Below are 57,033 nucleotides of genomic sequence, written 5' to 3' on the forward strand. Positions count from 1 at the left end.
TCCTTTGTTGCCGTAAATGCTATCAAAGGAGCGGCATCAAACCGCGACAGGTCCATCTTGCTGGAAAACTACTTCCTGCCGGGTGATCTCGAAGCCCAGATCGAAGCCTTTGTCGATCACTACAACTACCAGCGCTACCACGAGATCTTGAACAACGTCACACCGGCCGACGTCTACTTCGGACGCGACAAAGCCATTCGACAGCAACAAGAAAGGATCAAACGAAAGACGCTTGAAACGCGACGCTTGCATCACAGACAACGCGTCGCATAATCCAACCAACCAGATGAGCCGAACTCTCTCTTAGTTTAAGCTGCCATTGGTGCCAAGAACCCTGACGACAGACAGTCTCGGATTGCCATTTCGAATTAACAATACACTTGCTTCAGCGGAACCTTTTTTCCATCACGTATTCTCGCGACGTTCATGTTGTCCACTACAGAAAGAATATCAGTTCGGCTGCAACTTTAAGATGTCGTCGACAGATTGTCGCAAGAACGTCTCGTCTTGGGGGTTTTGTGCGGGATTGCCAGCGCGGTGCCCCCAGATTGACGGGATCACACGCAATTCTGCATTGGGCATCATCGCCGTCTCGATCTGGCTATCCTCTGGAGTGAAGTAGAGATCGGTTCGCGACGGCATTACGATTGACCGCGCCGTGATCGCTCCCAGCGCGGCCTTCAGATCACCGTTAAACACATCGTTGTCAGAGATATCGGAGGCGCGCCACGTCGCAAGGCTCGCCAGTAGATCATGCGCGTCGCGACGCAGGAAATTCGCCTCCCATGAACGAACAAGGAAATCCTCCAGCGAGCCGTAGCCGACCGTCTCATACAATCGTTCGCGATAAAATGCCTGGCTCATCGCCCAGCCGGCATAGACGCGGCCCATGGCGCGCAGGCCGCGCGTGGGCGGGGCGGTGAAATGAGTGCCGGTCCAATGCGGATCGCCGGTGAGCGTGGCCTGCACCCCTTGCAGGAACACATCATTGTGCGAGGATGTGCGGGCAGAGCCACAGACCGCCACAATCCGTTCCACAGCCCCGGGGAAAAGCGCGCCCCAGTGCAGCGCTTGCTGCGCCCCCATCGACCACCCATAGATTAGCGCGAGCCTCTTGATACCGAATACATCGGCCAGCATCGCGCGCTGTGCGTGCACATTGTCCCAATGGGTTACCAACGGAAACCGCTCCGGTCCAAAGGGCGCCGCTATATTCGATGGCGAGGTCGACAGCCCGTTGCCGAACATATTGGGGATCACGATGAACCAGTGATCGGGGTCGAGCACCCTGCCCGATCCGATCAGCCATTCGGTGTCGGCGTGCTGCGCGCCGTAGGACGTAGGGTAGAGCACCGCGTTGGATTTATCCGCGTTCAGCGTGCCGTACGTCTGATAGGTCAACTGCGCATCAGGCAGCGTAACCCCGCACTGCAACCGGAAGTCGCGCAAATCAAACCTGTGATGCCCGCTCACGACAGCCTCATCAGCAGGCCCGCCATCAGGCGCGCCCGTTCCGTCAGGCTATCCACTTGAATATGCTCGTTGAGTGTGTGCAAACCAGCACCACGCACGCCCAGACTGTCGAGCGTGGGGATGCCCATAGCACCGGTAAAGTTTCCGTCCGATCCGCCGCCCTGACTTCGCCCTTTCATCACGAAACCAAGCTCTTTCGCGATGTCCTTGGCCACCTCGAAGATTTTGGCCGTGCCGGGCGTGTCGGGGTTCCAGACCGGGCGGGTCACACCGCGCTCTACCACGAACTCCACCCCGTTTTTCGTACCTTGCAGGGCCAGCATGCGCTGCACGCCATCATCAAGGTCCTCCTGCTTCTTCGCCATGCTCAACGCTTCCGCCGCACAGGAGGAGGACACGCAGTTGACCCACTGGCCCGCGTGGATGACACCCACCGAAAAGGTGCAATCATCGCTGGTCATATCCTCAATCTCGATAATGCGCCGCGCCATTGCGGCGATGGCGCTCTTGCCGTCCTTGAGACGAGCGCCCGCGTGGCTGGGGGCGCCTTTGGTCGCCAGATTGAACCGCGCTATTGCGTAGCGTCCGACTGTTACACCGCCGTCGTCATGGCCCGGCTCGGGCACCAGCACGTAGGCACTGCGCGCAGCCTCCGCCTCGATCAGATCGCGGGTCGACGGCGTGCCGACCTCTTCGTCGGGGGTGAACAATACCGTTACCGGCAGCGGCGTTTGCAGTCCCGTGCGGATAAGCTGGCGGATCGCTTCCAGCGAGATATAATTGCCGCCCTTCATGTCCATCAGACCAGGACCATGGCAGATGTCACCGTCGCGTTTAAACGGCAGCACGTCGAGCGTGCCGATGGGATGCACCGTATCCATATGGCCGGCGATGAGGATACCGGGTACCTTGCCCTGATCGGGGTGGGGCATGCGCGCGCGCACTGACCCGCCAAAGCCCATACGCCCGGGGATCCGCTCAACGCTCGCCCCCATCGCGGCCATGTCATAGGCGGCAATATCCATCATTCGGTTGACTGCATCCGCATCCCACGTGGGGCTTTCGCATTCGATCCAAGGGCGCAAACCCGTAATCATCTCGTCTGTGTCAAACGGCAGCTTCAACGGGTTCATGCAGACAACCTCCGCTCGACGATACGCGCCATGACGGAAGCGCCCACCGGCAGCACCTCGGGGTCGAGGAAAAAGCTGGGGTTGTGCAGACCAGTAGTGCCTGAATGGCCGATCCGGCAATAGGCACCCGGTACGACCTTGAGCATGTCGGCGAAATCTTCCGACCCCGTCGCTGGCTCGTCGGTGCCGGAAATGTTCTCCTTTCCGACAATATCTTCCGCCGCCTCCAGATAGGCGTCCGACAATTTGGAATCGTTCATCAGCACGTCGAATATGTTGCGGTGATCCACGCTGATATCCACACCGTAAGCGGTGGCGAAACCCGCGCACAGCTCGCGCATGCGTTGCTCGGCCAAATCGCAGACCTCTTGCTTGAAATAGCGGATCGTGCCGGCAAGCGTTGCAGTATCCGGCACCACATTGTAGGCAGAGCCAGAATGGATCTGCGTCACCGACAGCACGCAAGTGTCCAAGGGTGCAACGTTACGCGACAGGATCGTCTGGATACTGCCCACAAGGTCGGAGGCGATGACCAGCGGATCGCGTGATTGGTGCGGCATAGCGGCGTGGCTGCCCTTGCCCTGTACCGTGATGTCAAAGAAGGACGCCCCCGCCATCGCGGGGCCCTTGCAGATACCCACCGTCCCCGGCTTCCCGTTAGGATAATTGTGCATGCCGTAGATTTCATCGCAGGGGAACCGCTCGAACAAACCGTCCTTGAGCATGCCCCGCGCGCCGCCCAGACCTTCCTCGGCGGGTTGGAAGATCAGCACGGCGGTGCCCGTGAAGTCGCGCGTTTCCGCCAGATGCTTGGCCGCACCCAGGAGCATGGTGGTGTGGCTGTCATGGCCGCAGGCATGCATCACGCCAGGAGTTTTGGAGGCGTAATCGAGATTCGTCAGCTCGTCTATCGGCAGCGCGTCCATATCGGCGCGCAGCCCGATGCGGCGCGGTCCATCGCGCCCTTTAATGATGCCCACGACCCCCGTACCCGCAATGCCGGTATGCACCTCGTCCACGCCGTATTCTTTAAGCTTTTCCACCACGACGCTTGACGTGCGGTGCTCGGTAAAACCCAACTCTGGGTGCTGGTGCAGGTCTTTGAAAATCGCGGTCAGCTCGTCCTTCGCAGCGTCGATAATGGGCAGAATGGTCATGTTGTTCTCCTTCGTCTTATTCAGCCGCCTCGGCAAAAGGGCGGAAGTTCGCAAAATCCCAATGCCGTCCGGGGGCGGCGGCGATCAACGCCTTGGTATAGTCCTGCTGCGGCGCGCCCAACACTTGCCCCGCGGGCCCGTACTCGACCACGCGCCCGTATTGCATCACCAACACATCGTCACAGATCTGCGCGGCCACACCCAGATCGTGGGTGATGAACAGGATGCCGAGGCCCAGCCGCTCCTGCAGCTCCGCCAGCAAATCGAGCACCTGCGCCTGAACGGATACATCAAGGGCCGAGACGGCCTCGTCCGCGACCAGCACATCGGGGTCCATCGCCAGCGCACGCGCAATCGCGATACGCTGCCGCTGCCCGCCTGAAAACTGGTGCGGGAAGCGGTCGACGGCACTCGCGGGCAGGCCCACCAACTCCAGCAATTCGCGCGCGCGCTCCATGGCTTTTGCCCGCGGTATGCCGAAATTGAGCGGCCCTTCGATGATGGATTGGCCCACCTCGATCCGCGGGTTCAGCGACCGCATGGGGTCCTGAAACACGATCTGGATATTCTTGCGGTGCGGTTTCAGCTCCTTCTGGCTGAGCGTGGCGATGTCGGTCCCGCCCACCTTGATCGCGCCCGAGGTCGGATCGATCAACCGCAAAATGCAGCGCGCCACGGTTGTCTTGCCGCTGCCGCTTTCGCCAACAATGCCCAGCGTGCGGCCCTTGGTGAGTGAAATGCTCACATCCTGTGCCGCCTTCACCTCGCGGCCGCGCGCGAACAATCCAGCACCGCCGTAGGTCTTGCACAGATCGTCTGTGGCCAGCACGATGTTATCTGATGTCGAAGCCCGCTCCATCCGCGGCACCTGACTGGGCACGGACCGCAGCAGCGCGCGGGTATACTCCGTCTGCGGGTGGCGCAGGAGGGTATCGACGGGCTGCGTCTCCATCACCTCGCCAAGCTTTAGCACGGTCACGTCCTCGGCGATCTCGCTCACCACGCCCATATCGTGGGTAATGAACAGCACGGCAGTGCCCTGCTCTTCGCGCAGCTCCTGAATAAGCTTGAGGATCTGCGCCTGCGTCGTCACGTCCAGCGCGGTCGTCGGCTCATCCGCGATCAGCAACTGTGGCTTCATCACCAGCGCCATAGCAATCATGATGCGTTGGCGCTGCCCGCCCGACAGCTGGTGTGGAAAGCTGCGATACATCTTGTCGACGTCGGGTAAATGCACAGCCTCCATCATTTCGCGCGCGCGGGTAGCGCGCCCGGATTTGGAGATATCCGAATGGAATTCCAGCACCTCCTCGATCTGCTGGCCGACGCGAGCGACCGGATTGAGCGCCGTCATTGGCTCTTGGAAAATCATCGACATCGACGTGCCACGCAGATCGCGCAGGCGCGATTGCTTCGCGCCCAACAGTTCCTCACCCTTGAGTTTAACAGAGCCTGAGATAGGGCGCAGCACCGGCGGCAGCAAGCCCATCGTGGCAAGGGCGGTGAGTGACTTGCCCGATCCGCTCTCGCCCACCAGACACATGGTCTGGCCTGCCTCGATGGTCAGGTTGAGGCCTTTGACGACCTGACTGTCCTTCTCGCCGTTCAGCGCGATGCGCAGGTCTTTGATGTCCAAAACGCTCATCGGTCAATCCCCCGTTTTGCCATGCGCGGATCAAGTGCATCACGCACCGCATCCCCCAAAAGGTTGATCGACAGGATCGCCACCGACACGATTAATCCGGGCCACAGCACGATACCGGGGTTGATCTGGAAATAGATGCGCCCCTCGGCCATGATATTGCCCCAGCTGGGGGTTTCGGGATTGATGCCCGCACCGAGAAACGACAGGATCGCTTCGGTCAGGATGGCGCTGGCACAGATATATGTGCCCTGAATGATCAACGGCGCCAGCGTGTTGGGCACCAGATGCCTGCGCATGATTAGCCATGTGGGCGTTCCCGCCGCGATGGCAGCCTCCACATAGGGCTCCTCGCGCGCGGAGAGTACCAAGGAGCGGACGAGGCGCACGACACGCGGCACCTCTGGGATGGTGATCGCGACCAAAACGGTCCAAATGCTCGCCCCCCAAAGCGAAACGATGGCAATGGCCAGCAGGATCGACGGGATCGCCATGAGCCCGTCCACCGCGCGCATCAGCACCGCGTCGATCCAGCGGATGTAGCCCGCCAACAGGCCGAACAGCAACCCCAGCGCCACCGCAAAGATCGCTGCCGCGACCCCTACAACCAGCGAAATCCGTCCTCCATAGATAATCCGGCTGAACAGGTCGCGCCCGAACGCATCGGTCCCCAACCAGAATTCATCGCTCGGCGGTTTGAGCCGCACGGAGGGCGACAGACGCACCGGATCATGCGGCACCACCCACGGCGCGAACAGCGCCGAGAGCACGACGAACACCAGTATCCCTGCGGCGATGGTCACGAGCGGGCTGGAAAACACGATCTCTCTCGCGCGCGTTATAGGGGTAACGCGGACAGGAACGAGGGCGGCAGCGGATGTTTGATCGGTCATGCGTAGCGGATCCTTGGGTCGAGGAGGACATAGGCGATGTCGATCAATAAATTGATGACGACATAGATAAGCGAGGCGAGCAGGATCACGGCCTGAATGACCGGATAATCGCGGCTCAGCACTGCATCGACGGTGAGGCGCCCGAGGCCAGGCAGGTTAAACACGCTTTCCGTCACCACCACGCCCGAGATGATGAGCGCGAAGCCGATCCCGATGACCGTGATGATGGGCACGGAACAGTTGCGCAGCGCATGGCGCATCAGCACTTTATGCTCCGGCAATCCCTTGGCCCGCGCGGTGCGCACATAATCATCGCCAAGGATTTCCAGCATTGAGGTGCGCGTTATCCGCGCGATCAGCGCTATATAGAGTAGTGTGAGCGTGAAGGTCGGGAGCGCGATGCGGTGAAAGAAATCACCCACACCCTCGCCAATGGGCCTAAAACCCTGAACCGGGAACCAACCGAGGTGCATTGAGAAAAGCGAAATCATCAGATAGCCGATCACAAACACCGGCACGGAAAACCCAAGCACCGAAAGCAGCATTACAAAGCGGTCGATGATCGTACCCTGCTTCCATGCGGCAATCACCCCGAGCGGCACTGCGATGATGACCGATAGAATGATCGTGGTCAGCGCGAGGCTGATCGTTGGCTCCATCCGGTCGGCAATCAACTCGATCACCGGTTTGCCCGAGAGGATCGAGGTGCCGAAATCACCGCGCAGCAACTGCCCAACCCAATTGAAAAACTGCACCGCCAGCGGATCATTAAGACCCAGCGAGGTGCGGATCGCTTCGAGTTGTTCAGGAGTGGCAGTGTCACCCGCAATAATAGCCGCTGGATCCCCCGGTGTGAGGCGCAGCAGCAGAAAAACGAACAATGCAACAAAACCCATCACGGGGATCGCGGCAAGGACACGTTTGAGTATATACACGAACATCAGGGTGACCTCGGATAAGGGAAAAGGCGTATGGCCCCGCACATTCCTGTGCGAGGCCACATGTCAGATCAGTTCTTGGAAATGTTCCAGAACAGGGGTGCCGGTGCATCCAATACGCCTTCAAGGCTGTTGGACCATGCGGATGGGACAAAATACTGTCCAATCGGTGCATAGACCCCTTCCTCATAGGCAATCTTCTGGATTTCCTCGGCAAGTGCCTTTTGCTCGTCCAATGACTGTGAGGTGGCATAAGCCGTGCGCAGCTCTTCAAGCTTTGGCACATCGGGCCAACCGAACCAGCCACCATTGGGCCCCTTACCGTTGACCATGTTGTTGACCAGCGGGTTGAACACATCCGCGCCCACCCAGTTGGTCATAAACATGTGCCAGCCACCGTCAGCAATCGACGCCTGACTTGCGCGTTTGCCGACAAGTGTCTGCCAGTCCATCGCCTGCAGATCGACCACAAACCCCGCATCACGCATGGCTTGGGCCACAACAACAGGCTGTGTGCGCAGCGTACCCACATCGGTCGGGTGCATGATCACGATAGGAGTGCCATCATAACCGGCTTCGGCCAAAAGCGCCTTTGCCATTTCCATGCCATTGCCTGTGGTCAGTGTCTCAGAACCCACATCAGATGCAAGCGGCGTGTTACAGACAAACATCGCACCACACAGCGCATAAAGTTCGGGGTTACCCACCAGCGCATCAAGCACGTCTTTCTGGTTCACCGATGCAATCGCCGCTTTGCGGATACGCACGTCATCCATCGGTGCGTTCAGCGTGTTGGGCCGCATGATCGTCTGGAACCCCAGCGCGTTCTGGTTTCTAACTGTCAGATCAGGGTTCGCCTGCAAAATCGGCAACAGATCGGATGGCGGGCTTTCCCAATAATCAATCTCGCCTGCCAGCAAGGCATTCATCGCCGTCTGGTCGTCGGGCATCACAACCCATTCGACGCGGTCAACATTAACCACCTTACCGCCGGAGGCCCAGCTGGACGGCTCATCGCGCGGAACGTAGTTTTCGTTTTTCGCATAGATCGCTCTAACACCGGGCTGGTATTCATCTGCGACCCAAGTGAACGGGCCGGAACCAATCTGTTCGGGGATTGCTTCGGTCGAAGGCGTATCCGCCAACCGTTTCGGCATGATGAAAGGTACGTTCGACGAGGGCTTGGCCAGACTGTCGATCACAAGGCCATAAGGCTGTTTGAGGTTAATCACAAACTCGTTCGGCGACGCACCCTGTGCCATGCTGTCCACGAATGACATCAGCACCTGACCCATGCCGTCCCGCTCACCCCAACGGGCGATGGAGGCGGCAACGTCTTCGCCGGTCACCGGCGCACCGTCATGAAAGGCAAGCCCGTCGCGCAGCGTAAATGTATGGACCAAACCATCATCGGAGACACTATGGCTGTCTACCATTTGCGGCTGAGGTACCAGATCAGCATCCAGAGCATAGAGCGTGTCAAAAATCATATAGCCGTGGTTGCGGCTCATGTAGGCGGTGGTCAGGATCGGATCCAGAACCCGTAGATCCGAGTGTTTGACCGCACGCAAAGTTTGCGCATCGGCCATGCCCGCGATCAGCGCGGTGGCCGCGACGGTAGCTGCGAACATCGTGCCCCGCAGCAGGCCTGTCAGGCCCTTGGGCTTCGTTTTCAGTGTCGTTGGAATAGTCATCGGGTACTCCCCTGAGTGTTGGAAAATGATGCGCCGGGCGTGATCCACCCTTTTTGTCGCGCGCTTGGTCGTCAATGTGTGGTCTCGGCCCTCCTCTCGCTGTGTGGTGTGAAGGGTTTGCCCATCGGCTCCATCCGGATACCGGGGGCGAGATTTGTCCATGGCAGGCTTGCCGGACTGATCGGCATCGGTCCGGGCGCAGCACATGTCAGGATCACCAGCGCAATCTCGTCGAAATCCGCACGGAAATGGACCGAGCTCTTTACGACCAAGATCGCCTGATCTTCAGGCACGACGCCCGCGTTGCGGAACATCTCACGGTCGGCCATCTGCGCTTTGGTGGTGGTCACAACCACGCGCACGTCGTCAATCCTAAGGCAGGCGGACGGTCCCATATCCAGTGGCGCACCGCCATAGAAGGGGCCAGGGCACACGAATTTTCCTTCCGTCAGCGTCTCGACGGTAAAACGCGCCTTATAAGGCGCATCACCGACGATACCCGATTGCCCGCCCAACGCGATCTCGATCACCGCGCCCTGCCCCGCGTTATGCGCCGCGCGCGCTGCCGCCGGATCGACCATATTGCCGATGGCACCCGACGCGCCCTGCGCCACCATCGCGCGCAGCATGCCGGTGGTATTACTGTCGCCCCCTGCGCCCGGATTGTCCTGCGTGTCCGCGATAACAACGGGCTTGGTGGCCCCTTGCGCGATGCGCATTGCCTCGATGACGCCCGCGTCAGGGGTAAAACTCTCTCCAGCCAGCGCGCTTTCCGCCTCCAGAACCGCCCGCTCAATGGTGGCGGCGGCACGGTCGGCGTCTTGCTGGTTTGAACCATAGCACACGACGGTCGGCCCACAGCCCGGAAAATCCGCCGCCGGAAAGCCAAAGAAGAAAGACGCGCTGGCCACAGCGCCGGCCTCTTGCGCGGCTGTCACATCGTAGATCGCGCGGCCCGGCTCGCTGCGCGTGCTTTGCCACGCGATGGGCACGAGAAACGGAAGACGGCGAAAGGCCTTCGCAAACGGCGCGCCGCGCGCCATCAGTTCGTCCAGCTGTACCGCCGCGCGGTTTCCTGTCTCGGCCATGTCCACATGAGGATAGGTACGGAACCCCACCAAAACATCCGCCGCTTCGACCATTTGCGCCGTGATGTTGCCGTGTAAATCCAGCGCCGCAGCGATGGGCACGTCCGGCCCCACAATGTCGCGCACCCGCGCCAGCAGCGCGCCCTCGCCGTCGTCGAGGTGTTCGGCGACCATTGCGCCGTGTAGGTCCAAAAACACACCGTCGAGCGGCCCCGCAGCACGAATGCCCCAAATTATATCGTCCGCGATGCTTTCATAGGCAGTTTTACAGACATGCGCCGATGGAATTGCCCCCGCCCATAAGATCGGCACCATATCCCAGCCCGCCGATTCGCCGAACTGAACGGCCCCGCCGATGCCAAGATTGATGTCACGCCCTTGGGACAGGACCGCATCACCGCGCGCCAGCGGCATGTAGCCGCCCCCCTGAACAAAGTCGGCCATCCGTGCTTTGCTCGGCGCAAAGGTGTTTGTTTCATGCAGAAAACCGGCCAGCGCCACGCGCTTTGACATTTCATTCTCTCCTGCTTTGGCGCCTGTGGGGATCGCTTGCCTCCCGCACCTGCACCGCACCAAAGTATTGCAAGGCAATACAGTTACATCGTATAGAAAGCGTAGAGCCACCGCTTACTGGAAGTCAACAACGACCTATCGGGAGGGCTGCGATGCCCCGCAACACCACCCGCGCAGAGCCGGGAAAACGTGCACTAACCGACGCCGACCGCGCCGGATCGCTTTTTGTGCAGTCGGTGGAAAAGGCGATGGGTGTGTTGGCGGCCTTTCACCACGCCGACGGCCCATTGACCCTATCGGACATCGCCACGCGGGCGGGACTGGATCGCAGTGCTGCCCAGCGTATGGTGCACACGCTGCGTGCGACCGGCTATATCGAGCGCGACGCGGACGGGCACGGGTTCGTTCCCGGCATGCGCATTCTCGATCACACGCTCGACTATTTGCGCATCAACCCGCTGGTCCGGCAAGCCACGCCAGTGCTGCAAGAACTGCGCAGCTCGGTGCGCGAGCGCATAGACCTGTCCTTGTTCGACGACCTGCGGCTGGTGTATGCCATACGGCTCCAGACCAAGCGTCAGACGTTCAATGCCTCCCTCGTCGGTCACAGCGTGCCGACATTCTGCACCTCGGGTGGTTGGGCGGTGCTCGCTCGGATGCCGCAGGACCGCGCGCGCGACCTTATCGAGCGTTCGGACCGCCGCCCGTTTACGCCGCACACAATCACGGATGTCGATGCGCTGATGGAGCAAATCGAACAGACCCGCGCGCGCGGCTATTCGCTGGGCATCGACCAGATCCTGTTGGGCGAGATCGCTATGGGCTTTGCCATTCTCGACAGCGAAGGCGCACCGCGCGCCGCCATCCACATTGCAGGCTCCACCGCCGAATGGACGCCGGAAGACTTCGCCGCGCGCGTCACCCCCCTTGGCCAGCATGCCGCCCGCGCACTGAGCAGGTATTGATCTATTTCCAGCAGGAGCCTTTACAATGAACCCTCTCACAATTTCCGGTCTTCATGCCCCTGCCAGCATCTCGGTCGATCGGTGGGGCATGGCCCATATCCGCGCCGAGAATAATCACGATGCCTTTTTCCTTCAGGGTTTGAATGCCGCGCGCGACCGTCTGTGGCAAATTGATCTGTGGCGCAAAAGGGGGTTGGGCCTGCTGGCCGCAGATTTCGGGCCAGGCTATCTGATGCAGGACCGTGCGGCGCGGCTGTTCTTGTATCGTGGCGACATGGTGCCAGAATGGGCCGCTTACGGCGAGGATGCCCAAGATATCTGCACCGCCTTCTCAAATGGTATCAACGCAGGCATTGATCTAGTGACGGCGGGCGTATGGTCTTTGCCCCCTGAATTTGCGAAATTGGGAACGTCCCCCGCCCATTGGTCCCCCGAAGACGTCGTGCGCATCCGCACCCATTGTCTGTCGCGCAATGCGGCATCCGAGTTGGCGCGCCTGCAAGTCCATAGGCTGGCAGACGCGGAAACGGACCTGATGCGGGTACCGCTGTCGCCGCCTGTACCGGATGAGGAATGGACAACAGCCAGCCCGCGGCCCCTGCCGCCCGATGCCCTTGCGGTCTACGAACTCGCCACCGCGCCCGTCACTTTCCAACATGAGCGCCTGACGGCAACGCTGGCAGAGGCGGGCCGGTGGTCCACCACAGATGCACGCAAGACCGTCCAGCCTAAAGCACCGCCGATGGAGGGATCCAACAACTGGGCCATCGGCCCCACCCTAACGGCAACGGGCCGCGCTATTATGGCCAGCGATCCGCACCGCCTGCACGCGGCGCCCTCGCTACGCTACATGGTGCATCTGGATGCACCGGGAATGAGCCTGATCGGCGCGGGCGAACCATCTTCCCCGGGCATCATGGCAGGTCACAACGGCACGGCGGCATTCAGCTTAACGATCTTTTGCGCCGATCAGGAAGATGTCATGGTCTATGAGACTGCCCAGAACGGCGCTGCCTACCGCTACGGCGACACAACAGAAGTGATCAAACGCATCGAGGAGCGCTTTGCCGTCAAAGGCCACCCCGATCAGACCCTGTCGCTCGACTTCACTCGCCACGGACCTGTGGTTTTTAACGAGGGCGGCACGGCTGTCGCAATTCGCACCGTCTTTACCGATCCGGGAACGGCGCCTTACATGGCATGCCTCAAGGCGATGCGGACAACCACGGTACCCGATTTCCGCGCGGCGCTGCACACATGGGGCGCGCCCTCGGTCAACATGGTCTATGCCGATACAGCGGGTGACATCTGCTGGCAGGCCGCGGCATACGTGCCGAAGCGCACGGGCTGGCGGGGGCTGATGCCCGTAGCGGGTGACGGGCAATATGAATGGACCGGCTATATGACCGCCGCCGATCTGCCATGCGTCCTGAACCCGCTGCATGGATACGTGCATTCCGCCAACGAGATGAACCTGCCCGACGATTGGGACCATGACGCGCATCCCGTAGGCTATGAATGGTTCGAGGACGGACGCGCGGACCGGATTGCACAGGTCATCGCGCAGGGCGGCGCGCGGGATGTTGCGGCGAACTGCGCGCTGCAAACCGATACCTATTCGCAGTATGCTCTCGATCTGGTGGCGCTTTTGCCCGAAGGCTCGGACGCAACGGCATTGCTGTGCGACTGGGACGGACATGCCCGCGCCGATTCCGCAGCCGCGCTGCTGTTCGAGGTCTGGCTGTCGCTGTACCTGCGCCCTGCACTGCTGGCGCACATTGCGCCCGATGCGGGCCTGCGCGCCTATCTGGCGCCGGGCAATATCCCCAACGTGGTGCGCGTGCTGCGCGGCGATATCCCGCGTCTTATGCCCGACAACTGCGATTCACTGCTCACCGACACACTAACAGCCGCATGGGAAGACCTGCGCAGCCGCGTCAGTGACACTCCTGACAGCTGGCGATGGGGCGACTTGCACAAAGGGTATTTTGACCACGCACTCTCACCGCTGGGGGGAACGTATGATGTAGGCCCCGTCGCCACCGGCGGTAGCAGCACAACAGTGATGATGGGGCACTTCGATGTCAGCGATTTTCACGTCCGCAACGGCGCCTCCGTGCGCATGGTCGTGGATGTGGGCGATTGGGACAACAGCGTGTGGATCAACGCACCGGGCCAGTCCGGCCTGCCGGACGATGCCCATTACGACGACCTGACCGCGCTCTGGGCAGCGGGGGAATACGTCCCAATGCTCTACTCCATGCAGGCAGTGGAAGAGGCGACCTGCACACTAATCGACTTAATCCCGCAAGGGGATTAGACCGCACCAGCCTGCGATGAACAGCGCCAGAACTTTGGTCAGATCACGCACCGACGCCAACGCGACCCGCTCATCAAAGCCATGGATGTTCTCAGCCCTTGGCCCGATGCAGAATGCCGGAATGTCGTAATAGAGCCCGTAAAAGCGCGTGTCCGTCAGCGCCGTCATTTTGGTTTCCTCCAGCACCGCGCCGTCGAATACGCTGCCGTAGGCGTCCTGCATGACGGCCAGAGCGGGGTCCGCATCCTCGCCCAGCACATAGCCTTCGGCCTGAAACCCGTTCCACACTACGTCTGGCGGGCTGTTGGACAGAAACGGGTGGTCGCGTGCGGCGGCCGCGACGCAGCCCTCGATCTCGCGTTTCGCATGCGCCAGATCATGCCCTGGCAACACACCCATACGGCAATCAATATCGCACCACGCAGGCACGCTCGATGCCCAATCACCGCCCTTGATCTTCCCTGCGTTGAAGTTCAGCGGATGCGGCACGTCGCCATAGACCGGATCGGCAACTGCGCGCGCGTTCCACACCACCTCCAGCCCCTGCAAAGCGCGGATCATGTCATACCCCGCCATAATTGCGTTGGACCCGTCGCCCGCAACGGACACGTGAACCGGCTTGCCGCGCACCCGCAGGCGGAACCACAGCGCGCCGACCTGTGCGCGGTTGACGGTGAAATCCGTAGGCTCCGGAAGCACGGCTGCGTCCGCACGGTAGCCACGCTGCAACACCGACAGCGCACCCAGGCCGGTGCTCTCCTCCTCGATCACCGACTGGAAATGCACTGTTGCGGCAGGCGCATACCCAGCCGCTCGGAGGGCATCCAACGCAAACAGCGCCGCTACCGTACCCGCTTTCATATCGCCCGCACCACGCCCGTACATCCATCCATCGGCGATGACCGGGTCATAGGGCGGATGCGTCCACATTTCCGCCGGTCCGGGCGGCACCACATCCAGATGCCCTTGCAAAATCAGAGACTGGCCTTTCACCAAGGCAGGCCGGTGGCTGCCCACCACACTGCGCGCGCGGCTGAAATCCCCACTGATCGGGCCAAATCCGGGTAGCGGTTCCAGATCCTTGAGGTCGATTGTCCAATCGTCGACGGCGTAGCCCCGCGCACGCAAAGCAGCGGCCATGAAATCCTGCGCCGCTGCCTCCTGAAACCGCTCGCTCGGTATCGCGACAAAGCGGGCGAGGAAATCGGTCTGCTCTGCAAATCCCTCGTCCACCGCGCGGGTGATCGCGGCGGTGGTCTCGGGGCTAAGGGGGTCGGGTAACGGCATATCTGACGGCATGAGGAGCTCCATTCGCTGTTCTGACGTCAGCATCCGTACTGGCACAGCCCGCGTCAATCGCCGCGTTATTGAAAGCGGCGCAAAGTTAGGAATGTATTGACCAGTCCAATCTGCGCAGTCAACGCCAACAATCCCCAAACAAAAGCACCTGCTTATGGCATTCCGCATTGCAATCGCCCGACGATATCGGGGCACCTTTACCTACCTGGAACTGCGCCACGCCGATATCGGTACTTCTCGCAGTCTCAAATCTACCACCACACCCTACGATCCCGCGGCGGATGACCAATCCCATCGCCCTTGCAGGTGAACGTTTTGGTTTTTTTTGGGAGGGGCAACGTCGCACGGATCCTGCATGGCACAACCATAGCCACCAACTCCGTACTGATGCGCGATCTGCCCTGCGGCGCATTGATCGCCACCAAAGGGTTCGAGGACATGCTGAAGACCGGCCGCCACACGCGTCGCGATATCTATGCACTGCGAGGACCCGACCGCACGCTGCGGGTCCCGTGTCGCCATCGCTTTGGTGCGCAGTCCGCATCCACGTTCTTGTCGTCATCGCAGTTGCGACAGGCACCCGCGCCCAGATTAAGGCTCCTGCATAGCATTGCCGTGCTCTGGGCGGTCAATCTTCTGCGGTCGAGTGCAGCGGATACACTCCCCTCACCTACTTCAGATCCCGATGTATGCGGTGCGGAAAAGCGGTCGTTCTGTTGCAAGTGAATAAGGTCTGTTTTGTCCCGCGTCTCGGTTGTTGCAACCAAGCGCAGCGAAAGGTCGGTTTGATTCCTGCGGATTTTGCACTGGCCGAACGACCGGTCTGGGGAAGTTTGCTGCGCCGCCGAATATCTGACGCCGCGCTTGCAAGGGTTTTCTGCGGGTGCCTCCGCTGCGACAGCAAAAGGCCGGTTAGTCCGCAGACTGTGAATTCGACCTCTAATCTTTGCTGCGGTTTGCACGAATGGCCGGTCTTCCCGCTGCGTGGCGGCACCAGATCTTACGCGCTCGCAGCATTTTCCACGCTGCGAGCTCACGCAGCAAGGTTTTGACACTTCTGCTGTGGGCTCAGAGCGGTCCTTCGCCGCGCAAGCCTCCAATGGCAGCAATGGGCCGTGAGCGTCATCATACACCAAGGGCGGATTGCTGATGGGGTGGATGGCTCCTGCTCCAACCGGCGTCGCAATGCGCCATACTGCAGGTGTCGATATCTGCTTTTGAGAGGAGTCACCCCATGCAATTACCACAATCAGCCTTGATCTGGCAAAGAACGTTTTCCAGGTTCACGGCATTACACAAGACGACGAGGTCGCCTTCAATCGACCTTTGAGACGGGCACAGTTGTTGCCGTTCTTCTCCAAACTTGAACCCTGTCTGATTGGCATGGAGGCCTGTAGCAGCGCGCATCATTGGGCTCGTGAACTGACGGAGTTGGGCCATGAAGTTCGGTTGATCCCTCCAATGTATGTCAAACCATACGTCAAACGCGGGAAGTCCGACGCCATTGATGCCCAGGCCATTTGTGAAGCGGTGACACGACCCACCATGCGCTTTGTCGCGATCAAGACGGTTGAGCAACAGGCTCTGCTGTCGCTACATCGCGCCCGAGATCTGCTTGTCCGCCAGCGCACGCAGCTGATCAACGGCTTGCGTGGCATGGTCGCAGAGTTTGGCGTCTACATTGCAAGGGGGCTCGCCCGAGTCATCGGATTTGCGGAGGATATTCTTGCCGGTGAGGTGCTGGACCTGCCTGAGATTGCCAATGAGGTGATCCACAATTTGTGCGAGCATCTCATGGCACTGCACAGACGGGTGCGCTGGTATGAAGACCGGCTGAAGTTGGTCGCCAAGGAAGATGCGCGGGTCCGTTTGTTGCGCACTATTCCAGGCGTTGGCGCTGTGACCGCCTCGGCCATCATTGCCAGCATTGGGGATGGTCATCAGTTCGGCAATGGCCGTGAGTTTGCTGCCTGGCTGGGTCTGACGCCTGCGAAAAAATCCAGCGGCGGCAAAGAGAAGCTCGGACGTATTACAAAAATGGGCGATCAATATTTACGATCATTGCTCGTCGTTGGGATGACATCGCTCGTCCGACAGACCAAGTCGCATCCGGAGCGTGCAAGCAAATGGCTGACATCACTTCTGGAACGCAAACCGGCGCGCGTCGCAACCGTCGCCATGGCCAACAAGACAGCACGGATCGTCTGGGCCGTTCTGACTCGCAACGAACCATACACACCTCATACAGCCTGAGAGGAAAATGAACACCGAGTTAGCAAGACCCGCGAGATGATGGTGCATAAGTCTGTCGCCAAAACCAAGACACCCCGTCGAAGACCCCGGGTGACACAGCCCGCTAAGCTGTAAGGGACTTGGTCTGCGGAACCCATCAGGGCCAGCGGTCAAAACCGCGCAAACAGGCCGGACACATGACTGCTTCTGACAAATGCACAAATCTGATCAAAAATGTCTTGCTATGCAGGAGCCATCCACACAGGACCTTCGCTGCGCTTTCGAGTACCCTTGGTGCACGTTCTCAAAAGCGGCCATTCATCGAGGGATGGAAACACAAGAATGTTGCAGCTCGCCTAAAGTCATCAGCGAGCCCACAAAGACGGTTTTCTGCAGTCTGGCGAATGATGGCTTCCTCAAGATCACGAATGAAATCGATTTGAATTGTGAGCGCGTGTTAAATGTTTGTCTAAAACGCACTCTCAACCTCTCGGTGCTTTTCGACTGCGAGGGCGGACAAGGCCAGGTCGCCTAACGCGTGTCCCCAAAAGACGAATGCGGTGCGATCGTTTGGATTTGTGCGCCCCTGTAGCTGACCTGTCACCAAGCCAGTCAGGTCACCGTGAATAAACGCTGAATCGCAAAGCTTGTTTGGCAGCGCGGCCTCTTGGACAAAGTCGTCAATAACCACACAGTCGAGTGCACCGAAACTGTCCCGCTTCCACGGCGCTGCAAGATCGACGATTGCAGCAAATGCCCCCGGCTTCATGCCAGAGGCATCAAGAAACGGGGCGGCACCTCCAGTGTGGGTCACGGTAGTCACCAGCAGGTCGCTAGTTTGCGCCACGTCTTGGCCCGATGAACAAGCCGTCGCGGTCAATCCGAGCGCCTTGGCATGCACAGCAAGGCGCTCGGATTGGCCTGACCGCGCCCGAAGTAGACCATATGTTCCAGATTGAATACTTCGGCGAAGGCGTCAAGATGGCTGCGTGCTTGGGCCCCGCAGCCCACAAAACCGATGGTCCTTGCTTGCGGATTTGCCATGTATTTAGCGGCCACCGCGCTCAGGCCTGCGGTGCGCACCTCGGTGATCCAATTGCCATCCAACACCGCTACCGGAATGCCGGTGACGCTGTCGAGAATGGTCACAAGGCCATTGATCTGCGGCAGGCAATTCGCAGTGTTCTCGGGGTTCAGGACAACCGTCTTGACGGCCAGCAGCGGCGGATGATCCATCGCCGCAAGTGCTGCCATCATATAGCGTGGATCATTGGGAGGCGTGATAACGGCCTTGGGTGCCGCCCAGACCGTGCCGTTGACGCTGCCAAGAATGGCGCGCTCGATGCTGTCAATAATCTGGGCTGTACTGAGCCCCAATCCGATCAAGTCGTCCTGCGACAGATAGGGAATGTTCATATCTGCCATTCTCAGCGTCCCTTCATTTCGGGCCAAGTATCACTCAGACGGTAGCCCTCTGGCCAAGGGTCATCTGGGTCAAGCATGTGTTGATGCGTTCCGGTGATCCATGCGCGGCCGGTGATTTCCGGGATGATCGCTGGGGTCTCACCCACTGTCGTTGTTTCCGCAATCCGTCCGTGGAATTCAGAATTGATGATGGATCGGGCCGTAAAGGTCTCGCCCACCTGCATCTCGCCCCGTGCATGCAGCAGCGCCATGCGCGCGGAAGCCGCCGTGCCCGTTGGCGATCGGTCAATCTTTCCCGGTTGAATAGCGACAGCTGCGGATGATGTCAGATGGTTGCCTTCGCGGGTGATTGGCCCCGCAAAAAGGCAGAATGAAAAGTGTTTCCAATCTGGATTGGTCGGGTGGCTAAAGGTCAATTGCGCGTTGGCCGCATTGGTGATCGCAACCCCTAAATCTGCCAGTGTCTTGGCCTCCGAGGCCACGAGTTCAAACCCAAGAGATGCCGCATCGACCACGACAAAGCTGTCGCCACCAAAGGCCGTGTCGACGGTGAATGGACCGAGCCCCGGCACGTCCAAAGGCACGCCCATTTCGCCAGCAAAGGACGGCAAATTGCGCACGGTGATCCGTTCCGCCTTGCCATTGCGGCATTCGGCGCGCACGCGGACCAAACCACCGGGAGCCTCCAGCACCATCTCCGTCACGGGCTCGGACATCGGAATGATCCCACTGTCGAGCAGCACGGTCGATACGCAGATCGAGTTCGAGCCGGACATGGGGGGCGTGTCTTCAGGTTCCATGATGATCCAGCCCATCTGGGCTTCTGGATGGATTGGCGGCACCAGCAGGTTCACGTGGCGAAATACCCCACCGCGCGGTTCGTTCAGCATGAAATTGCGCAGGGTCTGATCCTTGGCAATCCACGTCCGCTTCTCCCAAAGTGTCTTACCTGGTGGCGGGGCGACGCCGCCGACGATGACATCGCCAACTTCGCCTTCGGCATGACAAGACACGACATGAATGGTTTTGCTGCTGCGCATCTCAGATATCCTTTACCAGACGCAAGGCGTCATAGATGGCCGCATGAGTGTTGCGCGCTGATACGGCGTCACCAATGCGAAACAGTTGGAACGCGCCGTTCTCGTTGCGCTGGACTGTTTGCGGATTACCTGCAGTCAGCGCGTCATAATCGACCTCACCACCATTTGACGCGAGTGGTTTCAGGTCGAAATAGAGCTCGTCCAGCGGCAATGTCCCGTAGTTTACGACTACCTGATCCACCTCAACTTCATAGGTATGATCACTATAATCTGTGCCAATCGTCGCGGTCAGCTTGTTGCCGCTGCGCACGACACCCATCAGGCGGCGCGTGACGGTAAAGGTCACATCCTTATCCTGAAGCGAGCGCATATACGGCACCAAATTCATCGCCATCACATCCGGAGAAAACGTCCGGTCCGGCGTCATGATCTCGACGGATGCTCCGGCATTTGCCGCAATCTCGGCTGCTTGCAAGGCGGGGTGATCACCGCTTTCGTCATAGATCAGCACCTTGCCCGCAGGCTTCACGTCGCCTGAAATGATATCCCACGACGAGACGACATGCGGTTGCTCGCTTTTTTGTTCAAACAGTTCCAGATTTGGCAGCCCGCCTGTTGCGACGATCACCACGTCGGGGTTGAGGGCAGTGACATCATCTGCTTCGGACCACGTATTAAAATTGAACACTACATCCCGCGCGGCACATTGCGCCATGCGCCATTCAATGATCCCAATCATCTCGCGGCGGCGAGGGGACCTCGCGGTGAGCCGCACTTGCCCTCCCGGTTCGGCGGCTGCCTCGAAGACTGTCACGTCATGGCCGCGCTCTGCGGCAACCCGTGCTGCCTCCAACCCTGCTGGACCCGCGCCGATGATCACAACCTTCCGCGGCGTGGCCGCTTTCACGATATCATGCGGCATCGTCAATTCGCGCCCGGTGGCAGCGTTGTGGATACAAAGCGCATCCCCCGCCTGGTAAATGCGATCAAGACAGTAGGTCGCCCCGACGCAGGGCCGAATATCCTCCTCGCGGCCTTCGATGATTTTGCGCACGATATGCGGGTCTGCCATATGGGCGCGGGTCATCCCGACCATATCGAGCAGACCAGCCTGCACCGCATGGCGCGCTGTCGCCACATCAGGGATGCGGGCGGCGTGGAACGTTGGCATACCCGTCGCCTTGCGCACTTCACCTGCAAAATCGAGGTGTGGGGCAGATTTCATTCCTTGAATCGGGATCACGTCGGTCATGGCGGGGTCGGTGTGAATGCGCCCCTTGATGACATTCAAAAAATCAATCTGCCCGGTGGCGGCAATGCGTTTGGAAATCTCCAGCCCTTCATCATGGGTGATACCGCCCTTTTGCGCCTCGTCCGCCGTGTAGCGCAGGCCCACAATGAACTCGCTGCCAACGCGCTTGCGAATGGCCCCGACGACATCGAGCGGAAACCGCATGCGGTTCTCAAGCGTATCGCCACCATAGGGGCCCGTCAGATCATTGGTCAGCGGCGACCAGAACTGGTCCAGCAAGTGGCCGTAGACCTGAAGTTCGATCCCGTCCATGCCGCCCGACTGCATCCGCTCGGCCGCGTCGGCAAAATCATTGATGATACGATCAATATCCCAATCCTCAATCAGCTTGGGAAAGGCATGGTGCGCCGGTTCGCGGTGTTTGGAGGACGATACCGGGGGCAGCCAATCGCCCTTGTTCCAATTGGTGCGACGTCCCAGATGGGTCAACTGGATCATCACCGCACAGCCATGTTCGTGCACCGCGTCCGTCAGGTTCTGGATCCACGGAACCACCTCGTCCTTGTAGGCAAGAATGTTGTTGAACACCGGTGGGCTGTCGCGGCTGACAGCAGCCGACCCCGCCGTCATCGCTAGGGCAACGCCTGCTTTGGCGCGTTCGGCGTGATAAGCGGCATAACGTTCTTTGGGCATGCCGTCTTGCGGATAGGCCGGCTCGTGACTGGTCGTCATGATCCGGTTTTTCAAAGTCAGGTGTTTCAGCTGGTAGGGTTGTAGCAACGGGTCAGTAGACATGAGGCGATCCTTATCGAAGCAAAACTTTCCTGACACATATGTCATGTTTACTTTTCCTCCGATTGACACACCTGTCAAGTCATTTAGAATGGCAGCATGAGCAAAGCATTGCAGAACAGAACGCGCGCGACCCGAGAGCTCTGGCTTGACGCCGCCTATTATCTCTTCGTTTCGGAAGGGATCGAGGCAGTCAAAGTCATGCCGTTGGCCAAAAAACTGAATCTGACCCGCACAGGCTTTTATTGGCATTTCAAAGACCTGTCGGATCTTCATGACGCCATCATCGAGATTTGGCAGACACGCAATACTGGGATTGTAATAGAGCGTTGCGCGGCCCCGGCCCAAAGCCTTTGCGCAGCGCTTCTTAACCTGATCGATTGCTGGATCGACAACGATCTCTTTGATGCGCCCCTGGATCTTGCGATCCGAAATTGGGCGCGCAGTGATTCCAAACTCCAGTCACTTGTTCAACAGTCCGATAACGCTCGCTTGAAGGCAGTGACCGCAGTCTTTGAACGTTTCGGCAGAACAGGTGACGCAGCCCATTACTGCGCTTTGACAGCGATCCTGACCCAAACAGGATACTACTCAATGCATGTATCCGAGCCTCGCCTGCAACGCGCAATTGCCGGCTGTCATTATGCAGAGATTTTTGCCGGTGAGGCGCCGACACAGGCCGAGAAAGACGCCTTCCTGAACCGCCATCGCTGAACCAGCCTTCGACGCAACCGAAACTCCACTCTTAACGAGCCAGAGACGATTAGTATCTATCGGGTTTAACGGTTGATCGTTAGTTCAATGAAATTGCAGTCTTTTCCAAAGCCGACATTCAAAAGACGTTAGGAAGCCGTCGCTTTGTTCTGCGTGCTGTTATTGGGCCCACCGAATGCTGCGCTAACCACTAACGTCCGCTTCGGGGAAGCCGCACCGCGGTGCCAGAACACTCGACCAAGGGCAGCTTTGGGCCGCAAGCTGCCGGATCGCAGGAGACATCGAGCTTTGCAATGTGGCGCGCAAAGTTATCCGCTCAACTGGCGCAATCTTATGTGCTCAGTAAATCGTCTAAGTCATTGATATCTGCAAAGTGAAGCGCAACATTACGCGCTTCCATACAGGTCGTTTAGTGTTTTAATGGTTCCTTCATCTTTAAATGATGATTTGGGCCTCGCGGAGCGAATGGACGATTTCACCGTTCAGTAATACATCCCGCATTCTCCCGTTAAACCTTTCGCAGTATTCGTTCTCGCAGGGTGATCCAGGCTCTATTTAGCAGTGTTCGCCCCCACGGCTATAATCCAGCCTCTGACGGCCTCAGCAATGAGCTTTGGGCCGTTGTCTGGCTGCGCTGGCTCATCTGATCCACGCGGTGGACGCCGAGTGAATGATCAGAGAAGTGGGATTCGAGCTTCTCTGGTTTGTTGTGCTATGGAGGGAGGACGAGCATGGCGGACCATTCCACTACGGCTGAATAGGAGTCGTAACGCGGCCGAGTGTTCGCTATGATAGTTAGCCTTCCTGAGTTTCCAATAAGAGTTTCGTTCCTAGTTTCGTTCCAACCTAAAGATCAAAAGGGGTCGGCCGTGATATAAACCATTGATTTATATGGTGACCCCGATTTGCTTCGAACCAATAACCTGCCCCTTAGGAGGGAACCGTTCATAGCGCTATTCCTTCTTTGATTTCTGTTGTTTGGGTGTTTGTACAGGGTCTTCCTGTACGTGGTTTGTACGAAAACGAGCCCTGACATCGGCCTCATCCGTCTCTGCATGGGCATAGATGCGCATAGGCAAATTGGGGTCTGACCAGCGTCCAGCCTTGGCCGCTGTGACCGGATCGACGCCTTGGCGAACGACTAATTCAGTAAAGAACCCATGCCGCCCCGCCGGGTGCGCAGACAGATACTGGATGCCCGCCCGCTTGCAGATTGTCTTCCAACGCGTGTTGTAGCCTGTCGAACTGCCATAGCCGAACACACGCGGCTTCATGAATTTACCTGTCTTGCGGTTCTTGGGCCGCTTGGGTGGCAAAGCCAGCAGCTCGTCCATCATTTGCGGGGAGACGGTGATCCAGCTCTCTGGGTGGCCCTTTTGAGCCTTCACTCGAACTTTGCTTTCAGCGGGCTTTAGATCGTCTGGCTCAATCGAAATAGCCTGATCGATCCGCGCCGCCGTCTCAAACATGAAGCGCACCAAAGCAGCATTGTATGGATCAGCAGCCCTGCAGAAAGCATCGATCCATTCCTTGTCCGCAGGCGTACGCTCCACACGGCTCGGTTTACTACGCCGCTTGTCTTGAGCGATCCGTTCAAAATTGTCGTAAGACTTTACGCGGATCATTGGCGTGTTCTTAAGATCATGGGCATTGTTGATGACTGCACTGGCGGGCGTGACAATCTCCCGCCACCATGTGTCTGTACAGGCATCTGGTTTTAAGCTTGGTCCCAGTTCCTTGAGCATCCTGCCCGAGATCGCGGACAAAGGCAGATCGCCAATCTCTTCAACGATTGGGATGAGCTGCTTTGCCACTTTCGGAGATGCTTTGTAGATTAAGATCGCGTCGGAGAAGGTCATGCGCGGTTCATCCCCGAAAACGTACCGGTGAATCTGTGCCTCTGTTTCGCGGGCTACCCAGTCCCGTGCGCCTGCTTCTGTAGATGCCTTAGTGCTTCGCCGGTATGGGCCTGCGATACGCCTGCCGTTGTACTCGACCCAGCCCTTCGCCCAGTAAACTCGACCCCTCTTGTAGATTTCGAGCGGCATGACTGACCTCCTTCAAAAATTGTGTCGATCTGCGCGGGTGTGATCAGCATCGTCCGGCCAAGCCGATAGAACGCGCCCGTATCATTTGCCCGCTCTCGCAGTGTGCGTTCGGAAATTTCAATCCCTCGCTCTTTCATGATCTCAACCCATTGTGCTGGCGTCTTGCCAAGCCCTAGGATTTGCGAGCTGTCTGTTTTGTCGACATCTGCCATTTCAGTCATCCTTATCCGTTCGGGTTGAATTTTCTGTACGCATGGAATCGCTTGTTCTGCACCTTCTGACGTGGTCAGATGGGTTGAAACGTAAATGTACGTCATTTTGTGCTATGTTTATACAAAAGTGCGCAATGGTCAATTAGGAAACTTGCATGCCGCGAGAAGATGCTGATTTGTTTGCTGAGATAGGCGCACGCCTAGCGATCTGTCGCAGCGAAATAGGCGTTTCTCAGGCCGCGATGGCCGAAGCCGTTGGCGTCTCGCATAGGGCTTACCACAGCTACGAAAAAGGAAAGCGCGGCGTCCCTGTCGAAGCCCTAATCAAGATGCAGGACAAGTATGAGGTTGACGTCGCTTGGTTGCTGCTCGGCACAAAGTCGATCCGTGCCGGTCACGATTTTGATGCGCTGAAACGAATTGAGACATCTCTCGATCAGCACCTGGAGAGCGCCAACATTAAGATCAAAAGTGAGAAGCGCGGGGCTATCGTCGCGCGCTGGTATGAATCACTCGTCAAGGGTCGGGAAGTATCAAATGATGAAGTCCACACCTGGATTGAATTCGCAAGGGAGTAACCAAATGCAATCACCAAGCGACAACTGGAAGCGTATCCGCCGGGCGGCTTTGGAACGAGCGCAACGAAATGCAATCGATCCGCTGTCGCCGCTATACAACATATATTCGGGCGTCAGTGCCCTGTATCTCGCGGGCTTTCTTCACTTCAACTTTTTTGACTACAGCACCGACTTCAATTGGTTCACTGCATGCCTAATCATCTGCGTTGCCGTGGCGGGCGCTCTTGTTCCCGTGCTAACAGGCTCGGTTCTGACCCTGCATTTCATAACTGTGAAATTCGAACGTTTGGCTAGTTAATGATACTACCTTCAAACGGAAACTGAACCTCTACAGTATCGCGATCTGTCAAATTAGCAGATATATCGTCATTTTCTCGTTCTCTTGAGGACCGGTACAAATCGCGGCAGATCCAAGGTCTGAGGTCACGTTCGAGGAGCTAACTTCAACCCAGTTCTTTTCTAGGGTTTAGTAGCCGATCTGCTATCGAATCTCACAGATTTTCCTATACACATTAGAACTATGGAGAGCTTAGAAATATTTTCAGGAATTGGCGGCCTTGCGAGCGGCCTTGAGGCTGCGGGCTTCCGTCACGTAGATATTGTGGAGTCAGACATTTCCTGCATCGAAACACTGCGGCGCAATATTGATATCGGTAGGATCAAATCCGTCGTTAAGCATCCTACTGCACGAAATGTTTGCTCTTACGATTTCAGCGCACATGAGGGAAAGATTGCGCTTTTGTCAGGCGGGCCGCCATGCCAACCTTTTTCATTTGGAGGTAGCCACCGCGCCGCTAGCGATCCTCGAAACATGTTCCCCCAAGTCATACGAGCAGTCAGAGAGGTTCGTCCCAAAGCGTTCCTTTTTGAGAACGTACCTGGAATAATGCGCCCACGCTTCCAAAGTTATTTTGAGTATTTGCGTCTATCATTGACTTATCCAGATGTGGCACTTCCTCCCGAAAAAAGCTGGGAGGAACAACTGAGTAGACTGGAGCAGCATCACACAAGCCGAGCAAGATCTAGCTTGGAATACCGTGTTGTCGCGCAATCAATAAATGCTGCTGATTTTGGTGTCCCACAGACCAGGCAGCGAGTGTTTTTGGTTGGGATCCGGGAGGATATTGGCAAAAGCTGGAACTTCCCGCTCCCCACTCATTCCGCCGCAGCTCTGAATAAGAGGAAAATTAGTGGTGAGTACTATGAGTGCCATGGGCTGTGTAGAAGCAAACTACCAGCTTCACTAGCTAACGATCAGTCCCTGTTCGACGTACCTTTTGACACCAAACCTTGGGTGACACTCCGTGACGCAATTCTAGATTTGCCAGACCCAGAACAGGGCGCATGCCCATTGATCTCTGGACACGTCTTTAAAGGTGGTGCGCGTGTGTACAAAGGTCATACTGGAAGTCATCTTGATCTTCCATCCAAGACCCTCAAAGCAGGTGTGAATGGCGTACCAGGCGGTGAAAACATGCTAATAAGGGACGACGGCTCAGTCAGGTATTTGACGATTAGAGAGTGCGCGCGCGTCCAGACATTTCCTGATGAGTTTGTATTCCACGAAATTTGGAGCAGAGCTGTCCGACAATTAGGAAACGCTGTTCCAGTAAAGCTTGCGTCTACAATTGGCCAGAGTCTGCGAAGAACCCTCAGCGAATAATTTGACCTAAATCAGTGCCTTTTGGGCTTCCGAGAAGAAAACCAGTTGCTCCCTGCTCCAGTAAAGCGGATTCTTTTCTGGATCAGGCATTGGCTGCCCGATGGCGGAGTGTGTTTCCACACGGAATGTGTGTGGGGCTGAAATCTCGAGCTGCGTGCCGGAAAGCTCTTTTGGATCTACCTCGATACGGAAATCTGTCTTCAAGACCAGAGCATGTTTAAGCGGATCCGAGCGACTATCATCGACATTTCGATAGGTTTCAGAGCGAGCCCCATAGGCGTTAGGATTCTCTCTGCCGGACATACGGACTGACAAAAGAGTATGAGTAACTATTGATGTTAAGCTACGTGTTCTTAGTAAGCTAAATAGTTGAGGCCAAAACAAACTTTGTTTTTCGATCTCTGGAAACTGCAGAAAAACATTGTGTATTCCGTCAATAACTATTGTGGTGTACGGATCTCCGGACAACATTGAAGCTCTAAGTGCCCATTCGATCTTACTATAGAGTGTGTCCGGCTTTAGATGACCTGGGTAGAGGTGCATAACTTCCATTCGCGGATCATATCCGTTGGGTAGTTCTGGATACTCGCGACTTCGTACAGATCGAAGTCTGCCTAATATGTGCCTATAATACTCCTCAGGGTAGAGGAATGACACTACTAAAACTTTCTCCGCTTTTGTAAGCGGCTTGTCCTCCGCTTCTCTGTGGAACGCCGGCGCAGTAGCGATTTTCAAAGCAAGCCCAGCTTTCCCTCCAGAGCCTTCACCGTTAAGGAAAATGTTGGACCCGCGGTACAACTCAACTCCTGCTTTCTTATTTGGAAAAAAATGTAAGTCTTTTGATACACTTGCGTTCGCACCAACAGAAATCAACTTTAAATCTGCTTGATGGCACGTAATTTGCATTACCTTTTTATAGATATCGGTAAATGGAAGACGCGAATTCCAAATAGACATACGGTCAAGTTGGTAATTCATTTGTGGCGTAAACCTAACGCCTTTGTCTCCAGCAATTTGTAAACCATGTGTTCCGGGCGAACACAGCTGGTGTCTAGCCTTCGACAGCGTCATATAACGGTGAGGTTTTGAACCGATATCCGACTCTGTTTCGTGAGAAAGCCTCACTGCGACGTCAACTAGATAATCAAGTGATGCGTCTGCCCTCCAATCAGTTCCAGTGGTTAGGATAACTAGGGCACGCATCTTGCGACAAGTTTCGATAAACTTATGAAACTCATCAGTTATCTTCTTAGAGTCCTTCTTGTTTACGTCAAAAAGAGCTTGGGTAGCGATTTCATGAAGCCCATCCAAGACAACAATTGTTGAACAGGGAAGTGGTACACCAAATTTGTTGTTACTGGGTTCGCAGTTTTGCGCCTCTAGCGCCGCTCCAATCTCCTCAAAAATCGCGCTCAGATATTTTAACCGCGTGTCTTCTTCCTCATTTACCAATTCAAATCTGCTTATTCGAAGCCAATCTTCAGCTCTATTTGGAACAAAAGGTAAGTTTCGCACTTGTGACGGTAAAAGGCTGGCAGCACGACCCTCGAGATCGGCAGCGTCCTCTTCAGCCGTTAGGAAAAGAGTCCTAATACCAAAGCCAGACAGCGCAGCTCCTATCCCCAACGCCAAGGCAGTCTTTCCGGATCCTGGACCGCCATGCAAAGCGCATACCAATCCACCCCGCGACGCGAAGTTTAGTCCGCCACGAAATATCGTATCAGCTCCTCGAATAGGAATTGGGATTCCCCAAAGGCTGTTAACAATTTCGCCAAACTCCGTTGGCGATTTTAGGTACTGCGGGCGTGTAAACTCAAATGGAATGATCGGATTGTGAAGATCACATACTTCAGATAAGCCGTATAGTGCCTGTGCGGGGTTCTGCGGATACGTTTTCGAAGGTTTCAGACGGAGCTGGAGAACACCCGTCATAGCCAAGTAGTGCCGCAAAATCCCAGAGACTCTGTCACGCAGACTGGAATCGACCTTGGGCTTTAAATCGTCCAGCTTGTCTTGCCCACGGCTTCGGTAGCGGTCTTGCATCGAAGTCAGCATGCTTGTGTAGGACGCTTCCAGATCTTGAACCGTGAATTCATCATAGTGATGTTTTAGGACCGTTTTAGGCATAGCCCTAAATCTTTGAAAAAGGACCGTTCTCATGGTTAGTAGCGAGTACGCTCGGCTACCGGGGTGCTCGGGTATGGTTAGATAATCCGCTACTATCTGATAAGGAGAGGGTATGTTAATGGCATCATTTTTTCTGGTAGATTCTTCGAACGAAGCTTCAACGGCATTCTTGATGATCCGAGATATTCGGGTGGCACCTTTTTGAACAAGCCTGCTATTTTCATCGGCAACACTTTCACCATCTAAAAGCGCTTCCCTATCCTTGGATTTTAGCTTGGAAACGCCTCTAAGGGTTTCAGTTTGCAAAGGGTGGAGTGCTTCATCGGCGCTTCCTGCCCTAAGGTGCCTAACTTGGTTGGCTCTTGTTACTACGGTTACCCATGAAAAATGGCGGTTTATCTGTGCATCCGGCACGCTTTCGGGATCTCGAAGGCGATATTCGCCGTCTAGAATCTCGACAAACTCACCAAAGGACCTCAACGTGCTCTTGATCAACTTCTCAGCTAAGTCGTGATAAGGAAGCGATACGCTCGAATCCATTGATCAAGCTGCTTCTAATTGAAGCACTGGTTCGGCCAAACATGACCGATCAGTAAGGAAATCGATATCAGCTTTTGGCAAGGAGGGCGCTGCTGCACGAACTTGCATTCTCGGCTTGGGCGTAGTCGAAAGCTTTGACCCTCGTTTTTTGTCAACCCAATCTAAGAACTCAGACCGTTCAACTTTTGACAATGACTGTGAAACTGCTAGCGTAAAACCATTGAACTGCTTGCTGCCGATCGCGCCTACTAGCTTTAGATAGCGCGGCCTGAGTGCTTTCCAAGATAATCTAGCTCCTTGCTCTTCAAACAAGTTCACAATTGCCTCTGTAAGTCCCGCTACATCAAGCGGATAGGCGTCTAAAGCTAGGTCGATCCATAACTCTGGCAACTCCATCCGCAAAGTGGTGAGGTGACCCAATTGCTGTGGTCCAAAATCGCCACCACAAAGAACGAATTCTGAAGCAAACTCAAACTGGCTTCTCGGTGAAAGTGCTGAGTCGGAGTCGAATAATCTGCGTTCAAGCGAGTCGCGAAAATACGGTCCGTGGCTGCCAGCTTTCTCTGCTATGAGTGCAATACCCATTGCATAATCTTCGTGACTGCCTTCCTCACATGAAACTAGCTTTGCCAAAGCTTGATCAATTGCCGCAGCATCAAATCCCTTGCCTTGCTTAGTGCGGGCCAGGTAAAGCTCCAAGTCTGAGAAGCCCCCTTTAGTCCGCTCCCCCTTGGTGTAGGCTTGGAGCCTGTATAAAAGTTCTTCGTACATCGAAATCACGTCCTAACGATACGAATTGGGTCACCGACGTGCGCGTAGGCGACTGCATCACAGATGATCTCTGGCAAGCCGCTTTTCTTGACGCAGCCGTCGGGACCGTATGGTATAGGAGCGGTCATACCACCTGGCTCCCATATATCCCTTACACCTAAATATCCACTATGGCAAAAGTTAGAGGCGCGAACTTTGTCAGCGTTGGAAGCTTCAACCACGAGACAAAGGTAGTCCAAGCCGACCTCATAGATGCTGTCATCGTTTAGCAAGTCCGGCAGGCCCAAGCGACAAGGCAAACAATCCAAATCCGCTTTCATGTCATCGTTTGCATCATGGTTTCCCTCCAGCGATCTAAAGAGCCAACAGACTGGTGGACTGATCGCAAACGCCAACCCAGTCTTCGGATCAATGGCAGCCTTGAGTTCTTCAAACCAATCGTTTGAGGCATCTGATTGGCTTGGCGTAGGTTTCGGGTCACTGAGGCCGTTTAGCCAGTAAAACATTTGCAAGACGTCGTCCACGCTCTGCTTTAGTCCTTTGGCTATATATCCAGCGGCATTGCGCAAATTAGTGATGCGGCCAAGCTTTTCTGAAGGGGCTAGGATAAGAGGTGTCCCGCTTTGCTGACGGCCTTTGCTAAAGGCGTCGTATACACTTTCAATGGAATTTGAACCGGCACCAAGCCGTTCATCAGAGAGTGTTTCACAGTCCGAATTCAAACAAGCAGTCAGGAATTCGTTCTTGACCGCTTCATCAATATTGTCATTGGAAATTTTCCTATACACTTCGTCCGGAAGAAATGCTGGCTTATCAACTAGTGGCAAAAGAACCCTTCATATTTTACATCAGACTAACTTAGATCATTATATGCAGGTAAGCTTTGCATTGGACAGCGATTTTTGGCGACACACTATACTTTGAGGACGGCATGCAACAACATCGTGGTACTGCAAGCTAACTGCTCAGGTGGGGGTATGGGTGATATATGAACTCCGCCCGGCAACCATTTGGCAGAGCTGAAAGGTGATCGGGCAGCGCAACATCCCATGCGGATCAACGGGCAATGGCGCATCTGCTTTGTCTGGACGCCGAACGGCCCCGCCGATGTCGAATTTGTCGATTGCCGTTGAAAGGATGCGCTGATGAGCCTGCTTGAAGAACCGATGCACCCCGGTGAAGTCCTCAAAGAGCTTTACCTTGACCCCTTGAAACTTGGGGCAATCGCTCTGTCGCGGCGTTTAGGTGTGCCTCGGACGCGGATCGAGCGGTTGATCAAAGGAACTACTGGGATCACGCCTGATACGGCGCTGCGTTTCGCCCGCGCGTTCAGCACCACTCCGGCCTACTGGGTCAACTTGCAGACTAATTACGACATGGCTCTAGCGGTCAAGGAAATCGACGTGTCTGGAATCGAACCGCTCATCTCGGTTTGATGCGTCAGCCCCTAGTCGATCTGACGTCCTACGCTTCTGGCTCCAGCCCAACCTTTATTCGCAGCCCTCACAGACGTAAACGCACCACCCTAGAACCGTCGTGCAGGTCACTTTTCGACCTCTATCGTCAGGTATCGCGGATATCGATTCAGAACCTTTGACTTAACCGATATTCCAGAAATTTCCCGGATATTGATACTTTTGACCCCTAACCCCGTCAACTCGGCTATGTATGTTGAAAGTGGTCGGTGGAAATAGATCGTGTTGGACTTGCTCAAGCCAGTTGATGAAGTTCTGAAATTTGATTGTATTGCGACCTCTGACCCGTACTTAAACCAACTATATTTTTCGAACCCCCAATATCGGGGCCAAAAGAAAGGATGGCAAAGCGTAAAGATCATTTTGCCACCTGGCTTAACCAAGCCGTGGCAAGCCTTCAGAAATCCTTTGGAATCAGGACAGTCCATCAAGACCATACTTGAGATCAGCGCATCATAGCCATTATGCTCGTTTGAGAAATTTTCAGCAGAAGAGAGTAAGTATCGAATATTTGGTGCAAAATTCTTAGTTTCTGCCAGGGCAATGGAAGCCCTACTCGGGTCGATAGCGTCAACGGTTTTGAAATAGCGAGCGGCAACCTTAGAACCGAACCCAACGCCACAACCAGCATCGACAAGTTTTGAACCACTCGTTTTCGCGGAAAACTCTTCAAGAAGTGGCAATAGCACTTCTGTGTAAGATCTGTCATTCCCACTATCAATATCATGATACCGCACTGGTGCTAAGGCGTCCCAAATCTTTGCTACATCCGAAATCTGGACGTCTTCGATTTTTTGAAATTTTGTGCTGTTCATGCTTTAGTCTCAAGAATATGGACCAAATCTTCGGCGAGGCGCAGGGTCACATCATCCTTCTCCGAATGCCGAAAAATGACATGCCGGTCCGGCGAATTCGCCTTCGCGATATAGAGTCGGGAATTTGCTCCCTTGTACCCCTTGATGGTAAATCTGCATTTCGGAATTGCACCGTTGTAAACCAGTATCTTGGCCCCTTGTGCTCTCAATTTGGTAGTTGTCTCGTTGTCCTCGTTCACTAGAATAGTCAGGTCCCCAGACTTCGCTTTCTGCTTTAAGGAATCCATGATCCTTTGTCCGTCGGTCCAAGATAGGTTACGGGAAACGATACATGTATTACCCGGCTCATCTATGATCGAATACATCTTGTCATTGATGCTAATTTGTCCCTTACAAACCGTAACGTCACCATTAAAAAAGAGCGAGAACGCTTGCCAGAAGCTTAAGATGATTGCAGCGCAAACAAGGAGCCAAGCAAGACCCGTAAAAATCGGTGGGATTTTTGAAAACAATTCAACACTATCTTCATAGATGAAAACGGCCATCGTCGGCAGCCCTAGAAGGGCTATCAAAATATTGTTCACCTGAAATGTTCTTTGCATATCTCTGTACTGCTCCCTAGCTCAAAGCCAGCCAATGAATTGATACTGACGCATACCTCGGGATCGTGCACAGAGACCAGTCCTAAGCCGAATAGTCGTTGATCAAAGTTTTTAACCGACGATCACAGCTTAATGTGTCAACCCTCGGTCCATCTCGACCTCCCGCGCTTCTAGTTCTGTCTCAGCCTCTCTTCGGCGTCCTTCGCTAATCTCAAGCTCATGCTCAATTGTTCGTCCAGCGTCGCGTAGCTCGCTTCCTCGTTCAACAATCCACGCAATGCTTTCATTGATACGGCTTGCGAACGTACCAGCAGCGTCACGCATTGCGCGATACCATCCAACTGGCTCTGCATCCTGTTCGTCGAGCGTTCCTCTAACCCGCTCAATTCCTGCGCTGAGGTTTCGCAGGCCGTCACCAACCGCTCGACGCAGGCGAGCAAGTCGCGCTCCAAGGCTGTCAGGGGTGTCATCATCTAATCCTCCTCGATCTTGATGCAGGTCACTGACCTCCCGCCCAGCGTGCAGGTTCTCAGCCGCGTCTTGGTCGGGTCCAGTACCAGCCATGTCGCGTCCTCCCTGTCGATCCGCGTCAGGCCCAGCTCGGTCATCTCTGAGCTGGCCAGCATCTGCGTCCAAAGCAAGCTCGCGGCCATCATCGAGGCGATCCCCGCCAAGAACAATCCCGTGATCAGCCAAGGCGAAATCGTCAGCCATGTTTTGATCTCCCAAGTCCGCGTCTCGAACCAACTCTTGTTCTGTTGCAGAAAGGTGCGGGTATCGATCTCGATTGTACGCTGCGCGTTGGTCGCAATGCTGTTCAAATCGGTCCTGAAGCTCTCCAGCTGGGATGCCATCGAGGCGACGTAGTCCTGCCGGATCGTGTCCAGTTCCGCGTTCAGCTTCTCGCTCAGCCGGGTCGGCTTGCCAGTCTTCATGGAAAATCTCTCCTTTCAGACGCCAGCGCTCGCCGGTGTCGGGGTCTTGGGCTGTGAGGTAGGCTTTGCCCGTGCGCGGGATGTCGAAGCCTGCATCGACGAGCGCCTCGAGCATGCTGGCGCGGTCGGTGACGTAGCCAACGCTGATCTGGTCTTGCAGCCACGCGTGCAGCTCGTCGCGACCTTGAGCGCGGGTTGGTGTCTCGATGGTGTCGCGGACCTCTTGCGTGCGCTCCAACTCCATCGGATCGGCCCAGCCGTAGCGCTGGTTCATCACATCGCGCAGGCTGTCGAACGCTTTCTCGTAGCCCGGCGGCGCGATGTTCAGGCTGCGCCCCGAGGTCAGCTCCAGACGCGGTGTGCAGAAATGAAGCTCAACGCGGTCTTCGTGGGTATGTCGGACCCAAAGCACCTCATATTGCGTCGGGTCCAGCCCCGCGAAGGCCAGACGCTCGAAGTGGTCCATGACCTCGGCCTGCTGTTCGTCGGTCGGGGCGTCGGTGTCGGCAAAGCTGATCACGCCCGCGCGGTAGGTCCACTGATGGCGGCTGGCGTCGATCAGGGCTTCGGTGCGGTCGGGATTGCCGCGCAGGACCTCGGGCAAGGGTTCACGCGTGACGGTCATCGGCTGGCCGTCAGCATCGCGGATCAGGTCACGGTTGTCGTCATAGGCCAGCACCTTGTCTGCGACGAGGTATTCAACCGGACCAGCGCCCGCGCCTTTGCCGTTGCGGAAGAACTTGATCAGCATCGGCGCGCAGCCTCGACGATCTGGGCCAGCTGACGCTCGATGGTCAGCAATCGGCGCGCAACAGTGAGTGCGTCAAGGTCAACGCGGCCCGCCAGCATCGCGCGGTTCAGCCAGCGGGCGATCTGGTTGAGGTTGCCGCCAATGCGCCCGACGGCCAGCACCAGCGCTGGATCGACGCGGGGGATGGGCTTGCGACGGCGGGCCTCGGTCAGGCCAAGCGCCTCGCGCAGCAGGGTCGCAGCGGGCAGGCCAGCAGCTTCGGCCTTGGCGCGCAGCTGGGCCTTCTCTGCCGCTGTGCACCGAAAGACGAATGTCTCGGTCAGCGGCTCTTTGGCGCGGGCTTTTCCCGCGCCGGTGGGGTTCGAAGGGGAGGCTTGCCGCCCCTCGCAAGGTCCCGTGTTAGCAGCGCCAGCGTATGACATGGGTCGCCTTGCTGTTTGCTCTTCGGTGGGATCGGTTGCGGTCATGATCTGAGGCCTGCGGCTTGGATTTGGGCCTGCGTTACCAGCTTTGAGGCGAGCAATGCGGTCACTTGGGTTGCGGTGATGTGTTTGCACATCGGGCTGCGATCACTGATCCAACAGGCCAGTCGCGCATGGTGATCAGCCTGCAACGCTGTCGCCTTCTCCCGGTCTTCCGCTTGCTTCTCGACATAGGCCTGCCACCGCCGTGACTGAAACCAGTTGTCGGAAAAGCAGACCTTGGAGCGGGTGAAACCTGCGCTGTCGGTTGCATAGGCTTGGACGGCCTGAAGCCAGTCCTCCGGCCTGATCCCTTCCTTTATGGCCTCTTCGATCTGGGCAATGCAGACCGCTTTGCCCCGCAAACGGTCGGGCGGATAGGCCGCCAAAATCTTCTCAGCTTCTTCAGCCCCCGCCGCCTCGCGCTCGCGCGTAGGTGGTTTATGGATGGTTTTAGGATGGTTTGGGGGCCGTGGTGGCCCCGGTACCCCGGCCACAGTGGCCCCCGTACCGGGTCCAGTCTGGACGGGGGCCACTGCGGACCCCGTCTCAATCTCGGGCTCAAGCGTGGGTTCAAGTGCCTCGACCTTAGTCAGATCGATCCGGTAGACGACCGTGAAACCGTTCTTGCAGGTACGCGCGCCGGTCTCGACCAGGATGCCTTCTTTCAGGAATTCGCGCACGGTTCGTTTTACCGTGGTCTCCCCCAGCTCGGTGTGCCGCTGAATCGTGCCCTTCGAACACCAGATGCCGGAGCCATCATCGCTCGCTTTATCTGCCAAGAACATGATGATCTGCTTGCGCGTTGCGCTGCCGAACTTTCGTTCCGCGCATGTGTTTGCGATGCGCCAGCTCATTGGAAGGCTCCGAATTGCGCAAAGACGTGCGAATTTTGTACAGGTTTTGTACGAGAATTCCGCCGTTTCAGCAGAATTCGGCCCGAAAGCTCACGGGGCTTTCTGCACGCTCCTGCACAAAGCACTGAAAATAAGCCATATTTTTCAGGTGGTTTTGGTGACCCCGGCAGGATTCGAACCTGCAACCTGCCCCTTAGGAGGGGGCTGCTCTATCCAGTTGAGCCACGGGACCACAGCGTTTTGTTAGCCTAAATCGGTGAGCTGATCCAGAGCGGAGAGCATCCCGAGCTATGCTCATAGTGTCTCGCATCAATTTATTTGCCCTCAAGTCATCAAAGAATGCTAAACTGTATAGCGCAGTTCGTCGATTGCCTGTCCCCCCCTGACCTATTACGCTGGAGCGAACCTCAGTTATAGCAGGATATACATAGTGTCTCAGCCTCCCAAACGCCCTCTCACGCTGCGTGATGTATCCGAAGCCTGCGGCGTCTCGGAGATGACGGTGAGTCGCGTGTTGCGCAAGAGCGGTGATGTTTCAGCCACAACGCGCGAACGGGTGCTCGCGGCGGCCAAAGAGCTTGGCTATGTGCCTAACCAGATTGCGGGCTCACTGGCGTCGCAGCGGGTCAATCTTGTGGCGGTTATCATTCCATCGCTCAGCAATATGGTCTTTCCCGAAGTGCTGAACGGGATCAACGCTGCATTTGACGACACTCCACTACAACCTGTCGTCGGCGTCACAGACTACCGCCCCGAGAAAGAAGAGCAGGTTCTGTATGAGATGCTTTCGTGGCGTCCCTCTGGTGTCATTATCGCGGGGCTAGAACATTCGGAAGCGACACGCGCGATGTTGCTCAATGCCGGTATTCCGGTGGTGGAAATTATGGACGTGGACGGTAATCCGGTAGATGCGGTCGTTGGCATTTCCCACCGTCAAGCAGGCCGCGATATGGCGCGGGCGATCCTGCGAGAAGGGTATGAGCGGATCGGCTTTCTGGGCACCAAGATGCCGCTGGATCACCGCGCCCGCAAACGGTTCGAGGGCTTCACTGAAGCTTTGGCGAAAGAAGGTATCGAGATTGAGGACCGCGCATTTTATTCCGGCGGATCAGCTCTGCTGAAGGGGCGTGAGATGACGCAGGAGATGCTGGAACGCTCGCCGGATTTGGACTTCCTCTATTACTCTAACGACATGATCGGCGCTGGCGGCCTCTTGCACCTGTTGGACAAGGGCATCGATGTGCCCGGTCAGATCGGCCTTGCAGGCTTTAACGGGGTCGAGCTGCTGGCTGGTTTGCCGCGACAGTTGGCAACAACCGACGCCTGCCGTCGCGAGATTGGCGTTGAGGCTGCAAAGATCATTATTAACGCATCCAGCCCTGATCCCGACCCCCACATGCCTAAAAGCATCACGATGAAGCCTACCCTCTCCTTGGGAGATACCCTGCGCCGCCGCAATCGGGGATGAGCCTGCCGCGCCTGCACAACACTGCCGCGCGGCGCATATTTCTAGACCGACACGCCCTGTTGGAGACACCGCAGGGTGCAGCCCACGGCTCTGACCTATTGAAGCTGGTTGAGCGGTTGGGCTTTGTGCAACTCGACAGCATCAATACGATCGCGCGCGCCCATGACCTGATCCTGTTTGCCCGCAAACCGCGTTATCGGCCTGAGCACCTCAGACAACTTTACGAACGCGACAAGGGACTGTTTGAGCACTGGACCCATGACGCAGCCGTCATCCCCATGCAATTTTATCCGCAGTGGCACATGCGCCGGACACGCGATGCCGCAAAGCTGCGCAAGCAATGGCGCAGCTGGCGACGGGACGGTTTTGAGGAGCAATTGCAAGATGTGCTAGATCATATCCGTGACAACGGCGCCTGCGGCTCTTCGGATGTAGGCAAGGGGGAGGCGCGCGGTTCTGGCGGCTGGTGGGACTGGCACCCTTCCAAGACAGCGCTCGAATACCTCTGGCGCAGCGGTGCGTTGCATGTGGTTCGGCGCGAGGGTTTCCAGAAACGCTATGATCTGACCGAAAAGTCGCTAGAACCTCAGCTTTGGGGCGCAAATACTGCACCCTCTGAGGCAGAAACAATCGACTGGTGCTGCGCCGGTGCTCTGGACAGGCTTGGCTTTGCGACGTCTGGCGAGATTGCCGCGTTTTGGGCGCATGTCACATCGGGTGAGGCCAAGACATGGTGCGCACGGGCGTTGCGCGACGGCGCCATTAAAGAGATCGAGATCGTCGGGGACGACGGCAGCATAAAGCGCGCTTTTGCCCGCCCCGGTCTGGCGGATGACCCGGCAACGGACACCACCGCCCCTGCCCGCCTGCGTGTGCTCAGCCCGTTTGATCCAGCCCTCCGCGATCGCAAACGCGCAAAATTTCTGTTCGGCTTTGACTACCGGATCGAAGTTTTCGTGCCCGAAGCCAAACGCATCTTCGGCTACTACGTGTTTCCCTTGTTGCAAGGTGAGCGGCTGGTCGGACGCATAGACATGAAAGCATTTCGAGGAGAAGGCACACTGAGGGTCCGCGCACTGTGGCCCGAGAAAGGTGTGCAATGGGGTAAGGGCAGACAAGCGGCCCTGGAAGCTGAGCTAGGCAGGATCAAGCGACTTGCCGGAGTGTCCGAGATCGCGTTCGAGCCAGACTGGCTCAAACCGTCAATTCAGCACCAGTTCGGTTAACTCGGCTGCTGCCGTCTTCAGCCTTGGCAGGTGGGAAATAAGTTCTTCAAGATTTGTCCGTTGAATTGGTGCCTGAATGGATAGGGTCGAGATGAGGCGATCCTGTTTATCCAGCAGCGGGACAGCAATTGCGACCATCCCTTCTGTGTATTCCTGATTGTTCGTACCGTACCCGCGGGCGAGTGTTTCTACGATTTCAGACGTCAGTGCATCGGGGTTGGTTAACGTATAAGGAGTATGTGCCTCTAACGTGGTGGCGCGAATATATTTTCCAAACAACCGTGCGGTAAGTGAGCTGAGGTAAAGCTTACCTGAAGCGCTGGTATGGAATGGCATCTTATAGTCTTGCGGCAACTGTATTCGCAGCGGCCGATGCGTTTCCACCCGATCAAGACGCACCATTGCATGCTTCTCCGGCATGACAATGGCACAAGTTTCGCCAACGTCCCGTGCCAAAGCTTCAAGCACAGCCTTACGCACCATCCGCACGCGTGACGATGAAAGCACTGACACTGCAAAATTGCGTAGCCGCGGCGCCGGCGAATAGGAGCGTCCATCAATATCGCGCTGCAAGAAACCTTCTTGTTCCAGAGTATGGAAAAGCCTGTGGATCGTCGGCTTTGGTAGACCCAAAACCTCGTTCGCAGCTGTTGGGGTTGTTGGTGTCCCGATGCGCGCCAATTCTTCTAACAACAAAAGTAATCTCAGATTTGTCGGGATTGCTTTCTCTGTTGAATTGCCATCACTTTTCATCGGCCACTCGTTTCCCAAATTCACAGTCTAGAAATTAAAATTTCAGTAGTATCCAACCAAGATAAGCAAGAATATAGGCAAAGCAATATGATAGAGTGGATTCACATCTATTTAGGTTGTGTAAAAAGAATGTTAGCAATTTTTTGATAAAATTCATTAATTATTGAGACTTATAGCATCAATACCCTTCGTTCTCATGTTTTCTGCGTCAAACTCCCACACCGAATACAACCGCAGGCACCCAATAGAAAAGACAGAGCTTCAATCTCTGACTGCGCTACAACGGACATATTGCGCCAAGCAAATTTCACATTCAGACCTGAGACATAATGACTATCCCAGTAGAGCACAAATGTGCGCTTACCATGTCGGGTTCCCCATATTCGCAACAGGGAACGACCGCCCCCCTGACTTGGATAACATTAAGTATTCCTGCCCCCCTTCAAGCAGCTTGGATATCACCGCCAGCTAGGTCGGACACACAGAGCAGTATTAGGAGTGTTTTGGAGGGCATTGCCATTGCCGAATTGCTCTGGTCTGTACCACGAGAAGGAGGCCGCGATGCAGCACTATGATCCACGCAGCAACGAATGATGGGCGGTTTGTTACGCCTCTTGTCTCGCCATGCGCGGCTGTGTCTCATTATAGGGTTGGCGGCAGGGCTTTTGTTCCCCACATTCAAAACTTGGCTTGCTCTTTGGCTGCCTGTGATGGTGGCCGCCCTTCTAACGGTCACCGCATTGCGCATTGGACACAAGGCAGCGCGTGGCGCGGCGCGCGACCTACGTTGGGGTCTGGGCGCCGTCGCTGTACTGCAATTGGCGCTTCCCTTGGCCTTTCTTGGTTTACTGCATGCCTTAGGCCTAGCGAATACTCCCGTCGCACTGGCGTTGGTGCTTGTAACCGCTGCTCCGGCTATTTCAGGCAGTACCAATCTGGCACTCTTGCTGGGGCTGGATGCGGGGCGGATGATGCAGGTCATAGTTTTGGGCACCGCTACGTTTCCACTGACTGTATTACCCGTCTTGTTTCTGTCCCCACAGATAGACACCCCATCAGACATATTGACCTCAGCCGCTCTAGTCCTGCTCGTGATTTTAGGTGCCACCGCACTGGGCTTTTTCCTGCGCGCAGTGTTTTATCCCAACCCTTCAACGGCCCAAATACAAACCCTAGACGGCGCGTCTGTGCTGGCTTTTTGCGTGATCGTGGTTGCGCTTATGGCACCGCTGAACGCCGCTCTGCGTGCAGCGCCAGGTCAGGTCGCCCTTTGGGCACTGCTGGCGTTCGCAATCAGCTATGGCTTGCAAGCCGCCACACTGCTGGCCCTGCGGAAAACAAGTTTGCATGCCGTCGCGGGACCGCTAGCCATCGGAGCTGGCAATCGGAACATTGCGCTATTTCGGGTTGCCTTGCCGCCCGACGTATTGGCCCCTATTCTGATCTTCATCGGCTGCTGGCAATTGCCGATGTATCTCACTCCTATCCTGCTCCCACAGCTCTACCGAAAGGCATTAAGTGATGGCTGAATTTCCGCGCATCAGAATGGTCGGCCTCGCCGGCTTGCTGGTACAATTCGGCGATAAGATGAGCGAGCCTGCAAATCGCGCAGCCATCGCCTTTCGCGCGGCTATTGATACGCAAAACTGGCCAGAAGTGCGCGAAACATCAACATCGCTTGTCTCCACCTTTGTCAGTGCTGATCTGGCGGCAACTGCGCCCGAAGCGCTGACCGAAAAGCTGCAAGCACTTGTTGGAACCACCGATTGGTTCAGCGCGCCCTTGCCCGATGGCCGTACCTTGTGGGAGATCCCAACGCTATACGGCACCGATGCCGCCCCACAGCTCGAAGAGGCGGCTCAGGCCGCCGGCGTTTCACCCGAGACCGCCATACAAGAGCTGTCGTCCGCGCGTGTGCGTGTCCTCACCATCGGTTTTGCCCCGGGTCAGCCCTATACCGGAGAGTTGCCGCCCCATTGGAACATCCCGCGGCAGCAGGCGCTCACCAAATCCGTGCCCGCTGGTGCGCTGGTGGTGGCGATCCGTCAGCTGATCATTTTCACCAATGCCTCCCCTACCGGCTGGCGACACGTGGGCCAGACCGCATTCCGCACCTTTCGTCCCCATCATGCTACACCTTTCGCACTCTCGCCGGGGGACGAGCTGTGCTTTCCCTCGGTGAGTACTGCAGAATTCGATGACATCATGCAGGGTGACACGTCCGGCAATGGCGGCGCGCAGCGGCAGGTGCTGGCATGAGCAGGATGTTGGAAGTTTTATCATGCGGCCCCGCTGTGACCGTTCAGGATATGGGGCGACCGGGATTTCTCGCTCATGGCTTAACGCGTGGCGGCGCTGCGGACCGGCTTGCGCTTCATGAAGGGGCTGCATTGTTGGGGCAGTCCGCCGATCTGGCGGCCCTTGAGATGGTGGGTATGGGCGGCAGTTTTCGTGCCAATGCAGATGTGCGCATTGCTCTGACTGGTGCGCCGATGACCGCAACGTTGGACGATGTGCCACTGGTCTGGAATGCAAGCCACCTGCTACCTGCAGGCACTACGCTCAAGATCGGCGGCGCGCACAGCGGGACCTATGGCTACCTGCATGTGGGTGGCGGCATTGACACCCCTCTGATGATGGGCGCGCGCGCTGCCCATCTAAGCGTCGGTCTGGGTGCCGCGCTTGCCGCCGGAGATGCGCTTCCAATCGGAACAGACAAAGGACATGAGACCGGCCTCACCCTACCGGTCGACGACCGGTTTGAGGGCGGCCGCATCCGTATAACCACCTCCATGCAAACCGAGCAGTTCAACACTGAAACACAAGAACGTTTTTCCAAGACAGCCTTTCTGCGCGATGCCCGTGGCAACCGGATGGGCGTGCGAATGGACCATGATGGCGCCCCCTTTATGGCAGCAGACCAACTGAGTATTTTATCCGATGTAATCGTCACCGGTGACATCCAAATCGCCGGTGATGGCGCACCCTTTGTGCTAATGTGTGAGAGCCAGACCACAGGCGGTTACCCACGCATCGGTACTGTACTGCCTTCCGATTTGGGGCGCGTGGCACAAGCGCCCGCTGGTGCTTCGCTGTCATTTGAATTCGTATCTCTGGAAGAGGCGCGCGCAATTGAGCAGCGTGCAGCCTCCAGCCGCGCAAGCCTTGCGGCGACAGTCGTCGCGCTGCTGCGCGATCCGGCCACAATCCGTGACCTGCTGTCCTATCAATTGATCAGTGGCGCGATCTCTGCCACAGAAAACCCTTTCACAACCGAGGAATGACCATGCGCGTAGACCTGAATGCCGATATGGGCGAAAGCTTTGGACCGTGGCGGATGGGCGATGACGCCGCCCTGCTGCGCACAGTAACCTCTGCCAACATTGCCAGCGGCGGTCACGCAGGGGACGCAGATGTGATGGCCGCAACAATGGCGCTGGCGCATAAAAACGGCGTGGGCATCGGTGCGCATCCGGGCTTCATGGATTTGGCCGGATTTGGCCGCAACCGCATGTCCGTGCCACGTGCCACACTTCAAAACCAGATCCGCTATCAGGTCGCAGCAAGCATTGGGATGGCCCGCAGCCTCGGGGCAAAGGTGCGCCATCTCAAGCTGCACGGCGCTTTGTCAAACATGGCGTCCGAAGACCCCGTTCTGGCCCGCGATCTATACGAGGCCGCCCTGTCGGTCGATCCTGATCTTATCGTGATGATTCTTGCTGCAACAGCGCATCAAGAAGCTGTTGAGGAACTGGGTTGCGCTTGGGCGGGCGAAATCTTTGCCGACCGCGCCTACAACGATGACGGCACGCTGGTAGACCGCAGCATTGAGGGTGCAGTAATCCACGATCCTGCTATCGCCGGGGCGCGGATGGTCCAAATGGTCAAAGCGCGCGCAATTATCACTGATAGCGGCAAACACATCCCCGTCTCGATTGATACGATCTGCCTGCACGGTGACACCCCCACCGCCGTCCAGATCGCCCAATCCGTGCGCGCAGCACTTGAGGCGGCCGGCATCTCCGTTCAGACATTTGACAAGCGATGAGTGACTGCAAAAAGCGAACGGCCTACCCGCCGACTAAAGCCTAAAGGATCCGGTCCGGCATAGCAGTACGCCGGACCTTGCGATCACATGGAGCCTCAATCGCTCAAAGCTTCATACCGCCCATTTCGGCCACCCCGACAAAACTGCGGTTCCACGTCGGGCTGATCAGCACTTCGTTCACACAGACATGCGGTGGCGCTTCGGCGATATAGCGCACCATTGCGCCCAGATCCTCGGCCTTGAGCATCTTTGCGGTGTCTTCTTCCGAGGGTGGTTTCGGCCGCGACTTCATGATCGGAGTAGCCACCTCTCCGGGCATCAACGCTGTGCAACGGATACCATTCACACCTTCGTCCTGATTGATCGAATGGCTCAGGGCCACGACCGCGTGCTTGGATGCACTATAAGCCGGTCCTGTAAGGCGCGAAGGATGGCGTCCAGCCCAAGACGAAGTCAAAATCAGCGTGCCAGAGCCTTTTTTGCGCATATTTGGTAGCACCGCGAGAATACCGTTCATCACACCGTTCAGATTGATATCAACCACTTTGGCAAAATCCATCGCGGTCACCACCCCAACCGCACGGTTCGGGACATTGATCCCTGCATTCGCCATAAATATATCAACGCCGCCAAGCCGCGCATTCAGATCATCCGCGATGGCTTGTGTGGCCGCGGCATCAACCACATCCAACTGCGCTGTCTCTGCCTTCCCACCAGCAGACGTGATCTCTGACATCACCCGTTGCAGCTCCTCCTCACGACGGCCGGACAGAACCACATAGGCTCCACTATCAGCCAACGCTTTAGCCGACGCTTCGCCGATGCCGCCCCCCGCGCCCGTGACCCACGCAATCTTTCCCTTAAGCGTTCCCATAGCGACTCTCCCTGTTTACCTGATGTCAGGGTTAAGAAGTCCACACAAACGGCTGCTTGTCCACCACAGGTAAGCGGAGTTCTCATTGGTGCATAAGAGGTTTGGTACTTGAGAAGGCGGCTGCTAACGTGACATGACAGGATGGATCACTCGGGAGATGATTATGAAACTGACAAAGATTTGCGACGGGCTCGGCTTTCCGGAGGGGCCTATCGCCATGGCAGATGGCACCGTCATCTTGGTAGAAATCCGGCGCCAGACCTTGTCACGCGTGCATCCGGATGGCCGTATTGAAGTGATCGCTCATCTGAGGGGCGGTCCCAACGGCGCTGCGGTTGGTCCCGACGGTATGATCTACGTCTGTAACAACGGCGGGTTTGTCTGGACCGAAACTGACGGCATCACCCGCCCAGTCGGAACGCCGGAGGATTACGTCAGCGGCTCCATCCAGCGTGTTGATCCTACAACCGGCACCTTTGAGACACTCTATGACAGCTGTGACGGTCAGCCGCTGCGTGGCCCTAACGACATTGTCTTTGACGCAGAGGGGGGATTCTATTTCACCGATCTAGGCAAAGCGACTTCCGAGTATGTTCACCACGGTGCCTTCTACTATGCCAAGCCCGACGGCAGCCATATCCGGCGCGTACACGCCCCTATGATCACACCCAACGGGATCGGCCTGTCACCTGACGGAAAGACTGTGCACGTCGCTGAAACCCGTACCAGCCGTGTCTGGAGCTATGATCTTGTTGCTCCGGGTGAAATTGTGGCTCTGCCCTTCACGATGCCGGGTCGGCTGCTCGCAACGCTACCAGACTACCAGTTACTTGATAGCCTCGCAGTACAGGCAGATGGGCAAATTTGCGTAGCGACCCTGATGCGTGGGGGAATCAGCGTGGTGCCTACGGATGGTAGCCCTGTCACTTTCATCGAGGTTCCCGGCGACCCCTACACCACCAACATCTGTTTTGGCGGGCCGGATATGCGAGACGCCTATATCACTGCGTCAGGTACCGGATGCCTTTATCATGCGCGCTGGCCAAGCCCCGGCCTACAGCTCAACTTCAATGGATAGACCGTGAACGAAGCCATGCCCCCAGGGGCGTGGCTGTTCGCCACATCTTCAACGTCTGGATATTTGAAAAAGTGGTGAGCCCTGTTGGGTTCGAACCAACGACCTACTGATTAAAAGTCAGTTGCTCTACCAACTGAGCTAAGGGCCCACTGACGCGGTGTTTAGAAACCTCGACCGACAGGGTCAACCCTTAAAACACTAATTTTCCTCGCACTGCTGGAATAAACCATACGCGCCCGCTATATGCCCAGAATGACCAAACCAGCATCCACCTCTTTGTCCTTCATGAAAATGCACGGACTCGGAAACGACTTCGTCGTTTTTGATGCGCGAAAGCGTGATTTTTCCCTGTCAGAGGCGCTTGTGCGGGCTATTGCGCACCGCCAGACGGGAATTGGTTTTGATCAGCTTGCCGTTATCTCCCAAGGCGTAGGTGACGCGCACCTAACGTTTTACAACGCGGACGGCTCCACCTCTGGGGCCTGCGGCAATGCGACTCGCTGCATTGCGCGCTGCTTGATGGAAGAAACCGGCGCGGATCGGCTGCACCTAACGACAGATCGCGGTGATCTTTTTGCCTGTGATGCGGGCGACGGGCTGACTTCCGTAAACATGGGCTACCCCCAACTGACTTGGGACGAGGTTCCGCTAGCCGAGGCGATGGATACGCTTTCCCTCCCGATTGAGGGCACGCCAGTGGCCACAGGTATGGGCAACCCCCACTGCACCTTCTTCGTTGATGATGTCATGGACGTTGATCTGGCCACATTCGGCGCGGCACACGAACACCATCCGCTGTACCCTCAGCGCACTAATGTTCAGGTCGCTCAGATTGTCGGAAAAGATCACATTCGCATGCGCGTGTGGGAGCGGGGCGTGGGGATCACCCTTGCCTCCGGCTCCTCCTCCTGCGCCACCGCGGTTGCAGCGGCCCGACGCGGCCTTACAGGCCGCGCAGTGCGCATTGATCTGGACGGGGGCAGCCTTCAGATTGACTGGCGCGATGATGGCGTTTGGATGACCGGTGAGACCATGCACGTCGCCGACGGGACGCTAACATCCCAGTTCATCGAGAGCTGCCAATGACCGCGCCTGTCTTCTCAAACCACGGCTGCCGTCTGAACCAGTATGAACTGGAAGCGATGAAGGAACTGGCTGCTGATGCCGGTCTACAGGATGCTGTGGTCGTGAACACCTGCGCAGTGACCGCAGAGGCCGTGCGCAAGGCCCGTCAGGATATCCGCAAGCTGCGCAAGGCGAACCCCAACGCCCGGCTGATCGTGACCGGCTGCGCCGCCCAGACAGAACCCGCAACCTTTACCGCCATGCCAGAGGTTGATGCAGTCATCGGCAACACCGAAAAGATGCTCGGCGACACTTGGCGCGGTCTGGCCGCTGATTTCATTGGAGAGACAGAGGCGCTTCAGGTTGACGACATCATGTCTGTTACTGAAACAGCCGGCCATCTGATTGACGGTTTTGGCACGCGCAGCCGCGCTTATGTGCAGGTCCAGAACGGCTGTGACCACCGCTGTACCTTCTGCATTATCCCCTACGGCCGCGGCAACTCGCGCTCCGTCCCCGCGGGTGTGGTGGTGGATCAGATTAAGCGGTTAGTGGATAAAGGTTTTAATGAGGTGGTGTTGACTGGCGTTGACCTGACCTCATGGGGCGCGGATCTGCCCGCGACTCCACGTCTGGGCGATTTGGTGATGCGCATTCTGCGTCTGGTACCCGATCTTCCGCGCCTACGGATCAGCTCGATCGATTCGATTGAGGTCGACGAGAACCTGATGCAGGCCATCGCGACCGAACAGCGCCTGATGCCACACCTTCACCTGTCCTTGCAGCACGGCGATGACATGATTCTGAAACGGATGAAGCGCCGGCACCTACGCGATGACGCGATTCAGTTCTGCACAACTGCGCGCGAACTGCGACCCGACATGACTTTTGGCGCTGACATCATCGCAGGCTTCCCGACCGAGACGGACGCGATGTTCGAAAACTCGCTCAAGCTTGTGTCCGAGTGTGACCTGACGTGGCTGCATGTCTTTCCCTACTCTGCCCGTGAAGGCACACCTGCCGTGCGTATGCCGCCTGTTAACGGCAAGGCCATCAAGGCCCGTGCAGCGCAACTTCGCGCTGCTGGTGACGCCCAAATGCAGCGCCATCTGGCTGCACAAGTGGGGCGCACCCACAATGTGCTGATGGAAAACCCGCACATGGGTCGCACAACCCAATTTGCCGAAGTACATTTTGCCCACGCACAAACCGAAGGTGCGATTGTACAAAGCATCATTCAGAGCGCGACGGAAAAGCACCTGCTTGCATCCTAATCGCCAGCGGTACAACCGTCACGATAGGCCGCAGCATTGAACAAATAAAATGGGCCCACCGATCATAGCGATCCGTGGGCTCATTTTCTACAAACCTGAGTTTGTATTAGCTCTTTTTCTTGCCCTTCACGGTGGCCCAAAGGCGCTTGTTCGTGAGGTAAAGAAGAACAGACAACAGTGTGAGGAAAACCACGCCAGCAAAACCGGCTTGCTTGCGCGCGCCCATCTTAGGCTCGGCTGTCCACATCAGGAATGCCGCCACGTCGTGGGACAGTGCTTCGACGCTGTTTTCATGACCGTCCTGAAACTCAACTGCTTCATCATAAAGCGGAGGCGCCATCGCGATCCAGCCACCTGGGAAGTAGTCGTTTTCGTAAAACGTCGTACCCGCCTGCTCTTTTTCTTCGCCAGTGTAACCGTGAAGAATAGCCGCAATGTATTCCGCGCCGCCGGTACCCTTCAACAACTGGTTGATACCCAGACCGTAAGGGCCGTGGAACGCTGCGCGCTTTTTGGCCATCAAGGACAGGTCAGGCGCATTGGACAGAGCCGACTTGGGGAAGTGATCCACTGGCGACGCAGGACGGAAATCATCCAGCTCCGCGTCGAACACTTCGAACTGCTTCGAATACTCGATCACTTGATCTTCGGGCAGATGTGGTCCGCCCTCATCACCAAGTGTGCGCAGCGGCACGAACTTCAACCCGTGACAGGCAGCGCATACTTCAGTGTAGATCTGCAAACCACGCTGAAGCTGGTTCACATCGTAGGAGCCGAAAGGACCGTCAAACGAAAAGTCGATGTTTTCGATTTTGTGGCCGCTTTCCGCACCCGCCGCAAAGGCAGCAGGTGCAGTCAAGGCCAATACGGCGGAGACGAGTGTTGCTTTAATAATATTCATCTCAGTTTACTCCGCTGGGTTCACGATTGGGGTCGTGCCGCCGACTTTTGGCGCATAGTGCGCGTCAAAGTCCGCTTCGATCGTTTCAGGTTGCGCCAACGGCTTCTCGATCACGCCAAGCAGGGGCAGGATAACGAGGAAGTAGGCGAACCAGTAGGCAGAAGCGATCAACGAGAAGCTCGCATAAGGCTCTTCCGCAGGCATCGCGCCCAGCCACATCAGGACAAAGAAGTCAATGACCAGCAGCCAGAACCACCACTTGAACATCGGACGGTAACGGCCAGAGCGAACGCGGCTTGTATCGAGCCATGGCACAGCGGCCATAACGGCGATGGCACCGAACATGGCAAGCACACCAAAGAACTTCGCATCAACGATACCGCCTGTCAGCGTCTCGGCGATGATCACGACCCAGACTTCGGACGTGAACGCACGCAGGATCGCGTAGAACGGCAGGAAGTACCATTCGGGCACGATGTGCGCCGGTGTCGCCAGCGGGTTCGCCTCAATGTAGTTGTCAGGGTGGCCAAGATAGTTCGGCATGAAGCCCACAACCGCAAAGAACACCGCCAATATCACGGCCAGCGCAAACAGGTCCTTGATCACAAAGTAGGGCCAGAACGGCAGCGTGTCTTTCTCTGCGTCTTCCTTGGACGTGCGGCGCACATCAACACCAGTCGGGTTGTTGTTGCCTGTCGTGTGGAAGGCCCAGATGTGCAGGATCACAAGACCGGCAATCACGAAGGGCAGCAGATAGTGCAGCGAGAAGAAGCGGTTCAGGGTAGCGTTATCAACGGCAGGACCGCCCAGCAACAATGTCTGGATCGGCTCGCCAATCAGAGGGATAGCACCGAACAGGCCGGTAATCACAGTCGCACCCCAGAAGGACATCTGCCCCCAAGGAAGCACGTAGCCCATGAACGCTGTACCCATCATCAGAAGATAGATCAGCATACCGATGATCCACGTGATCTCACGCGGTGCTTTATATGAACCGTAATACAGGCCACGGAAGATGTGGGCGTAAACAGCGATAAAGAACAGCGACGCGCCGTTTGCGTGCATGTACCGCAGCATATAGCCGCCGTTCACGTTACGCATAATGTGCTCGACCGAGGCGAACGCCTGATCCACATGCGGCGTGTAGTGCATTGCCAGCACGATGCCCGTCACGATTTGCAGCGCAAGACAGAAGGTCAGTACGATGCCCCAGATCCACATCCAGTTCAGATTCTTGGGTGTAGGGATCATCAACGTGTCATAGGCGAGGCCGACAATTGGCAGGCGGCTGTGAAGCCACTTTTCGCCGTTTGACTTCGGCTCGTAATGGTCGTGAGGAATTCCAGACATATCTTGTTTCCTTTAACCGAGTTTCAATGTGGATTCGTCGAGGAATTTCGCAGCAGGAACAGGAAGGTTCCTTGGCGCGGGACCTTTACGGATGCGACCGGCAGTGTCGTAGTGCGATCCGTGGCAGGGGCAGAACCAGCCGCCAAAATCACCGGCACCGTCGCCGATTGGCACACAACCAAGGTGCGTACAAACACCCATCATGACCAACCATTCGCCCGCTTCGTCCATCGTCCGGTTTTCGTCGGTAGCCCGCGCGTCAGAAGCGATATTTTCGTTCTCTGCGTTTTGGTCTGGCAGATCGGACAGAGGAACCGCGCGGCCCGTCTCGATGTCCTCGGCCGTACGGCGACGAATAAATACCGGCTTGCCGAGCCATTTGACGGTCAGCTGCGTGCCAGGCTCAACGCCACTGACATCGACGCGGATGGAGGACAATGCCCGCACATCAGCAGAAGGGTTCATCTGGTTGACCAGTGGCCAAACAGCGGCACCTACAGCTACAGCACCTGTACCTGCGGTGGCGTAATAGAGGAAATCCCTCCGGTTGCCTTCGATATCATCAGCTTGTGACACGTCGGTTTCTCCGTAATTGGGCCAATTGAGGCCAACAGGTATTAAGACGCACTTGTCCCAATGCGCCGGATATTGGTGCGGTATCTAACTTGCAGTGTCGAGGTCGTCCAGATGGTTTAAACGCGCAAAGGGTCGCAGTGACCTAAAATAAACACCCAATTGATCCGCTTTGACACGATTCAGCCCGCTGGCGGTACCGTCGACTGCATCGATGGCCGCGATTCGAACGCCTTGAACCATGCAGCCAGCCCGTCATTACCTTTGCGCCAACCGCGTGCGTCATGGCGGAAATCAACATAGGCCAGCGCGCAAGCCACCGCGATTTGCCCCATATCCAAAGGACCATTCAGATGGCTCATCCAGCGGGTATTAAGCGCGGAGACACTGCGCGCTACCTTATCCCATTGCCCGTCAACCCATTCAGGCATCCGCTTATCCTCAGGCCGCAAGCGGGTCTCATAAGTCATCAGCAACGCAGCATCCAGAATGCCATCCGCCGTCGCCTCAAGCGTCAGCGTGTCCCAGCGGCGCGCGCCCGAAGGATACAACTGGTCCCCGCCGCGGACATCCAGATAGGCCGTGATGACGCGGCTGTCATAAAGTGTCGGCCCATCGGGGCGCTCCAGTGCGGGTACTTTGGCCAGCGGGTTCTTTGACAGAAGCGCAGGATCAGCAGCCACAGGCGTGGTTGCTACATTGATCAGTTCGACATCATCACGTTGCCCAGTCTCTTCGAGCAGAATCATGACCTTGCGAACGTATGGTGATGTCGGAGCGTAATAAAGCTTCATGCGGGTATTCCTTTGCCAAGCGTGTTTAGCGACACTCTTTACCTGAACCTCCCGCAGTGCAACCGCCTGTTAGGTGTGATCAAGGTCGCGCATCATGGCGGCGATGCGCTCTACCTCGCTGCCGATGCCGTGCTGCGACATCTGCGCTGCGGCGGCTGTCCGCGCCACTTCCGGCTTGTTCTGACCCAACTTCCACGTGCCGTCCACGCCCGTCAGCGTAAAGCGAAACGGCACAATCATCCGCATCATCTTTTCCAGCACTTCTGGCGTCATCTTCTGCGTGGTCCACGGCGTTTTGGGCAGCAGTTGCGACTCGTAAGCAGCCGATTGGCGGTCCAGCATCCCGTGCATGAAATCTTGCGGAAGCTGCTCCAACGTCCCCGTCAGATGCACAGCAATATAGTTCCACGTAGGCACCTGATCCAGCTGGCCGTACCAATCAGGCGAGACATAGCTGTCAGGCCCCGACACGATGATCTTGGCCGGATGCGGCCCCTCACCCATCCGGGCAATCGGGTTCGAGCGTACCAGATGCAGATCAGCGCAGGTTGCATCAGCATCCAGCAGAAATGGCACATGGCTCAGATGCGGAACACCGTCCGCCGCCACGGCGAGCACGCCAAACGCGCGCTCCCGTGCGAAGGAGATATTGCGAGACGCGCTCGCGTCATGAAAGGCCAGATTTGGATGCATTGGGCGCTCCTGCACAAGTGGACAGATAAGCTATTGCAGAGGCTGGCGTTGCTTGGCAATCTGAAACCATTCTCAGGGCGGGGTGAAATTCCCCACCGGCGGTATGGAGGTTTACCTCCGAGCCCGCGAGCGCAACGCGCCCCCTAACAGGGGACGCTTGGTCAAGCAGATCCGGTGAGATGCCGGAGCCGACGGTTAAAGTCCGGATGGAAGAGAATGCAGGGTTTTGGACACATCTTTCGGGATGCGGCCAAGGTCTTGTGATCGCCTTGGGTGGACGTGTTTGAACCTAAAGGAGATCAATATGACAGACACCCCCGCCCGCTTCGCCTTTGTCAAAGCACAATGGCATGCAGATATTGTGGACCGCGCACTGGATGGCTTTGCCGACCTTGTCGATCCAGCACAAACTGACGTTTTCGATGTGCCCGGAGCCTTCGAGATGCCGCTTAAGGCACAGCAACTGGCCAAGACCGGCAAATACGATGCCGTAATTTGCGCCGCTTTCGTTGTGGATGGCGGAATCTACCGCCATGACTTTGTCGCCGCTGCAGTGGTGGACGGGTTGATGCGGGTCGGCCTTGATACCGGTGTCCCGATGCTTTCAGTCTCGCTGACGCCACACCACTATCACGAGACGGATCATCACAATGCGATCTATCGTGCCCATTTCGTCGAGAAGGGGCGCGAAGCCGCACGCGCAGCACTGAACATCACGGACGCATCCGAACCCTCAACCTAGGTAGGCTCGTAACTCCGGCGGTGGATCATCCATCAAAGCTGCCGCCGGACGGGGTGCATGGGCGCGCCCACCCTCAACAAAAATCACCTCATCCGCGATACGGCGTACATCCTCGGGCGCGTGGGTCACCATTACCAACGCCGCCCCTGTTTGCGCGGCCATGCCGCTGACCAGATCAAGCATTTCGTTACGCAAAGCCGGTCCAAGCGCGGCAAAAGGCTCATCCAGAAACACCAACGGTCGCGCCTGCACCAACACCCGCGCCAATGCTACCCGGCTTTGTTGTCCGCCCGACAAAGCACCCGGCTTTACCTGCGCATAGTCCGTGAGATTCACACGTGCCAGCGCTTCCATCACCACGTCCTTTTCCGCCCCGCTGATCCGCCCGTCCGGCCGCAAGCCAAGGGAGACATTCTGCATCACAGTTAGATGCGGAAAGAGGTTATTGTCCTGAAACAACATCGTCATCGGCCGCGCACCGGGCGCTGCGGTGGTGATGTCTTTCCCCTCCCACAGCATGCGCCCTTCGGACAGTGGTACGAAACCACACATTGCGGCTAGCAGAGTGGACTTGCCTGCCCCAGAAGGACCGATCACCGCGTATTTTCGCGCTGGCTCCAACGTGAAATCGGCGAGCAGCCGGAAATCTCCTTGCGCGATCAGCGCATTCTCAAGCTTCAGCACGCCAACGCCCTCCCTTATCGCATATCCAGAATATCCCAAGGCTCAACCCCAACAAGAGTAGTGCCGCACCTGCCGCAGCATCCATGCGGTACGCACCCATCAAACGAACCATCTGCAACGGCAGCGTCACGCGCTCTGGATCGGCAAACAGCGCGATCACGCCCAGATCACCCATCGAGAGCGCGCCGGTCAGCCCCGCCGCAAATCCAATCTGAGCCCGCAAACGCGGCAACAGCAGCACCCGCCACAAGGCCCAACCGTGCAAGCCCAGCATCGCGCTAAGGCGGCCATAGTGCTGCACCGCGTCTCGCATTGGTGGTACTAGAATCCGCAGCGCAAATGGCAATGCCATCATTGCGTTGACCAGCACTGTCACAGGCAAAGCAAAATCAAACGGATCAGCATAGGGGTTGATGACAATGAACCAGCCCGTCCCGATCATCAGCGGCGAGGCCGAGAGACCCAGCAAGCCGACGGCTTCAACGCCCCCCGCCTTGCGGCCGGCAATCCATCCAGCCATCGGAAGCGCCAAGGCCAAGAGAACAACGATGCTCGCCACTGCAACAGAAACCGAAACACCGGCAGCTTGGTAAACGGTCGTCGGCATTAACGGCAGCCCAGCCAATCCGCGCAATACAACAACCGTGAGCGGCACCAGCAAGAACAGTGCGGCAAACGCAATCACAACACCGTCGCCAAGGCGCTGAAACCCGCCCCGCGCATCCCAGCGCGGCATCACCCGGTCCAATCCACCGCCTGCGGAAATCGTCGGGACAAAACGCAACGCGACCAGCGCCATGCCACCAGCCAGAACTAGTTGTACCACAGACAAAAGCGCCGCGCGCGCCAGATCGAAATCAAACCGGAACGCCTGATAAATTGCCAATTCGATCGTCGTCGCGCGTGGGCCGCCGCCCAGCGTTAGCGCCACAGCAAAGCTGGTCAGACAGATCACAAACACCAGCGCCAGCGCGCCCGGCACAACTTGGAGCAGCATCGGCCATTCGACGGTGCGGAACATTGCAGAGGGGGTCAGCCGCAGCTGCGCGGCCAGACGAAACCGCTCGGCCGGTATTGTCTGCCATCCTTGCAAAAAAAGCCGCGTTGCCAACGGCATATTAAAGAAAACATGCGCGAGCACGACGCCGTGGAAACCGTAGATTGATATCGCAGGCAGGCCCAGCGCCTCCAAACCAGCGTTGAGCCATCCATTCCGCCCAAAGACCGTCAGCAAGCCCAAGACGGCAACGATCACCGGCAAGATGAACGGCGCGCCCAGCAATGTGACTAAGGCCGCGCGCCCTGCAAACCTCTGCCGTGCCAATGCCCGCGCGACTGGCACAGCAAGAAGAACTGAAAGTACCGAGGACCATAGCGCCTGCGCGACAGTAAACCTGATCGCGGCCCAGTCTCCGGCGCCCAGCCCGGCACCCGCTTCGGCGCGGCTTATCACAGCGCCCAGCGCCAAAAGGATCAGCGCCAGCACCAAAAGCGCGGCGCTGATCCCTGTCTTACGGCTCAGAAGAACCGGATTTATTGCGACAGCGCTTTGAGCCATTCGGCCAAAGCTTCCTCACGGATCGCAGGCACATCGTCAGCCGGCGTCAGCAATGCTTTTGCCGGAACGGTCAATGTCTCGAACCCCTTTGGCAGGCCAGCGGCAGGAGTGACCGCTGGATACATCCAGTTAGTTGTTGGAAGAATTGCTTGCGCGGCATCCGACACCATGAAGTTAATGAATGTCTCAGCCAGTTCAGGCTGGTCGGTCCCAGCCAACGCACCAACGACTTCGATCTGCATGTAGTGACCTTCGTCAAACTCAGCAGCGGCCTTGCTATCGTCCTCTTCGGCGATCAAGTGATAGGCAGGAGACGTTGTGTAGCTCAGCACCATGTCGGCCTCGCCCTCCAGAAACAGGCCGTAAGCTTCTGACCAACCTTTGGTCACGGTGACCACATTGTCTGCCAGCGCATCCCATATTGCCGACGATTCGTCCCCATAGGCCGCTTTGACCCACATCAGCAGGCCAAGGCCCGGTGTGGAAGAGCGTGGATCCTGAATAACGATCTTCAGATCGCTTTCGCCCAGCGCCTTGAAGTTCGCAGGTGCCGTCAGATCCTTGTTGTGAACGAAGGCGAAATAACCCCAGTCATAGGGTGCGAACACCGGATCAGTCCACTCGATTGGCAATGTGTACTGCGCGGTCACAGCAGTCTCGGCAAACAGGCCTGTCTCTTTGGCAGCAGCGATAAGCGAGGTATCAAGCCCCATCACCACATCCGCGTCCGAGCGCGCTCCTTCAAGCTTGAGCCGCGCCAGCAAAGCCGCGCCATCGCCCAAGCCTACAAGCTTGAGATCGCAAGCGCATGTTTCTTCGAACGCTTTTTCAATCGCGGGGCCAGGACCCCAATCCGAAGTAAAGCTGTCATAGGTATAGACAGTGAGTTCGGGCGTATCAGCCCATGCCGCTGTGGCGGCCAGCGTTGCAGTCGCAAACGTGAGATACTTCATAGCATCCTCCAAATTGCGGCGTCAGAAAGCGTTGGATGGATGTCCAGACCTTCCCTCCGCCGGTGTTAACCGGTTCAGGTTCAACGGGTCCGTACGTGCGTACATCTCAGCCTATGGCCCCCCGAGGTGAAGTCACAGTTAAGAGGCCCCCTACCCTTTGGCAAGTCAAAAACTCTTGAGACACCGCCGCGCGACCGCTAAGGCAGGGGGCAAAGGAGCACCGCATGTCGATCAACAGCTTTGGCCATCTTTTCCGCGTGACAACCTGGGGCGAAAGCCACGGGCCTGCTTTGGGCGCCACCGTTGACGGCTGCCCTCCGGGCGTGGCGATCACACCCGAAATGATTCAGCGCTGGCTCGACAAGCGCAAACCGGGCCAGAACAAATACACCACTCAGCGTCGCGAGGCGGATGAGGTACGGATTCTGTCGGGTGTGTTTGAAGGTGTCACAACAGGCACACCGATCCAGTTGATGATCGAGAACACCGATCAACGCTCCAAAGACTACGGCGACATCAAAGAAAAATTCCGGCCTGGCCACGCCGACATCACCTACTTCCAAAAATACGGCATCCGCGATTATCGCGGCGGCG

Annotated in this window: 53 protein-coding genes, 2 tRNA genes, 3 pseudogenes and 2 riboswitches (1 of these 60 only partly in view); of the genes and pseudogenes, 22 read left to right on the forward strand and 36 right to left on the reverse strand. The window is 57.0% G+C overall.

Annotated elements, in window-relative coordinates; all coding sequences use genetic code 11:
- A pseudogene (locus V7730_RS06040) lies at positions 1–273 on the forward strand (hypothetical protein); the annotation flags it as partial.
- 177 nt (positions 274–450) lie between these two features.
- Here the strand turns inward: V7730_RS06040 and V7730_RS06045 are convergent.
- From V7730_RS06045 to V7730_RS06080, 8 genes are all read right to left on the reverse strand, one after another.
- Positions 451–1,473 carry an alpha/beta fold hydrolase gene (locus V7730_RS06045; protein ID WP_335746699.1) on the reverse strand — a complete coding sequence of 341 codons (1,023 nt, stop codon included), beginning with the start codon at positions 1,471–1,473 and terminating at the stop codon, positions 451–453.
- Positions 1,470–2,606 carry a M20/M25/M40 family metallo-hydrolase gene (locus V7730_RS06050; protein WP_335746700.1) on the reverse strand — a complete coding sequence of 379 codons (1,137 nt, stop codon included), beginning with the start codon at positions 2,604–2,606 and terminating at the stop codon, positions 1,470–1,472. The genes V7730_RS06045 and V7730_RS06050 overlap by 4 nt, the downstream gene beginning before the upstream one ends.
- The gene (locus V7730_RS06055) at positions 2,603–3,763 is read right to left on the reverse strand and encodes a M20 aminoacylase family protein (RefSeq protein WP_335746701.1); all 1,161 of its coding nucleotides are present in this window, start codon (positions 3,761–3,763) and stop codon (positions 2,603–2,605) included. The genes V7730_RS06050 and V7730_RS06055 overlap by 4 nt, the downstream gene beginning before the upstream one ends.
- Before the next feature lie 16 nt (positions 3,764–3,779).
- On the reverse strand, positions 3,780–5,408 hold the full coding sequence (locus tag V7730_RS06060; RefSeq protein WP_335746702.1) for an ABC transporter ATP-binding protein: 1,629 nt from the start codon (positions 5,406–5,408) through the stop codon (positions 3,780–3,782).
- A complete protein-coding gene (locus V7730_RS06065; protein WP_335746703.1) occupies positions 5,405–6,298 on the reverse strand; it encodes an ABC transporter permease in 894 nt (297 codons plus the stop codon). The genes V7730_RS06060 and V7730_RS06065 overlap by 4 nt, the downstream gene beginning before the upstream one ends.
- Positions 6,295–7,239, reverse strand: coding sequence for an ABC transporter permease (locus tag V7730_RS06070; protein WP_335746704.1), 945 nt, complete (start codon positions 7,237–7,239; stop codon positions 6,295–6,297). The genes V7730_RS06065 and V7730_RS06070 overlap by 4 nt, the downstream gene beginning before the upstream one ends.
- Before the next feature lie 68 nt (positions 7,240–7,307).
- Positions 7,308–8,930, reverse strand: a complete 1,623-nt coding sequence (locus tag V7730_RS06075; protein ID WP_335746705.1) for an ABC transporter substrate-binding protein — start codon at positions 8,928–8,930, stop codon at positions 7,308–7,310.
- Between the two features lie 71 nt (positions 8,931–9,001).
- Positions 9,002–10,531 (reverse strand): M81 family metallopeptidase, encoded by a 1,530-nt coding sequence (locus tag V7730_RS06080; protein ID WP_335746706.1) that lies wholly within the window; start codon positions 10,529–10,531, stop codon positions 9,002–9,004.
- Positions 10,532–10,683: 152 nt separating this feature from the next.
- Between V7730_RS06080 and V7730_RS06085 the strand changes: the two genes are divergently transcribed.
- Together V7730_RS06085 and V7730_RS06090 are read left to right on the forward strand one after the other, a co-directional pair.
- Positions 10,684–11,496 (forward strand): IclR family transcriptional regulator, encoded by an 813-nt coding sequence (locus tag V7730_RS06085; protein ID WP_335746707.1) that lies wholly within the window; start codon positions 10,684–10,686, stop codon positions 11,494–11,496.
- 25 nt (positions 11,497–11,521) lie between these two features.
- Positions 11,522–13,816, forward strand: a complete 2,295-nt coding sequence (locus V7730_RS06090) for a penicillin acylase family protein (RefSeq protein WP_335746708.1) — start codon at positions 11,522–11,524, stop codon at positions 13,814–13,816.
- Here V7730_RS06090 and V7730_RS06095 read toward each other — a convergent pair.
- Positions 13,796–15,115: an ArgE/DapE family deacylase gene (locus tag V7730_RS06095; RefSeq protein WP_335746709.1), complete on the reverse strand. Its 1,320-nt coding sequence runs from the start codon at positions 15,113–15,115 to the stop codon at positions 13,796–13,798. The two genes, V7730_RS06090 and V7730_RS06095, sit on opposite strands and share 21 nt — an antisense overlap.
- A 306-nt stretch (positions 15,116–15,421) precedes the next feature.
- On the opposite strand from V7730_RS06095, the gene V7730_RS22605 reads away from it, so the two are divergent.
- Positions 15,422–15,841, forward strand: coding sequence for a hydantoinase/oxoprolinase N-terminal domain-containing protein (locus V7730_RS22605; RefSeq protein WP_443070192.1), 420 nt, complete (start codon positions 15,422–15,424; stop codon positions 15,839–15,841).
- 513 nt (positions 15,842–16,354) lie between these two features.
- The gene (locus tag V7730_RS06100; RefSeq protein WP_335746793.1) at positions 16,355–17,368 is read left to right on the forward strand and encodes an IS110 family transposase; all 1,014 of its coding nucleotides are present in this window, start codon (positions 16,355–16,357) and stop codon (positions 17,366–17,368) included.
- A 448-nt stretch (positions 17,369–17,816) separates the two neighbouring features.
- Here V7730_RS06100 and V7730_RS06105 read toward each other — a convergent pair whose 3' ends face one another.
- Genes V7730_RS06105 through V7730_RS06120 form a run of 4 tightly spaced genes read right to left on the reverse strand, consistent with a single transcriptional unit; the run spans position 17,817 to position 21,859 of the window.
- Entirely contained in the window at positions 17,817–18,227 is a 411-nt protein-coding gene (locus V7730_RS06105; RefSeq protein ID WP_335746710.1) for a hypothetical protein, read from the reverse strand.
- Positions 18,224–18,772 carry a hypothetical protein gene (locus tag V7730_RS06110; protein ID WP_335746711.1) on the reverse strand — a complete coding sequence of 183 codons (549 nt, stop codon included), beginning with the start codon at positions 18,770–18,772 and terminating at the stop codon, positions 18,224–18,226. Before V7730_RS06110 ends, V7730_RS06105 begins: the two co-directional genes overlap by 4 nt.
- Positions 18,773–18,774: 2 nt before the next feature.
- Positions 18,775–19,812 (reverse strand): trans-3-hydroxy-L-proline dehydratase, encoded by a 1,038-nt coding sequence (locus V7730_RS06115; protein ID WP_335746712.1) that lies wholly within the window; start codon positions 19,810–19,812, stop codon positions 18,775–18,777.
- A gap of 1 nt (position 19,813) precedes the next feature.
- On the reverse strand, positions 19,814–21,859 hold the full coding sequence (locus tag V7730_RS06120) for an NADH:flavin oxidoreductase (RefSeq protein ID WP_335746713.1): 2,046 nt from the start codon (positions 21,857–21,859) through the stop codon (positions 19,814–19,816).
- A gap of 96 nt (positions 21,860–21,955) precedes the next feature.
- Between V7730_RS06120 and V7730_RS06125 the strand changes: the two genes are divergently transcribed.
- Positions 21,956–22,570, forward strand: a complete 615-nt coding sequence (locus V7730_RS06125; protein WP_335746714.1) for a TetR/AcrR family transcriptional regulator — start codon at positions 21,956–21,958, stop codon at positions 22,568–22,570.
- 438 nt (positions 22,571–23,008) lie between these two features.
- Here V7730_RS06125 and V7730_RS06130 read toward each other — a convergent pair.
- From V7730_RS06130 to V7730_RS06140, 3 genes and pseudogenes are all read right to left on the reverse strand, one after another.
- Positions 23,009–23,199: pseudogene (locus tag V7730_RS06130) on the reverse strand (integrase core domain-containing protein); the annotation flags it as partial.
- Between the two features lie 324 nt (positions 23,200–23,523).
- A complete protein-coding gene (locus V7730_RS06135) occupies positions 23,524–24,429 on the reverse strand; it encodes a tyrosine-type recombinase/integrase (protein ID WP_335746715.1) in 906 nt (301 codons plus the stop codon).
- Positions 24,430–24,482: 53 nt separating this feature from the next.
- On the reverse strand, positions 24,483–24,830 hold the full coding sequence (locus V7730_RS06140) for a hypothetical protein (protein ID WP_335746716.1): 348 nt from the start codon (positions 24,828–24,830) through the stop codon (positions 24,483–24,485).
- Positions 24,831–24,985: 155 nt separating this feature from the next.
- Here V7730_RS06140 and V7730_RS06145 point away from each other — a divergent pair, with 155 nt between their 5' ends.
- From V7730_RS06145 to V7730_RS06155, 3 genes are all read left to right on the forward strand, one after another.
- Positions 24,986–25,408, forward strand: a complete 423-nt coding sequence (locus V7730_RS06145; RefSeq protein WP_335746717.1) for a helix-turn-helix domain-containing protein — start codon at positions 24,986–24,988, stop codon at positions 25,406–25,408.
- A 4-nt stretch (positions 25,409–25,412) separates the two neighbouring features.
- Complete coding sequence (locus V7730_RS06150; RefSeq protein ID WP_335746718.1) at positions 25,413–25,706, forward strand: hypothetical protein; 294 nt, start codon at positions 25,413–25,415, stop codon at positions 25,704–25,706.
- Between the two features lie 222 nt (positions 25,707–25,928).
- Positions 25,929–27,071, forward strand: a complete 1,143-nt coding sequence (locus V7730_RS06155) for a DNA cytosine methyltransferase (RefSeq protein ID WP_335746719.1) — start codon at positions 25,929–25,931, stop codon at positions 27,069–27,071.
- Between the two features lie 6 nt (positions 27,072–27,077).
- Here the strand turns inward: V7730_RS06155 and V7730_RS06160 are convergent, their stop codons facing one another.
- From V7730_RS06160 to V7730_RS06170, 3 genes are read right to left on the reverse strand one after another with little or no spacing between them, the layout of a single operon-like run.
- The gene (locus V7730_RS06160) at positions 27,078–29,738 is read right to left on the reverse strand and encodes a hypothetical protein (protein ID WP_335746720.1); all 2,661 of its coding nucleotides are present in this window, start codon (positions 29,736–29,738) and stop codon (positions 27,078–27,080) included.
- Between the two features lie 3 nt (positions 29,739–29,741).
- Positions 29,742–30,509, reverse strand: a complete 768-nt coding sequence (locus tag V7730_RS06165) for a hypothetical protein (protein ID WP_335746721.1) — start codon at positions 30,507–30,509, stop codon at positions 29,742–29,744.
- 5 nt (positions 30,510–30,514) lie between these two features.
- Positions 30,515–31,336 (reverse strand): hypothetical protein, encoded by an 822-nt coding sequence (locus V7730_RS06170; protein ID WP_335746722.1) that lies wholly within the window; start codon positions 31,334–31,336, stop codon positions 30,515–30,517.
- 180 nt (positions 31,337–31,516) lie between these two features.
- Here V7730_RS06170 and V7730_RS06175 point away from each other — a divergent pair.
- Positions 31,517–31,642: pseudogene (locus tag V7730_RS06175) on the forward strand (type II toxin-antitoxin system RelE/ParE family toxin); the annotation flags it as partial.
- A 12-nt stretch (positions 31,643–31,654) separates the two neighbouring features.
- Complete coding sequence (locus tag V7730_RS06180) at positions 31,655–31,945, forward strand: HigA family addiction module antitoxin (protein WP_335746723.1); 291 nt, start codon at positions 31,655–31,657, stop codon at positions 31,943–31,945.
- Positions 31,946–32,052: 107 nt separating this feature from the next.
- Here the strand turns inward: V7730_RS06180 and V7730_RS06185 are convergent, their stop codons facing one another.
- The 6 genes from V7730_RS06185 to V7730_RS06210 all read right to left on the reverse strand — a co-directional run bounded on the left by V7730_RS06185 (position 32,053) and on the right by V7730_RS06210 (position 36,637).
- Positions 32,053–32,799: a class I SAM-dependent methyltransferase gene (locus V7730_RS06185; RefSeq protein WP_335746724.1), complete on the reverse strand. Its 747-nt coding sequence runs from the start codon at positions 32,797–32,799 to the stop codon at positions 32,053–32,055.
- A complete protein-coding gene (locus V7730_RS06190; protein ID WP_335746725.1) occupies positions 32,796–33,383 on the reverse strand; it encodes a hypothetical protein in 588 nt (195 codons plus the stop codon). Before V7730_RS06190 ends, V7730_RS06185 begins: the two co-directional genes overlap by 4 nt.
- 147 nt (positions 33,384–33,530) lie before the next feature.
- The gene (locus V7730_RS06195) at positions 33,531–35,087 is read right to left on the reverse strand and encodes a relaxase/mobilization nuclease domain-containing protein (RefSeq protein ID WP_335746726.1); all 1,557 of its coding nucleotides are present in this window, start codon (positions 35,085–35,087) and stop codon (positions 33,531–33,533) included.
- A complete protein-coding gene (locus V7730_RS06200) occupies positions 35,081–35,554 on the reverse strand; it encodes a plasmid mobilization protein (RefSeq protein ID WP_335746727.1) in 474 nt (157 codons plus the stop codon). Before V7730_RS06200 ends, V7730_RS06195 begins: the two co-directional genes overlap by 7 nt.
- Positions 35,551–36,405: a hypothetical protein gene (locus V7730_RS06205; protein ID WP_335746728.1), complete on the reverse strand. Its 855-nt coding sequence runs from the start codon at positions 36,403–36,405 to the stop codon at positions 35,551–35,553. Before V7730_RS06205 ends, V7730_RS06200 begins: the two co-directional genes overlap by 4 nt.
- Positions 36,406–36,560: 155 nt before the next feature.
- Positions 36,561–36,637, reverse strand: a tRNA-Arg gene (locus tag V7730_RS06210).
- A 198-nt stretch (positions 36,638–36,835) separates the two neighbouring features.
- Between V7730_RS06210 and V7730_RS06215 the strand changes: the two genes are divergently transcribed.
- The gene (locus V7730_RS06215) at positions 36,836–37,873 is read left to right on the forward strand and encodes a LacI family DNA-binding transcriptional regulator (RefSeq protein ID WP_335746729.1); all 1,038 of its coding nucleotides are present in this window, start codon (positions 36,836–36,838) and stop codon (positions 37,871–37,873) included.
- Positions 37,870–39,099: a winged helix-turn-helix domain-containing protein gene (locus V7730_RS06220; RefSeq protein WP_335746730.1), complete on the forward strand. Its 1,230-nt coding sequence runs from the start codon at positions 37,870–37,872 to the stop codon at positions 39,097–39,099. The genes V7730_RS06215 and V7730_RS06220 overlap by 4 nt, the downstream gene beginning before the upstream one ends.
- Here V7730_RS06220 and V7730_RS06225 read toward each other — a convergent pair.
- Positions 39,076–39,852, reverse strand: coding sequence for an IclR family transcriptional regulator (locus V7730_RS06225; RefSeq protein ID WP_335746731.1), 777 nt, complete (start codon positions 39,850–39,852; stop codon positions 39,076–39,078). The genes V7730_RS06220 and V7730_RS06225 overlap by 24 nt on opposite strands.
- 590 nt (positions 39,853–40,442) lie before the next feature.
- Between V7730_RS06225 and V7730_RS06230 the strand changes: the two genes are divergently transcribed.
- The 4 genes from V7730_RS06230 to V7730_RS06245 are packed head-to-tail and all read left to right on the forward strand — an operon-like array spanning position 40,443 to position 43,900.
- On the forward strand, positions 40,443–41,381 hold the full coding sequence (locus V7730_RS06230) for a hypothetical protein (RefSeq protein ID WP_335746732.1): 939 nt from the start codon (positions 40,443–40,445) through the stop codon (positions 41,379–41,381).
- A complete protein-coding gene (locus V7730_RS06235; protein WP_335746733.1) occupies positions 41,374–42,111 on the forward strand; it encodes a 5-oxoprolinase subunit B family protein in 738 nt (245 codons plus the stop codon). Before V7730_RS06230 ends, V7730_RS06235 begins: the two co-directional genes overlap by 8 nt.
- Positions 42,108–43,136, forward strand: coding sequence for a biotin-dependent carboxyltransferase family protein (locus tag V7730_RS06240; RefSeq protein ID WP_335746734.1), 1,029 nt, complete (start codon positions 42,108–42,110; stop codon positions 43,134–43,136). The genes V7730_RS06235 and V7730_RS06240 overlap by 4 nt, the downstream gene beginning before the upstream one ends.
- Positions 43,133–43,900 carry a LamB/YcsF family protein gene (locus tag V7730_RS06245; RefSeq protein WP_335746735.1) on the forward strand — a complete coding sequence of 256 codons (768 nt, stop codon included), beginning with the start codon at positions 43,133–43,135 and terminating at the stop codon, positions 43,898–43,900. Before V7730_RS06240 ends, V7730_RS06245 begins: the two co-directional genes overlap by 4 nt.
- A gap of 103 nt (positions 43,901–44,003) precedes the next feature.
- Here the strand turns inward: V7730_RS06245 and V7730_RS06250 are convergent, their stop codons facing one another.
- Positions 44,004–44,774 carry an SDR family oxidoreductase gene (locus V7730_RS06250; protein WP_335746736.1) on the reverse strand — a complete coding sequence of 257 codons (771 nt, stop codon included), beginning with the start codon at positions 44,772–44,774 and terminating at the stop codon, positions 44,004–44,006.
- Positions 44,775–44,937: 163 nt separating this feature from the next.
- On the opposite strand from V7730_RS06250, the gene V7730_RS06255 reads away from it, so the two are divergent.
- Entirely contained in the window at positions 44,938–45,852 is a 915-nt protein-coding gene (locus tag V7730_RS06255; RefSeq protein WP_335746737.1) for an SMP-30/gluconolactonase/LRE family protein, read from the forward strand.
- A gap of 72 nt (positions 45,853–45,924) precedes the next feature.
- Here V7730_RS06255 and V7730_RS06260 read toward each other — a convergent pair.
- Positions 45,925–46,000: transfer RNA gene (locus V7730_RS06260), tRNA-Lys, on the reverse strand.
- Positions 46,001–46,095: 95 nt separating this feature from the next.
- On the opposite strand from V7730_RS06260, the gene dapF reads away from it, so the two are divergent.
- Together dapF and mtaB are read left to right on the forward strand one after the other, a co-directional pair.
- The gene (gene dapF, locus V7730_RS06265) at positions 46,096–46,938 is read left to right on the forward strand and encodes a diaminopimelate epimerase (protein WP_335746738.1); all 843 of its coding nucleotides are present in this window, start codon (positions 46,096–46,098) and stop codon (positions 46,936–46,938) included.
- Entirely contained in the window at positions 46,935–48,191 is a 1,257-nt protein-coding gene (mtaB, locus tag V7730_RS06270; protein ID WP_335746739.1) for a tRNA (N(6)-L-threonylcarbamoyladenosine(37)-C(2))-methylthiotransferase MtaB, read from the forward strand. The genes dapF and mtaB overlap by 4 nt, the downstream gene beginning before the upstream one ends.
- 106 nt (positions 48,192–48,297) lie before the next feature.
- Here the strand turns inward: mtaB and V7730_RS06275 are convergent, their stop codons facing one another.
- The 5 genes from V7730_RS06275 to V7730_RS06295 all read right to left on the reverse strand — a co-directional run bounded on the left by V7730_RS06275 (position 48,298) and on the right by V7730_RS06295 (position 52,502).
- Complete coding sequence (locus V7730_RS06275; RefSeq protein WP_335746740.1) at positions 48,298–49,092, reverse strand: cytochrome c1; 795 nt, start codon at positions 49,090–49,092, stop codon at positions 48,298–48,300.
- Between the two features lie 6 nt (positions 49,093–49,098).
- The gene (gene petB, locus V7730_RS06280) at positions 49,099–50,442 is read right to left on the reverse strand and encodes a cytochrome b (RefSeq protein ID WP_335746741.1); all 1,344 of its coding nucleotides are present in this window, start codon (positions 50,440–50,442) and stop codon (positions 49,099–49,101) included.
- A 12-nt stretch (positions 50,443–50,454) separates the two neighbouring features.
- The gene (gene petA / locus V7730_RS06285; protein WP_335746742.1) at positions 50,455–51,018 is read right to left on the reverse strand and encodes a ubiquinol-cytochrome c reductase iron-sulfur subunit; all 564 of its coding nucleotides are present in this window, start codon (positions 51,016–51,018) and stop codon (positions 50,455–50,457) included.
- Positions 51,019–51,197: 179 nt separating this feature from the next.
- Positions 51,198–51,809 (reverse strand): glutathione S-transferase, encoded by a 612-nt coding sequence (locus V7730_RS06290; RefSeq protein ID WP_335746743.1) that lies wholly within the window; start codon positions 51,807–51,809, stop codon positions 51,198–51,200.
- A 69-nt stretch (positions 51,810–51,878) separates the two neighbouring features.
- Complete coding sequence (locus V7730_RS06295) at positions 51,879–52,502, reverse strand: FMN-binding negative transcriptional regulator (protein ID WP_335746744.1); 624 nt, start codon at positions 52,500–52,502, stop codon at positions 51,879–51,881.
- Between the two features lie 64 nt (positions 52,503–52,566).
- A riboswitch (FMN riboswitch) is annotated at positions 52,567–52,724 on the forward strand.
- Positions 52,725–52,806: 82 nt separating this feature from the next.
- Between V7730_RS06295 and V7730_RS06300 the strand changes: the two genes are divergently transcribed.
- Positions 52,807–53,244 (forward strand): 6,7-dimethyl-8-ribityllumazine synthase, encoded by a 438-nt coding sequence (locus V7730_RS06300; RefSeq protein WP_335746745.1) that lies wholly within the window; start codon positions 52,807–52,809, stop codon positions 53,242–53,244.
- On the opposite strand, the gene V7730_RS06305 is transcribed toward V7730_RS06300, so the two are convergent.
- The 3 genes from V7730_RS06305 to thiB are packed head-to-tail and all read right to left on the reverse strand — an operon-like array spanning position 53,236 to position 56,439.
- On the reverse strand, positions 53,236–53,928 hold the full coding sequence (locus V7730_RS06305; protein ID WP_335746746.1) for a thiamine ABC transporter ATP-binding protein: 693 nt from the start codon (positions 53,926–53,928) through the stop codon (positions 53,236–53,238). The two genes, V7730_RS06300 and V7730_RS06305, sit on opposite strands and share 9 nt — an antisense overlap.
- Entirely contained in the window at positions 53,915–55,486 is a 1,572-nt protein-coding gene (locus V7730_RS06310) for a thiamine/thiamine pyrophosphate ABC transporter permease ThiP (RefSeq protein ID WP_335746747.1), read from the reverse strand. Before V7730_RS06310 ends, V7730_RS06305 begins: the two co-directional genes overlap by 14 nt.
- A complete protein-coding gene (gene thiB, locus V7730_RS06315) occupies positions 55,462–56,439 on the reverse strand; it encodes a thiamine ABC transporter substrate binding subunit (RefSeq protein WP_335746748.1) in 978 nt (325 codons plus the stop codon). Before thiB ends, V7730_RS06310 begins: the two co-directional genes overlap by 25 nt.
- A gap of 34 nt (positions 56,440–56,473) precedes the next feature.
- Positions 56,474–56,573: riboswitch (TPP riboswitch) on the reverse strand.
- A gap of 90 nt (positions 56,574–56,663) precedes the next feature.
- Here thiB and aroC point away from each other — a divergent pair.
- Positions 56,664–57,033, forward strand: the 5' end (the start) of a protein-coding gene (aroC, locus tag V7730_RS06320) for a chorismate synthase (protein ID WP_335746749.1). The gene runs 734 nt beyond the window's last position; only the first 370 of its 1,104 coding nucleotides appear in the window; the start codon lies at positions 56,664–56,666; the stop codon falls past the right edge of the window.

The sequence above is a fragment of the Sulfitobacter sp. genome, assembly GCF_036961165.1.
Taxonomy (GTDB): Bacteria; Pseudomonadota; Alphaproteobacteria; order Rhodobacterales; family Rhodobacteraceae; genus Sulfitobacter.

Bases quoted from the DNA above. Each gene is read 5' to 3' on its own strand.
- V7730_RS06080 (WP_335746706.1), bottom strand. From the start codon at position 10,531: ATGTCAAAGCGCGTGGCGCTGGCCGGTTTTCTGCATGAAACAAACACC.
- V7730_RS06120 (WP_335746713.1), bottom strand. From the start codon at position 21,859: ATGTCTACTGACCCGTTGCTACAACCCTACCAGCTGAAACACCTGACT.
- V7730_RS06185 (WP_335746724.1), bottom strand. From the start codon at position 32,799: ATGAACAGCACAAAATTTCAAAAAATCGAAGACGTCCAGATTTCGGAT.
- V7730_RS06240 (WP_335746734.1), top strand. From the start codon at position 42,108: ATGAGCAGGATGTTGGAAGTTTTATCATGCGGCCCCGCTGTGACCGTT.
- V7730_RS06200 (WP_335746727.1), bottom strand. From the start codon at position 35,554: ATGACCGCAACCGATCCCACCGAAGAGCAAACAGCAAGGCGACCCATG.
- V7730_RS06115 (WP_335746712.1), bottom strand. From the start codon at position 19,812: ATGCGCAGCAGCAAAACCATTCATGTCGTGTCTTGTCATGCCGAAGGC.
- V7730_RS06125 (WP_335746714.1), top strand. From the start codon at position 21,956: ATGAGCAAAGCATTGCAGAACAGAACGCGCGCGACCCGAGAGCTCTGG.
- V7730_RS06065 (WP_335746703.1), bottom strand. From the start codon at position 6,298: ATGACCGATCAAACATCCGCTGCCGCCCTCGTTCCTGTCCGCGTTACC.
- V7730_RS06295 (WP_335746744.1), bottom strand. From the start codon at position 52,502: ATGCATCCAAATCTGGCCTTTCATGACGCGAGCGCGTCTCGCAATATC.
- V7730_RS06220 (WP_335746730.1), top strand. From the start codon at position 37,870: ATGAGCCTGCCGCGCCTGCACAACACTGCCGCGCGGCGCATATTTCTA.
- V7730_RS06195 (WP_335746726.1), bottom strand. From the start codon at position 35,087: ATGCTGATCAAGTTCTTCCGCAACGGCAAAGGCGCGGGCGCTGGTCCG.
- thiB (WP_335746748.1), bottom strand. From the start codon at position 56,439: ATGAAGTATCTCACGTTTGCGACTGCAACGCTGGCCGCCACAGCGGCA.
- V7730_RS06290 (WP_335746743.1), bottom strand. From the start codon at position 51,809: ATGAAGCTTTATTACGCTCCGACATCACCATACGTTCGCAAGGTCATG.
- V7730_RS06140 (WP_335746716.1), bottom strand. From the start codon at position 24,830: ATGGCAGATGTCGACAAAACAGACAGCTCGCAAATCCTAGGGCTTGGC.
- V7730_RS06180 (WP_335746723.1), top strand. From the start codon at position 31,655: ATGAGCCTGCTTGAAGAACCGATGCACCCCGGTGAAGTCCTCAAAGAG.
- V7730_RS06225 (WP_335746731.1), bottom strand. From the start codon at position 39,852: ATGAAAAGTGATGGCAATTCAACAGAGAAAGCAATCCCGACAAATCTG.
- V7730_RS06230 (WP_335746732.1), top strand. From the start codon at position 40,443: ATGATGGGCGGTTTGTTACGCCTCTTGTCTCGCCATGCGCGGCTGTGT.
- V7730_RS06250 (WP_335746736.1), bottom strand. From the start codon at position 44,774: ATGGGAACGCTTAAGGGAAAGATTGCGTGGGTCACGGGCGCGGGGGGC.
- petB (WP_335746741.1), bottom strand. From the start codon at position 50,442: ATGTCTGGAATTCCTCACGACCATTACGAGCCGAAGTCAAACGGCGAA.
- V7730_RS06165 (WP_335746721.1), bottom strand. From the start codon at position 30,509: ATGTACGAAGAACTTTTATACAGGCTCCAAGCCTACACCAAGGGGGAG.
- V7730_RS06085 (WP_335746707.1), top strand. From the start codon at position 10,684: ATGCCCCGCAACACCACCCGCGCAGAGCCGGGAAAACGTGCACTAACC.
- V7730_RS06095 (WP_335746709.1), bottom strand. From the start codon at position 15,115: ATGCCGTCAGATATGCCGTTACCCGACCCCCTTAGCCCCGAGACCACC.
- mtaB (WP_335746739.1), top strand. From the start codon at position 46,935: ATGACCGCGCCTGTCTTCTCAAACCACGGCTGCCGTCTGAACCAGTAT.
- dapF (WP_335746738.1), top strand. From the start codon at position 46,096: ATGCCCAGAATGACCAAACCAGCATCCACCTCTTTGTCCTTCATGAAA.
- V7730_RS06245 (WP_335746735.1), top strand. From the start codon at position 43,133: ATGACCATGCGCGTAGACCTGAATGCCGATATGGGCGAAAGCTTTGGA.
- V7730_RS06090 (WP_335746708.1), top strand. From the start codon at position 11,522: ATGAACCCTCTCACAATTTCCGGTCTTCATGCCCCTGCCAGCATCTCG.
- V7730_RS06050 (WP_335746700.1), bottom strand. From the start codon at position 2,606: ATGAACCCGTTGAAGCTGCCGTTTGACACAGACGAGATGATTACGGGT.
- V7730_RS06205 (WP_335746728.1), bottom strand. From the start codon at position 36,405: ATGAGCTGGCGCATCGCAAACACATGCGCGGAACGAAAGTTCGGCAGC.
- V7730_RS06310 (WP_335746747.1), bottom strand. From the start codon at position 55,486: ATGGCTCAAAGCGCTGTCGCAATAAATCCGGTTCTTCTGAGCCGTAAG.
- V7730_RS06110 (WP_335746711.1), bottom strand. From the start codon at position 18,772: ATGGCAGATATGAACATTCCCTATCTGTCGCAGGACGACTTGATCGGA.
- V7730_RS06300 (WP_335746745.1), top strand. From the start codon at position 52,807: ATGACAGACACCCCCGCCCGCTTCGCCTTTGTCAAAGCACAATGGCAT.
- V7730_RS06055 (WP_335746701.1), bottom strand. From the start codon at position 3,763: ATGACCATTCTGCCCATTATCGACGCTGCGAAGGACGAGCTGACCGCG.
- V7730_RS06275 (WP_335746740.1), bottom strand. From the start codon at position 49,092: ATGAATATTATTAAAGCAACACTCGTCTCCGCCGTATTGGCCTTGACT.
- V7730_RS06255 (WP_335746737.1), top strand. From the start codon at position 44,938: ATGAAACTGACAAAGATTTGCGACGGGCTCGGCTTTCCGGAGGGGCCT.
- V7730_RS06135 (WP_335746715.1), bottom strand. From the start codon at position 24,429: ATGACCTTCTCCGACGCGATCTTAATCTACAAAGCATCTCCGAAAGTG.
- V7730_RS06145 (WP_335746717.1), top strand. From the start codon at position 24,986: ATGCCGCGAGAAGATGCTGATTTGTTTGCTGAGATAGGCGCACGCCTA.
- V7730_RS06160 (WP_335746720.1), bottom strand. From the start codon at position 29,738: ATGGATTCGAGCGTATCGCTTCCTTATCACGACTTAGCTGAGAAGTTG.
- V7730_RS06150 (WP_335746718.1), top strand. From the start codon at position 25,413: ATGCAATCACCAAGCGACAACTGGAAGCGTATCCGCCGGGCGGCTTTG.
- V7730_RS06155 (WP_335746719.1), top strand. From the start codon at position 25,929: ATGGAGAGCTTAGAAATATTTTCAGGAATTGGCGGCCTTGCGAGCGGC.
- V7730_RS06070 (WP_335746704.1), bottom strand. From the start codon at position 7,239: ATGTTCGTGTATATACTCAAACGTGTCCTTGCCGCGATCCCCGTGATG.
- V7730_RS06075 (WP_335746705.1), bottom strand. From the start codon at position 8,930: ATGACTATTCCAACGACACTGAAAACGAAGCCCAAGGGCCTGACAGGC.
- V7730_RS06060 (WP_335746702.1), bottom strand. From the start codon at position 5,408: ATGAGCGTTTTGGACATCAAAGACCTGCGCATCGCGCTGAACGGCGAG.
- V7730_RS06235 (WP_335746733.1), top strand. From the start codon at position 41,374: ATGGCTGAATTTCCGCGCATCAGAATGGTCGGCCTCGCCGGCTTGCTG.